The 56283-nt window shown below is 66.2% G+C and carries 57 protein-coding genes (2 of these 57 running past the window's edge); 29 read left to right on the top strand and 28 right to left on the bottom strand.

What is annotated here, in order from left to right; translation table 11 throughout:
• Positions 1-141: the beginning of an mRNA surveillance protein pelota gene (locus C475_RS11640; RefSeq protein ID WP_006884032.1), read on the bottom strand. Its footprint begins 936 nt before the window's first position; the window shows 141 of its 1077 coding nt (coding positions 1-141); the start codon lies at positions 139-141; the stop codon falls past the left edge of the window.
• A 136-nt stretch (positions 142-277) separates the two neighbouring features.
• On the opposite strand from C475_RS11640, the gene C475_RS11635 reads away from it, so the two are divergent.
• The gene (locus C475_RS11635) at positions 278-463 is read left to right on the top strand and encodes a hypothetical protein (RefSeq protein WP_006884031.1); all 186 of its coding nucleotides are present in this window, start codon (positions 278-280) and stop codon (positions 461-463) included.
• Positions 464-570: 107 nt separating this feature from the next.
• The gene (locus tag C475_RS11630) at positions 571-1464 is read left to right on the top strand and encodes a bifunctional 5,10-methylene-tetrahydrofolate dehydrogenase/5,10-methylene-tetrahydrofolate cyclohydrolase (protein WP_006884030.1); all 894 of its coding nucleotides are present in this window, start codon (positions 571-573) and stop codon (positions 1462-1464) included.
• A 3-nt stretch (positions 1465-1467) separates the two neighbouring features.
• Here the strand turns inward: C475_RS11630 and C475_RS11625 are convergent, their stop codons facing one another.
• Positions 1468-2187 (bottom strand): DUF7117 family protein, encoded by a 720-nt coding sequence (locus C475_RS11625; protein WP_006884029.1) that lies wholly within the window; start codon positions 2185-2187, stop codon positions 1468-1470.
• A gap of 387 nt (positions 2188-2574) precedes the next feature.
• Complete coding sequence (locus C475_RS11620; RefSeq protein ID WP_006884028.1) at positions 2575-2853, bottom strand: amphi-Trp domain-containing protein; 279 nt, start codon at positions 2851-2853, stop codon at positions 2575-2577.
• A 260-nt stretch (positions 2854-3113) separates the two neighbouring features.
• Here C475_RS11620 and C475_RS11615 point away from each other — a divergent pair, with 260 nt between their 5' ends.
• Positions 3114-3389, top strand: a complete 276-nt coding sequence (locus C475_RS11615; protein WP_006884027.1) for a PadR family transcriptional regulator — start codon at positions 3114-3116, stop codon at positions 3387-3389.
• 14 nt (positions 3390-3403) lie between these two features.
• Here the strand turns inward: C475_RS11615 and C475_RS11610 are convergent, their stop codons facing one another.
• Complete coding sequence (locus C475_RS11610) at positions 3404-4702, bottom strand: AI-2E family transporter (protein WP_082223302.1); 1299 nt, start codon at positions 4700-4702, stop codon at positions 3404-3406.
• Positions 4703-4807: 105 nt separating this feature from the next.
• On the opposite strand from C475_RS11610, the gene C475_RS11605 reads away from it, so the two are divergent.
• The 8 genes from C475_RS11605 to C475_RS11565 all read left to right on the top strand — a co-directional run bounded on the left by C475_RS11605 (position 4808) and on the right by C475_RS11565 (position 15051).
• Entirely contained in the window at positions 4808-6088 is a 1281-nt protein-coding gene (locus tag C475_RS11605) for an MgtC/SapB family protein (protein WP_006884025.1), read from the top strand.
• A 106-nt stretch (positions 6089-6194) separates the two neighbouring features.
• A complete protein-coding gene (locus C475_RS11600) occupies positions 6195-7532 on the top strand; it encodes a class-III pyridoxal-phosphate-dependent aminotransferase (RefSeq protein WP_006884024.1) in 1338 nt (445 codons plus the stop codon).
• Between the two features lie 78 nt (positions 7533-7610).
• Positions 7611-8390, top strand: coding sequence for a ZIP family metal transporter (locus C475_RS11595; RefSeq protein ID WP_006884023.1), 780 nt, complete (start codon positions 7611-7613; stop codon positions 8388-8390).
• Between the two features lie 449 nt (positions 8391-8839).
• Positions 8840-10168, top strand: a complete 1329-nt coding sequence (locus C475_RS22360) for a site-specific integrase (protein ID WP_082223301.1) — start codon at positions 8840-8842, stop codon at positions 10166-10168.
• Positions 10169-10282: 114 nt separating this feature from the next.
• Positions 10283-10888, top strand: a complete 606-nt coding sequence (locus tag C475_RS11585) for a site-specific integrase (protein ID WP_006884021.1) — start codon at positions 10283-10285, stop codon at positions 10886-10888.
• Between the two features lie 683 nt (positions 10889-11571).
• Entirely contained in the window at positions 11572-14388 is a 2817-nt protein-coding gene (locus tag C475_RS23870; RefSeq protein ID WP_161625192.1) for a hypothetical protein, read from the top strand.
• Positions 14379-14582 (top strand): hypothetical protein, encoded by a 204-nt coding sequence (locus C475_RS11570; protein ID WP_049930496.1) that lies wholly within the window; start codon positions 14379-14381, stop codon positions 14580-14582. The genes C475_RS23870 and C475_RS11570 overlap by 10 nt, the downstream gene beginning before the upstream one ends.
• A 229-nt stretch (positions 14583-14811) precedes the next feature.
• A complete protein-coding gene (locus C475_RS11565) occupies positions 14812-15051 on the top strand; it encodes a hypothetical protein (RefSeq protein ID WP_006884017.1) in 240 nt (79 codons plus the stop codon).
• A 562-nt stretch (positions 15052-15613) separates the two neighbouring features.
• Here the strand turns inward: C475_RS11565 and C475_RS11560 are convergent.
• The 6 genes from C475_RS11560 to C475_RS23115 all read right to left on the bottom strand — a co-directional run bounded on the left by C475_RS11560 (position 15614) and on the right by C475_RS23115 (position 19050).
• Positions 15614-16417, bottom strand: a complete 804-nt coding sequence (locus C475_RS11560) for a helix-turn-helix domain-containing protein (protein WP_006884016.1) — start codon at positions 16415-16417, stop codon at positions 15614-15616.
• Positions 16418-16419: 2 nt separating this feature from the next.
• Entirely contained in the window at positions 16420-17049 is a 630-nt protein-coding gene (locus tag C475_RS11555) for a hypothetical protein (RefSeq protein ID WP_006884015.1), read from the bottom strand.
• Positions 17050-17052: 3 nt separating this feature from the next.
• Positions 17053-17601: a hypothetical protein gene (locus C475_RS23125; RefSeq protein WP_006884014.1), complete on the bottom strand. Its 549-nt coding sequence runs from the start codon at positions 17599-17601 to the stop codon at positions 17053-17055.
• On the bottom strand, positions 17601-17900 hold the full coding sequence (locus C475_RS23120) for a hypothetical protein (protein ID WP_152436397.1): 300 nt from the start codon (positions 17898-17900) through the stop codon (positions 17601-17603). Before C475_RS23120 ends, C475_RS23125 begins: the two co-directional genes overlap by 1 nt.
• Before the next feature lie 195 nt (positions 17901-18095).
• Entirely contained in the window at positions 18096-18224 is a 129-nt protein-coding gene (locus C475_RS25145; RefSeq protein ID WP_268869912.1) for a hypothetical protein, read from the bottom strand.
• Between the two features lie 55 nt (positions 18225-18279).
• Positions 18280-19050: a hypothetical protein gene (locus C475_RS23115; protein ID WP_152436396.1), complete on the bottom strand. Its 771-nt coding sequence runs from the start codon at positions 19048-19050 to the stop codon at positions 18280-18282.
• A 641-nt stretch (positions 19051-19691) separates the two neighbouring features.
• Here C475_RS23115 and C475_RS23110 point away from each other — a divergent pair.
• On the top strand, positions 19692-19913 hold the full coding sequence (locus C475_RS23110; protein ID WP_152436395.1) for a hypothetical protein: 222 nt from the start codon (positions 19692-19694) through the stop codon (positions 19911-19913).
• A 434-nt stretch (positions 19914-20347) separates the two neighbouring features.
• Entirely contained in the window at positions 20348-23434 is a 3087-nt protein-coding gene (locus C475_RS11550; RefSeq protein ID WP_161625191.1) for a phage/plasmid primase, P4 family, read from the top strand.
• A 65-nt stretch (positions 23435-23499) separates the two neighbouring features.
• Here the strand turns inward: C475_RS11550 and C475_RS11545 are convergent, their stop codons facing one another.
• The 5 genes from C475_RS11545 to C475_RS11530 form a co-directional block, all read right to left on the bottom strand.
• Positions 23500-23682 carry a hypothetical protein gene (locus C475_RS11545; protein ID WP_006884012.1) on the bottom strand — a complete coding sequence of 61 codons (183 nt, stop codon included), beginning with the start codon at positions 23680-23682 and terminating at the stop codon, positions 23500-23502.
• Positions 23683-23684: 2 nt separating this feature from the next.
• Positions 23685-24161: a restriction endonuclease gene (locus C475_RS22355; protein WP_082223299.1), complete on the bottom strand. Its 477-nt coding sequence runs from the start codon at positions 24159-24161 to the stop codon at positions 23685-23687.
• A 329-nt stretch (positions 24162-24490) separates the two neighbouring features.
• A complete protein-coding gene (locus C475_RS11540; RefSeq protein WP_006884011.1) occupies positions 24491-24826 on the bottom strand; it encodes a hypothetical protein in 336 nt (111 codons plus the stop codon).
• Between the two features lie 84 nt (positions 24827-24910).
• Positions 24911-25189, bottom strand: a complete 279-nt coding sequence (locus C475_RS11535; RefSeq protein WP_006884010.1) for a HalOD1 output domain-containing protein — start codon at positions 25187-25189, stop codon at positions 24911-24913.
• 157 nt (positions 25190-25346) lie between these two features.
• Positions 25347-26099, bottom strand: coding sequence for a sugar phosphate isomerase/epimerase family protein (locus C475_RS11530; RefSeq protein ID WP_006884009.1), 753 nt, complete (start codon positions 26097-26099; stop codon positions 25347-25349).
• A gap of 159 nt (positions 26100-26258) precedes the next feature.
• On the opposite strand from C475_RS11530, the gene C475_RS11525 reads away from it, so the two are divergent.
• The gene (locus C475_RS11525; RefSeq protein WP_006884008.1) at positions 26259-27263 is read left to right on the top strand and encodes an NAD-dependent epimerase/dehydratase family protein; all 1005 of its coding nucleotides are present in this window, start codon (positions 26259-26261) and stop codon (positions 27261-27263) included.
• A 51-nt stretch (positions 27264-27314) separates the two neighbouring features.
• Here the strand turns inward: C475_RS11525 and C475_RS24375 are convergent, their stop codons facing one another.
• The 4 genes from C475_RS24375 to C475_RS11515 form a co-directional block, all read right to left on the bottom strand.
• On the bottom strand, positions 27315-27461 hold the full coding sequence (locus tag C475_RS24375) for a hypothetical protein (RefSeq protein WP_193366308.1): 147 nt from the start codon (positions 27459-27461) through the stop codon (positions 27315-27317).
• 5 nt (positions 27462-27466) lie between these two features.
• The gene (locus C475_RS24370; protein ID WP_152436393.1) at positions 27467-27652 is read right to left on the bottom strand and encodes a DUF7837 family putative zinc-binding protein; all 186 of its coding nucleotides are present in this window, start codon (positions 27650-27652) and stop codon (positions 27467-27469) included.
• 133 nt (positions 27653-27785) lie between these two features.
• Positions 27786-28256, bottom strand: a complete 471-nt coding sequence (locus tag C475_RS11520; RefSeq protein WP_006884005.1) for an FKBP-type peptidyl-prolyl cis-trans isomerase — start codon at positions 28254-28256, stop codon at positions 27786-27788.
• A gap of 71 nt (positions 28257-28327) precedes the next feature.
• A complete protein-coding gene (locus C475_RS11515) occupies positions 28328-29335 on the bottom strand; it encodes an aldo/keto reductase (protein ID WP_006884004.1) in 1008 nt (335 codons plus the stop codon).
• 158 nt (positions 29336-29493) lie between these two features.
• Here C475_RS11515 and C475_RS11510 point away from each other — a divergent pair, with 158 nt between their 5' ends.
• Positions 29494-30894 (top strand): DUF389 domain-containing protein, encoded by a 1401-nt coding sequence (locus tag C475_RS11510; protein ID WP_006884003.1) that lies wholly within the window; start codon positions 29494-29496, stop codon positions 30892-30894.
• A gap of 4 nt (positions 30895-30898) precedes the next feature.
• Here the strand turns inward: C475_RS11510 and C475_RS11505 are convergent, their stop codons facing one another.
• A complete protein-coding gene (locus C475_RS11505; RefSeq protein ID WP_006884002.1) occupies positions 30899-31519 on the bottom strand; it encodes a VOC family protein in 621 nt (206 codons plus the stop codon).
• Between the two features lie 101 nt (positions 31520-31620).
• On the opposite strand from C475_RS11505, the gene C475_RS11500 reads away from it, so the two are divergent.
• The 5 genes from C475_RS11500 to C475_RS11480 all read left to right on the top strand — a co-directional run bounded on the left by C475_RS11500 (position 31621) and on the right by C475_RS11480 (position 36237).
• The gene (locus tag C475_RS11500; protein WP_006884001.1) at positions 31621-32076 is read left to right on the top strand and encodes a hypothetical protein; all 456 of its coding nucleotides are present in this window, start codon (positions 31621-31623) and stop codon (positions 32074-32076) included.
• A gap of 111 nt (positions 32077-32187) precedes the next feature.
• The gene (locus tag C475_RS11495; protein WP_006884000.1) at positions 32188-33039 is read left to right on the top strand and encodes a hypothetical protein; all 852 of its coding nucleotides are present in this window, start codon (positions 32188-32190) and stop codon (positions 33037-33039) included.
• Positions 33040-33094: 55 nt separating this feature from the next.
• The gene (locus C475_RS11490) at positions 33095-33967 is read left to right on the top strand and encodes a phosphatase PAP2 family protein (protein WP_161625190.1); all 873 of its coding nucleotides are present in this window, start codon (positions 33095-33097) and stop codon (positions 33965-33967) included.
• A gap of 130 nt (positions 33968-34097) precedes the next feature.
• Positions 34098-34760: a phosphoesterase gene (locus C475_RS11485; RefSeq protein WP_235728452.1), complete on the top strand. Its 663-nt coding sequence runs from the start codon at positions 34098-34100 to the stop codon at positions 34758-34760.
• 145 nt (positions 34761-34905) lie between these two features.
• Positions 34906-36237, top strand: a complete 1332-nt coding sequence (locus C475_RS11480; RefSeq protein ID WP_006883997.1) for a sulfatase — start codon at positions 34906-34908, stop codon at positions 36235-36237.
• A gap of 158 nt (positions 36238-36395) precedes the next feature.
• Here C475_RS11480 and C475_RS11475 read toward each other — a convergent pair whose 3' ends face one another.
• From C475_RS11475 to leuS, 3 genes are all read right to left on the bottom strand, one after another.
• On the bottom strand, positions 36396-37436 hold the full coding sequence (locus C475_RS11475; RefSeq protein WP_006883996.1) for an NAD(P)/FAD-dependent oxidoreductase: 1041 nt from the start codon (positions 37434-37436) through the stop codon (positions 36396-36398).
• 554 nt (positions 37437-37990) lie between these two features.
• The gene (locus tag C475_RS11470) at positions 37991-39121 is read right to left on the bottom strand and encodes a CapA family protein (RefSeq protein ID WP_006883995.1); all 1131 of its coding nucleotides are present in this window, start codon (positions 39119-39121) and stop codon (positions 37991-37993) included.
• A 27-nt stretch (positions 39122-39148) separates the two neighbouring features.
• A complete protein-coding gene (leuS, locus tag C475_RS11465; protein WP_006883994.1) occupies positions 39149-41824 on the bottom strand; it encodes a leucine--tRNA ligase in 2676 nt (891 codons plus the stop codon).
• 160 nt (positions 41825-41984) lie between these two features.
• Between leuS and C475_RS11460 the strand changes: the two genes are divergently transcribed.
• Positions 41985-43205, top strand: coding sequence for an FAD-dependent oxidoreductase (locus tag C475_RS11460; RefSeq protein ID WP_006883993.1), 1221 nt, complete (start codon positions 41985-41987; stop codon positions 43203-43205).
• A gap of 93 nt (positions 43206-43298) precedes the next feature.
• Here C475_RS11460 and C475_RS11455 read toward each other — a convergent pair whose 3' ends face one another.
• On the bottom strand, positions 43299-43607 hold the full coding sequence (locus tag C475_RS11455) for a hypothetical protein (protein ID WP_152436392.1): 309 nt from the start codon (positions 43605-43607) through the stop codon (positions 43299-43301).
• Between the two features lie 252 nt (positions 43608-43859).
• Between C475_RS11455 and C475_RS11450 the strand changes: the two genes are divergently transcribed.
• From C475_RS11450 to C475_RS23865, 4 genes are all read left to right on the top strand, one after another.
• On the top strand, positions 43860-44906 hold the full coding sequence (locus C475_RS11450; protein ID WP_006883991.1) for a phytoene/squalene synthase family protein: 1047 nt from the start codon (positions 43860-43862) through the stop codon (positions 44904-44906).
• A 119-nt stretch (positions 44907-45025) separates the two neighbouring features.
• Positions 45026-46231 carry an NAD(P)/FAD-dependent oxidoreductase gene (locus C475_RS11445; protein ID WP_006883990.1) on the top strand — a complete coding sequence of 402 codons (1206 nt, stop codon included), beginning with the start codon at positions 45026-45028 and terminating at the stop codon, positions 46229-46231.
• A gap of 83 nt (positions 46232-46314) precedes the next feature.
• On the top strand, positions 46315-46605 hold the full coding sequence (gene eif1A / locus C475_RS11440) for a translation initiation factor eIF-1A (protein WP_006883989.1): 291 nt from the start codon (positions 46315-46317) through the stop codon (positions 46603-46605).
• Between the two features lie 337 nt (positions 46606-46942).
• Positions 46943-47248 (top strand): HalOD1 output domain-containing protein, encoded by a 306-nt coding sequence (locus tag C475_RS23865; RefSeq protein ID WP_006883988.1) that lies wholly within the window; start codon positions 46943-46945, stop codon positions 47246-47248.
• Between the two features lie 45 nt (positions 47249-47293).
• Here the strand turns inward: C475_RS23865 and C475_RS11430 are convergent, their stop codons facing one another.
• The 3 genes from C475_RS11430 to malQ all read right to left on the bottom strand — a co-directional run bounded on the left by C475_RS11430 (position 47294) and on the right by malQ (position 50452).
• Positions 47294-47992 carry an SDR family NAD(P)-dependent oxidoreductase gene (locus C475_RS11430; protein ID WP_006883987.1) on the bottom strand — a complete coding sequence of 233 codons (699 nt, stop codon included), beginning with the start codon at positions 47990-47992 and terminating at the stop codon, positions 47294-47296.
• A 72-nt stretch (positions 47993-48064) separates the two neighbouring features.
• Complete coding sequence (locus C475_RS11425) at positions 48065-48865, bottom strand: aldo/keto reductase (RefSeq protein WP_006883986.1); 801 nt, start codon at positions 48863-48865, stop codon at positions 48065-48067.
• 96 nt (positions 48866-48961) lie between these two features.
• The gene (malQ, locus tag C475_RS11420) at positions 48962-50452 is read right to left on the bottom strand and encodes a 4-alpha-glucanotransferase (RefSeq protein ID WP_006883985.1); all 1491 of its coding nucleotides are present in this window, start codon (positions 50450-50452) and stop codon (positions 48962-48964) included.
• Between the two features lie 183 nt (positions 50453-50635).
• On the opposite strand from malQ, the gene C475_RS25140 reads away from it, so the two are divergent.
• Both C475_RS25140 and C475_RS11415 read left to right on the top strand, forming a co-directional pair.
• Positions 50636-50758: a hypothetical protein gene (locus C475_RS25140; protein WP_268869911.1), complete on the top strand. Its 123-nt coding sequence runs from the start codon at positions 50636-50638 to the stop codon at positions 50756-50758.
• A gap of 105 nt (positions 50759-50863) precedes the next feature.
• Entirely contained in the window at positions 50864-51916 is a 1053-nt protein-coding gene (locus C475_RS11415) for a glycosyltransferase family 4 protein (RefSeq protein WP_049930490.1), read from the top strand.
• 30 nt (positions 51917-51946) lie between these two features.
• Here C475_RS11415 and C475_RS11410 read toward each other — a convergent pair whose 3' ends face one another.
• Complete coding sequence (locus C475_RS11410; protein ID WP_006883983.1) at positions 51947-52282, bottom strand: DUF7510 family protein; 336 nt, start codon at positions 52280-52282, stop codon at positions 51947-51949.
• Between the two features lie 593 nt (positions 52283-52875).
• On the opposite strand from C475_RS11410, the gene malA reads away from it, so the two are divergent.
• Positions 52876-54915: an alpha-amylase MalA gene (malA, locus tag C475_RS11405; protein ID WP_006883982.1), complete on the top strand. Its 2040-nt coding sequence runs from the start codon at positions 52876-52878 to the stop codon at positions 54913-54915.
• A 130-nt stretch (positions 54916-55045) separates the two neighbouring features.
• Positions 55046-56283, top strand: partial view of a glycoside hydrolase family 15 protein gene (locus C475_RS11400; protein ID WP_006883981.1) — the beginning only. 3295 nt of this gene lie beyond the right edge of the window; the window shows 1238 of its 4533 coding nt (coding positions 1-1238); its start codon is at positions 55046-55048; its stop codon lies off the right edge, out of view.

The raw sequence follows: 56283 nt of genomic DNA, 5'->3' as shown, positions 1-56283 counted from the left end.
GATGCGCCGCGTCGTGTCCCCGGAGACGAGATCGCCCGGCTCGACGATGTAGGTGAGGTGCCAGAGGTCGTCCAGGCTCTCGGGGACGAGGGTGACCCGCTCCCGACCCTCCGTCGTCGGGTGACGGTCGTTGACCTGCATACTCACATCTCTCCCTCCGGCGGCAAGTGTGCTGTTATTCCGCGGCGGCGCCTCACTCGGAGCGTCCGCGACGGCGACCCCGGCGCCGCGCCCGCCCGCTACGTTCTTTGCCGTGCGCGCTCAACTGTTGTTGACCGTGACAGAACCCCCTTCCCCGGCCGGCGGCGGCGCGTCGCTCGGTCCGAACGACCCCGTCGAGGAAGCCGAGGGCTACTCCCGGACGGTCTATCGGGAGTGTGACCTCTGCGAGTCGCTGACCGACCTCACCGAGTCCCACGGGCTGTTCGTCTGCGGGAGCTGCGAGGAGCGGCTCCTCCCCTGACCGGGCGGCAGCCCGCGAGCGGCGCTGCCCGCCACTGTGTCGACTGTGTCGACTGTCCCGGCCCTGTTTCCGGGACCTTCTTGCCGTCCCCGCTCGCCTCTCGAAGTATGACCGAGATCATCGACGGGAACGCGGTCGCCGAGGACGTGCGCGCCGACGTGAGCGACGCGGTCGACGACCTCGCCGACGAAGACGTGACACCCACGCTCGCGACGGTGTTGATGAGCGACGACCCCGCCAGCGAGACGTACGTCTCGATGAAACAGAACGACTGCGAGGAGGTCGGCATCGACACCGTCGACGTGGACATCGACTCCGACGCCGACGCCGCGGAGCTGTACGACACTATCGACGAGCTGAACGCCGACGACGACGTGAACGGCATCCTCGTGCAGATGCCCGTCCCCGACCACGTCGACGACCGACGCGTCCTCCGCAGTATCGACCCCGAGAAAGACGTCGACGGCCTCCACCCGGAGAACATCGGCCGGCTCGTCGCCGGCGACGCCCGCTACAAACCCTGCACGCCCCACGGCATCCAGCGCCTGCTCGCAGCGGCCGACGTGGAGACCGAGGGCAAGGAGGCCGTCGTCGTCGGCCGCTCGCGGCTGGTCGGCAAGCCGATGGCGAACCTCTTCATCCAGTACGGCGACGGCGGCAACGCGACGACGACCGTCTGTCACTCCCGCACCGAGGACCTGGCCGCGAAGACCCGTGAGGCCGACATCCTCGTCGCCGCCGCGGGCGTCCCCGAGATGATCGACGGTTCGATGATCGGCGAGGGCGCGGTCGTGATCGACGTGGGCATCAACCAGGTCGACGCCGACACCGAGAAGGGTTACGAGCTGGTCGGCGACGTGGACTTCGAGAGCGCCGAGGAGAAAGCGTCGGCCATCACGCCCGTCCCGGGCGGCGTCGGTCCGATGACCCGCGCGATGCTCCTGTACAACACCGTCAACGCCGCCGCGCTGCAGTCGGGCGTCGAATCGGCGCTGGACTGACAGTCAGAGGTCGATGTCGAACTCGTCCAGTCGGCGCTGGGCCTCGGCGAGGGCAGTCTCGTCGTCGTCGGCCAGCGCGCGGCCGACGGCGCGGACGACGTAGACGAGTTCGCCCGCGGTGCGGGGGGACACGTCGCCGTCGAGCGCCTCGATCCGCTTCTGGTGGTCCCGCAGCGTCGTCAGCAGCGACCGGACGGTCGCGTCGGGGTTGTCCTTGAGGTACCGTCGCAGATCCGAGCGGTAGGCGTCGACCGCGCGGGCGTAGGCGAGGCCGCGAACCGACCGCATCGACTCGGGCACCTCGTCGGCGGGCGGGCGCTCGCCCGCGTCGGCGCCGCGGAGCAGTTCGAGGAAGTAGTACTCCTCGTCGTCGGTGAGCCGCATCGCGCGGGCGACCTCTTCACCCGCCAACCGCAACTCGACGGCCGCGATGTAGGTGTCGTCGAGCGGGCGCAACTCGCCGCCGCTGACGAACCCGCACTGGCGAACGTACTCCCGGCAGCGCTCGGCGGCCGCCTCGGCCACGTCTGCGAGCGACTGGTCGTCGAGGAGGGCGCGGATCTCGGTCAGGTCCAGCCGGGCGTTGCCGGCGGTGTGCTCGGTGGGGTCGTCGAGCCCGACGCTCCGGATGCTCCCGCAGTCCGGGCAGACGACGCTCCCCGTCTCGTAGTACGACCAGCGAGTGCCACAGGCTCGGCACTCGCGCTCGCCGCGGATCTTCATGGTCGGTCTTGCGCCCGAACGCCTAAAGTCGACGCGGTCGAACCGACGATAGACACCCGTGAGCGCCACTCGCCGGCACCCCGGAACGTCACTCGACCGTCAGACGGCGAAAGGGCCCTAGGTCGGTACTTTTAAGTTGCTCCCGGCAAGAAATACAGATGACGCTTCGCTTGGAGGGCCGAAGCGTCAGCGGGGACCAATTCAGGGCGGCAAGCGTTCGCGTGGGCTTTTCGCCCACGCGGCGCTTTCCATTCCTTTCGTGACACCGACTCGCCAGCCCCGGCCGAGTCCGGTAGCTCGCAGTTACCGCCGCGGAGCGGCCGCTCCGTCGTCTCCGAGTCTCCAGCGGTTCGCGTCGTTCGAAAGCGCCCGTTCGGGCGGCCGCAGTTACTGAATAGACAGCGAGTCGCCGGACATCTCTGCGTCCTCGTCCCATTCGAGTTCCAGTTCCAGGCCGAGCTCGCCGACCCCGTCGGCCGGTCCCTCGCGCTCGACTTTCACCTCGAAGTCGACCTCGCGCGGCACGTCGACCGTGACGGAGTCGGCGCCCGTTTCGAGCGTCAGCGGCTCGCCGGTCTCCAGCCGGTCGGCGATAGTCCGGAGGTACGAGGCCACGTCCGTCCGGGTGAGTCGTCGCTCGTCTTCGAAGAGGACTGTTTCCACCATACACGTCCTACGCGCCCGGCGGAGATAAGTGTCTACCCGCGCCCGGCAACCGGGCCCGCCTCGACCGACGGCCGGGAGCGACGTCTCGACACCGATACCTGAAATCCATCGAATACGACGGTTACCCCGTTCACATCAGGACCATTATCAATCAGAGAGCGGGTAACGCCGAAGTAATCCGGACGTTCGAATATTCGAGCACGCTCATCAGTCGACATATTTATCAATATCCGACAGTAACTTACACACGGACATTACCGATGTACGACCTGACAGGATTCCAGCGTGACTTGCTGTACGTCATCGCGGGGAAGGACGAACCACACGGGCTCGCGATCAAGGAGGAACTCGAGGAGTACTACGAGAAGGAGATCCACCACGGCCGGCTGTATCCGAACCTGGACACGCTCGTCGACAAGGGGCTCGTCGAGAAGGGCCAGCGCGACCGCCGGACGAACTTCTACAGTCTCACCCGACGCGGCCGCCGCGAGATCGAGGCGCGCCGCGAGTGGGAAGAGCAGTACGTCGACCTTTAGTCGCCCGCGCCCGCTCAGCCGTCCGACGACCGGGACTGGTCGGACGTGTCGCCGCCCGCGCCGGAATCGGCGTGCCCGCCGCCCGCAACCGAGTCGCTCTCCGAACCGCTCGCGCTCGTTCGCTTCGCTTCCGACGACTCAGCCGCTGCACCGTCGCCCTGGATCGCGCCCGTCTCGGTCGCGTCGTCGTCGGCCGACGCCCCGGTCGGTGACCCGTCGTCGCCGCTCCCGCTGCTATCGCCGCCGTCCGCCGGTCGGTCCCGGCCGAGCAGCGCGGGGACGACGACCCGTCCGAAGTGCGTGAAGAAGACCAGGATCATCGGGCCGAGAAACAGGCCGTACCAGCCGAACAGCAGCGGACCGAGGATGTACGCGAACATGACGCTGCCCGTGTGGAGCGACCCGCCGGTGACGTACGGCCGGACGAGCAGGTCGGGGATGACGTCGACGATCAGGAACGAGACGACGACGAACGCCCCGACGAACACCCAGCCCGTCCCCTCGGAGAACGCCGTCGCGGCGAGGTAGACCGAGACGGGCACGTAGACGAGCTTCATCCCGACGACGGGGACGAGACTCGCGATCCCGGCCAGCAACCCCACCAGCGCCGCGTAGGGAACGGCGACTTCGGGCGGTGCGAAGATGTTGAGAACGCTGTAGGTGATCGCGCCGACGGTCGCCGTGACGACGGCGTTGAGGATGTTGCCGGCGAAGATCATCTCGAGGCTGTCGTCGACCTCGCGGGCGAACGTCTCGAAGACCGTCGGGCCGTCACCGTCGAACCCGGCCACCCACTCGGCGAGCCTGTGGTCGTCGCGCAGCAGGTAGAACGCGACCGCGAACATGACGAACAGGTGGAGCAAGCCGGTCCCCAGCAGCCCGAGATAGCTCGTCCCGCGCGACAGCGCCGAGCCGACCAGGTCCATCCCGCCGGCGCCCTCGAAGACGCCGCGCGGGTTCTCGACGGCCTGCGTGACGTTCACGTACGGGTCCGCGATGGCGATGTACTCGCCCAGATCCGTCGTGCCGGCGAACTCCTGGAGCTCCTGAACGCCAATGGCCGTGGCGTACAGCAGGAGCAACACCGCCGGCAGCGCGAGCGCGACCAGCGCCAGCGCGGCCGAGACGGTCGGCTGGCCGATCCGGTCGCGGATCTCCCCGTGGACCCGCCGGGTGGAGTAGTAGATGAACAGCGCGAACACGAAGGTGCCGACGAACGAGTAGAACACCCACAGCAGGGCGAGTCCGAGGACCGCCCCTACTGCGGCCCAGCCGATCCGTCCCCAGTTCGGGTTGAACTCGAACTCCACCATCGTTCGCGCCATGTAGCGGCGACGACATAAAACGGTCAGGTCGGTCACGGACCGGGCGGTGGTAACGGCCCGCTATTTATACGTGCGAACGGCATACGTCGGGCAGTGTTCGGAGTCGCGCAGTTCTCGTCGATTCCGCTGGACACGGAGGTCCTCCAGATCACCCTGGCGGGCGTACTCGGACTCTTCCTCGGGCTGGAGCGCGAGTGGTCACACAAGTCCGCCGGGGTTCGGACGTTCTCGCTCATCAGCATGCTCGGTGCCGCGTTCACCGTACTCGGCTCGACCCCGCTCGTGGTCGTCGGCGGCGTTCTGGTCATCGTCCAGGGGACGTTGCTGGCGGTCAGAGGCCTGCTGGCCGACGACGAGGACGAGGATCAGGGGCTGTCGCTGACAACCTCGATGTCGATGCTGGTCGCCTACGCCGTGGGGACGCTCGTCGCCTCCGCATACACCCTGGAGGCGGTGACGGTGACGGTCTTCTCGGCGCTGTTGCTCGTGCTCAAACGCGAGTTGCACAGTTTCGCCTGGGGGATGACCCGGACGGAACTCCGGTCGGCCGCGGAGTTCGCCATCCTCGCGTTCGTCGTCTACCCGCTGTTGCCCGCCAGGAGCTACGAACTCGGCGCCGGCGACCTGATGGTCGAAGTCGAACCCCGCGTCGTCTGGCTGATGGTCGTCACCGTCGCCGCCATCGGCATCGTCAACTACGCCATCGTCCAGACCTACGGCAGTCGCGGTATCGCCGTCACCGGCTTCTTCGGCGGGCTGGCGTCGTCGACGGCCGTCGTCGGCGCGATGCTCGACCACGTCGAACAGCGCCCGGCCGTCGGCTCCTACGCCGTCGCGGCCATCCTGCTGGCCGACGCGGCCATGGCCGCCCGCAACCTCGTCATCGCACTCGCTTTCACCTTCGAGACGGGGCTGTTGCTCGGCGCGGTCGTCCCGCTCGGGGCGGTGATACTCGGGAGCGTCGCCATCGCGGGCTACACCGCCGACTGGTCTGAGAACCTCGACATGGACCTGGAGAGTCCCTTCTCGCTGCGGAACGTCCTGAGCTTCGGCGGCCTGTTCCTGGTCGTCATCGTCGCCGGGGGGCTGGCCGCCGCCGAGTTCGGCCGGCTGGGCTTCTACGTGACCGCCGCGCTGACGGGGCTGGTCTCGTCCGCCGGCGCGACCACCTCCGCGGTGATCCTCTACCGCGGGGGCGGCCTCTCCGCTGAGGCCGCCGTCTTCGCCATCCTCCTGGCGACGGCCTCCAGCATCGTCGTCAAGGCGGGGCTCACCTTCGCCGGTCCCGACCGGGAGTTCGCCGTCAAGACCGCGACTGCCAGCACGGTCCTGCTGGTCGCCGCCGGCGCCGTCACCACCGCGGCGACGATGTGACCGCGCCCGCGGTACCGCTCCCGCGAGCCGACGGTCGACCGCCGACGGCGTCGGGCGACGAATGCCCGTCAGATCACTTAACTGCCGACTCTCCTTCACTGTCGACATGGACAGGGACACGGCGGAACCGGCAGTGTCGTCGATCCCCGGCGAGCGCGCCCGGGAGTGGGTCGAGTACCACCACGAGTCGGCCGCCCCGAGCACCTACGTCTACGACTTCGTCTGGGACTACACCGAACCCGCCGAGGGCCCCTTCTGCACTGACGTGGACGGCAACGTCCTCATGGACTTCACGAGCCACGTCGCCGCCTCGCCGCTCGGGTACAACAACCCGAAGCTGATGGACCGGATGGCGGAGTTCGACCTCGTCGACCCGATGAAGATCGCCGGCCAGGACTTCTACGCCGCCAGCGGCGAACTCGGCGACCACCCGTTCCCCACGCCCGCGGACCTGATGGACCGGCTGACCGACCGGAGCGACCACTACGGCATGGACACCGTCTTCCTCTCGAACTCCGGCGCCGAGGCCGTCGAGAACGCCATCAAGATCTCCTACGACCACACCGGCGCCGACTACGGGATCACCTTCCAGGGCGCCTTCCACGGCCGAACCCTCGGCGCGCTCTCGCTCAACCGCTCGAAGTCCGTCTACCGCCGGGAGTTCCCCGAGATATCCAAGGTCCACGACGTGCCCTTCTGCGACGACCGGACCTGCGACCCCGAGAGCTGTTCCTGCGGCTTCTTCACCGGCGAGGGGTCGCAACTCCGGAAACTGCTCGACCCCCAGCGCGGCGCCGTCCACCCCGACGACGTGGCCTATCTGATCGTGGAGCCGATCCAGGGGGAGGGGGGCTATCGCTTCCCGAGCGACGCGTTCGCCGAGGAGATCGCCGACATCTGCGAGGAACACGACCTGACGCTCGTCGCCGACGAGATCCAGTCCGGCGTGGGTCGTACCGGCGAGTTCTGGGCGTCGGACCACTACCCGTTCGACCCCGACGTGATCGCGAGCGCCAAGGGACTGCGCGTCGGCGCGACCATCTCCCGCGAGGAGGTGTTCCCCGAGCAGACCAGTCGGCTCTCCTCGACGTGGGGCGCCGGCGACATCGTCTCGGCGCTCCAGGGCGCGCTCACGCTCGACGTGATCGACGACTACGACCTGATGGACAACGCCGTCGTCCGCGGCCGGGGGTTCCTCGAAGCGATGCGCGACGCCGGCCCCGAGAGCGTCGTCGACGTTCGCGGCAAGGGGCTGATGCTCGCCGTCGAGTTCGATTCCAAGGAGCGTCGGGACGACGTGCAGGCCGCGGCGATGGGGCGCGGGCTGTTGACGCTCGCCTGCGGTCACAAGACGTTGCGGATCCTGCCGCCGCTGGACGTGACCGAGCGGGAGATCGCCCTCGGCGTCGATCTGCTGACCGACGCCATCGAGGACGCGGCCTGAGACCGCTCGATGCCGGAAGCCCGCGGTTACCCCGAGTAATCCGCCAATAGAAATCTGAAGACGGGCCGACGAACGACCGTGATATCCGTCGTCGCCCCGGTCGGTCGCGGCCTGGCGGCCGTTCCCGGTGGCACCGGGACCGCCTTGCAGTCGGGGACGAGCGGCCTGCTCGCGAACCCCTGGTTCTACGCCGGCTTCTCCGCGCTGGCGCTGCTCGTCGGGTCGGCCGTCGGCATCTGGATATCGCCGCCCCGTAACTGGCAGGCGACCCTCCTCGCTATCGGCGGCGGCTCGCTCGTCGTCTCGCTCGCGTTCGAGCTGTTCGAGCCCGCGTTTCGGAATATCGGCAGGTATCCCGCTTCGGGTTACTTTCTCGGCGGGATCGTCGTCTTCGGGACGCTCGACGTGGCCATCGACCGCTGGGCCGACGACGAGACCCAGGAGCGGGGCGTTGGCCTCTGGGCCAGCGTGACGACCGACGGCGTCCCCGAGAACGCTGCGATGGGCTCGCTGCTCGCCGGGAACGTCTCCGGCGCGCTCGCGCTGCTGTTCGGACTCGCCGTCACCAACGGTTCGCAGTCGATGATGTCCGGGACCAACATGGCTGAGAACCACGAGGAGTTGAAAGTGATGGCCGGGTGGGCGGTCACGGCCGTCGTCGTCAGCGGCGCAGTTATCGCCGGCTACCGCGTCCTCCCGCCGCTGCCCGACTACTGGATCGGGGCGATCCGGTCGTTCGCCGCCGGCGCCATCCTCGCCAGCCTCGCCGGCGAGATCTACCCCGACGCCTACGAGGAGGCCGGCCCGTCCATCACGCTCGCCACGTCCGTCGGGTTCCTCGTGACCTTCCTGCTGTGAGAGCGGCTCCGGACGGGACGGTGGCTCTCGCTCGACAGTCGCGAAATTTGTCTGCTAGTTGACTGAGGCACCGGAAGATCTTCACTCGCTACTGAGCGAGGCGGAAGAGTATGTTGTCGCGGACGACACATAGGTAGCTCTTCTGCATCGAGCATCCGGCGCCGGAGGCGCCGGTTCACGCGAGCTGCGGAGCCGCCCGCGGTTTTTCACCCCTGTTTTTGGACCGGGAGTCTCCTCGCGTGCCTTCGGCGCCCTGCGGGGGAACCCCCGGTCCAAAAAGATGGCTTAGAACTGATACCGCCGGTCGTCGGGGTCGCCGGTGCCGGTCTGAGGGAGGTCCGCGCCGCCGGTCATCTCCTCGAAGGTCATGCCCGAGAGGTACTCGTCGTTTAGTCCTACGGAGTTGGAGAATACTTACAACTAAGTGGGTGGCCCATATTGACAATCGCATGGGCATTCAGTCAGAGAACTTGAAGCGTGAATTGGAGAAGATAGAGGAAGATAAGTCGGATTTTGCCAATCCTGAGTGTTCTGAGGCTATCAAACACTTCACACAGGCATATTACGAGGAGAACGTTATGGCTTCCCCGCCGGACGGCGAGCAAACGATTGCGGCCAGCACCTTAGCAAACTATATTCAGAACTGCCGGCGGTTCGCCTACGATGTTGACTTGCTGGATACTTCGGAACTAAAACTGAAAGAACAAATCCAGCAGTTCAAGGACGGCGATCACCCGGATGTGAAGGATGGTGGGCTAACAAACGGCAGCGTGCGCCTCTATTCGATTGCTCTCCGCAAATTCTACAAACTCCATGATGTTGGGATAGATCCCGAAGAGATCCCGATACCGAAACAAGAAGATTCGCCAGTCGACCCCGACGATATGCTCACTCGGGAGCAGATCCAAGAACTACGGTCGGCTGCACGAAACAACCGCGACTTAGCACTGTTCGATTTTTTGCTCTATACCGGCCAGCGAGCCAGTGCGACCCGGACGCTCAAAGTCAAGCACCTGAAACTTGACGAGGGGCGGTTTACATTGAATGAAGAGGCAGAGGGATTGAAAGGCGCAAATGAAAACGGCAAATGGCGTGATTTGCTGTTATCTGAGGCTACAGTTCGCCAGTGGCTTCAAACCGGCCACCCGAACCCGGACGACCCAGAAGCCTACGTATTCTGTCCGTTGCCTCAATTCGCTAATGGTGGCCCATTCAGTGAGGATCGGAATCTGAGCGACAAAGAGGTAGCGCGGACGCAGATGGGTGAATCCAGTGTATACGAAACGCTCAAGCGAATCAAACGGCGGACAGATATAGACAGACCACTCAACCCCCACGCACTCCGGCACAATTTCGTTACGATAGCCCTTCGCCGTGGTATGCCAGAAAGTGCGATCAAACACCAGTTGGGCCACGCGCCGGATAGCAGAGTCATGGAATCGACGTATTCCCATTTGAAAGACAGTGACCATATCCGAGAAGCGCGGGAAGCCTTTGATCTGGAAACGGACGACCCGGACAGCGAGCTTACACCGGAAGTGTGCCCCCAGTGTGGGACTAATCCGCCGGAGAACGCCCGTCTCTGCCATATCTGCGGGTTGGAGTTTACGCCCGACGCGAAGGAACATTCTCAGGAAGCCGACGACAAGGTGAGAGAATCCTATCAGGACGTAGATCCCGAGAACATGGATACCGTCGACAAACTTCAACTGGTAGACGACATTCTAGATGATCCCGAGGTGAAGGACATGATGATTGACCGCAAAGAGGACGAATAGCCGTTTTCCGACTTGTGAATGAAATCGGAACCGAACCCCGTGGATAGGTGGCTATATCGTTCCTATCGCCCCTGGCGACCGGCGCTTATGTTCCGACTTGTTCTAACAACTATCATGCGCCTCGAAGGGACCGCGAAAGAAGGCACATACAAAGTGTGGTTGACAGACGACGAGTTAGAACAGCTCCGGCGCGCAGCGGCCAGCCACAGAGACGACCTAATCATCCAGTTGGGTGGCTATGTCGGCCTGCGGGCCTTCGAGATCCCCCAAATCAAGCCCAAGCACATCAAGCGGACAGCGGACGGCGAACACTACCACTTGCGGGTACCGGAAGGCAAGGATACCAAGAACGGGAATGGAGAACCACGGGACGCCTATCTTCCCACGGACGTTGAGCGGGACCTACACCGCTATCAGAACGCCGAGGACGTATCCCCCGACGACTCTTTCATCCAACTCACTCCGAGGGCCGTGCGGGGCGTTGTAGAGCGGACAGCGGCCCGTGCAGCGGACGAGTCGGACGACAGCGACTTTCACCATGTGAGTAGCCACGACCTGCGTAGGCGGTTCGCACAGCGGTTGCTAGTGGACGAGCGCATGAACCCGCGTGTGGTCATGGCTGTCGGTGGGTGGAGTAGTTTCCAAGCAATCGAACCGTACCTAAACGCACCGACGCCAGATGTTGTGAACAAAGCCTTTGAGGACGCTGGAATCTCGTAGCCTGAGAATCGGCCTGGCCGCCTCTTTATATCCTAGTTCGAGCCGTAGCGCCCGATATGAGCAACTTTGCCGAGGAGTTTCGGAAAGCGTTCCAGAACAACGACACCGCTGAAGCCCGCGAAGAAGCGATTGAAGAATCAACCGGCCAAGACGTAAGCGGGCCGTCCGATACCGACTCTAGCGGTTCTTCAGGCAGTAGTTCGAGCGATAGCACCGACACGCGTCGGGCCGACCAAGGCAGTGCTGGCGGTGGCTTTGCATCGAACCCGCTTGGTATTGGTGGGTCCGGCGGCAGTAGCTCAGACAGTGGTGACTCTGGTGGATCGTCTGATAGCGGGTCGAGTAACAACGTCCCCGACCGAGTGCAAGACCAATTAGACCGACGTGGGATCGGCCCGAACAATGGCGGTAGCGACTCTAGCGGGAATGGGTCTAGCGGTGGTGCTTCTGGTAGCAACACTAGCGGCGGGAGTGCGGGCGGTGGGTTCACGCCCGCGCCCGGCGTTGACCCGGTGAGTCCGCCGTCCGGCGGCAGTAGTTCAGGCGGTAGCAGCGATACGGGTACGTCCGAACCAGTCGGTTCGGGCGGCAGTGCGGGTGGTGGCTTCACACCAAGCCCGGACGTTGACCCACAGCCCCCCGACGATATGCCCGATCCTGTGCAGGACAGTCCGCCCGACGATATGCCGACGCCCGACGAGAGCCAAGAGCCGGTCGAGACGCCGCCCGCGGGCCAAGAGACTGGTTCGGCTGGCGGTGGGTTTACAGCGGAACCAGACGGCCCACAAGCAGCGCCTCAAGAGACGACAGAGGAAATGGCCGAACCACCGGAGGCACCTGAGGGTCCGGTCGACCCGATTCAGGAACGGAATGAAGCCATTATCCGGGAGTTGTCCGGCCAACGCACGGCCCAGCAGCAGGAAAAACAGCAGGCTAGGGCCGAAGCACGCCAAAGCCAAGAGTTTGCAGAGCGCGTTATCACGGACCTGTCCCAACAGCGGACGGCCATGCAGCGCGAAAAGATAGTCGCGCGGCAGGAAGCCCGAGAGAACTTCCGACAGAACACGCTTCCAGAGTACAACGAGCAAGTTATCGGCGCGCTCTCCGGCATTCGCACCGCCCAACAGCGTGAGAAAATGCAGGCCCGTGCGCCGGAGGATGTTGGGGTTGACGAGCTAGAAGTTGGCGAGTTGAACCAGCAGCAGAACAATCAGGGGTTCCTAGAGGGTGTTGGGAACACGCTCTTTGGACAGCAAGAGATTCAGACTTTCGGCCAAGAGACGGCGGCCAAACAGCCAGGATTCAGCGGCGAGGACATCGTAGAAGCGACGAAACCGGGCGGCGAGAATCAGATTGACTTTAACAAAGAGATCACCGACGACTTGACCCGTGGCGGGCTTCTCTCGGAACGACCCGGATCGTCCGAAGGACTACTGCCGGGACAAGTCGGGCCGGTCAACCTCTCGGAGCAGGGCTTTCGGTCGGCAGCGGGTGACGTTTCCGACTTTGCGGACACGTTCGATGAGAACGAACCTATCACTGTGGCCGGTTCCAAGATCCCCGAGAAGGCGCTACAGGGGTTCGCTTCGACCGGCCTTGAGGCCGTAGCGACGGGCGTTCAGTCGCCCGCACTCGCAGATACGGGGCTTGAACTACTCACGAACACGCCTGTTGAGGCAGTACAAGAGGGGCCGCTAGAGGTGGGCGAGGCGGTCGGGCGACTCGGCGTTATCACCGGCCAGGAAACGATCCGTAGCTTCCGAAGCGAACCTGTCGAGAGTACGGCGGGTGTGGCTGGCGCGGCAGCCATATCCGCTGGGACTGGCGCGGCAGCGGGGCGCTTCGGTCGGATCTTCCGGGATCGTATCCGTACCCTTGGCGGTGATAAGGTCCCACTTGATGAGCTGACCCAAGATGAAGTAGCGCGCTACTACGAAAGCGGCGGGACTGAAGGCCAACGGTTCCCCGGCGCGGAGAATCCCGACCTATACGAGTCTGACCCTGCCGAAGCCGTCCGCCAGCAGGCACAACAGCCCCAAGAGATTCAGGATCTCTTTGACGACGACGGAACCGTTCTCACCAAGACACTCGACGTTGAACCCGAAGGGCCGGGGCGTGGTCGGGGCGGTCAAGGCTTCCAGTCCGCACCCGGTGAGAGCCTCGAAGAGTTCGACTATGAGACGCCCGGTAGTTTCGTCGGCCCCGACGTTAGCCCGAATTTCCTTGGCGTTGAAGGCCGGAGTGCCGGATTCAGCCTTCGCCCCGGCCTGCCGGACTTTGGGAGCCAACCCACCGGCCTGTTCGTTCGCACGGACGTTGACAGCCCCGACGCGGACACGCTAGACGGATTTAACGAGGAAATGATCGACCGTGGCGGCGATACGACGGCCGTCACCAAGCCGTCCGGTGAGGTGGCCCCAGGCGAGATTGAAGCCGTGATTCCGCCCGGTGCTGAGTTCCGCGACGTTGGCGGCGGCCCGATCCGGAACGCGGCCCGCCGACTTGGGATCGGGTCGGACTTCTACACCGAGGTTGGCGGTAGACGTGTCCCGCTCCGTGGTGTCGTACCCGATACGCCCGACGCGCCAGACCAACCCACTCGGTTCGGGTTCGACAACCGCGGGCAGGCGGAAGTACCCGGCAGTGGCCCCGGTCCGGCGTTCACCGGGACGCTGGATGAATTGAGCGGAACGTATCGACCCGGTACGGATCGACCGTTCCCCTTCGTTCCGACGAGTCCGACCGGCGGGGCGACAGGGACCGACGACGTGACGAGTCCCACCGGCCGCACAGAGCCGACGAGTCCACCGACAAGCCCGACGAGTCCCTACGACGGCGGCGGACCGCTGAGTGTTCCCACAGGCCCGTCAGACGGCAGTGACAGCAGCGTGAGTGAGACGGAACCGACCAGTCCGGTCGGTGGGTCGGGCGGGACGCTTCCTGGCAGTGACGGCGGCAGTGGCACCGGCCCGACGAGTGGCGGGTCGGGTGGCCCGTCGACCGGGCCGAGTCCGATCCCGAGCGGTGGGTCTAGCGGGCCGTTTGGCGGCTCTGGCGGGAGTGTCACACCGAGCGACCCGTCCGACCCAACCCCACCGAGTGATCCGAGTGACCCAATTCCGCCGAGTGACCCCGGCCAGCCCACGCCGCCAAGCGACCCAGGGCCACCGTCCGATCCCGGAACGCCGCCCTACAGCCCCGGCACGCCACCATACTCACCAGGGACGCCGCCCGGTATCCCGAGCACGCCACCGGGCGGACCGTTCACGCCGCCGGACACGCCACCGAACACGCCGCGAGAGTTGCCCGAGCTTGACACCGACGACAAGGACGAAAAGAAGCGAGAGCGACGGCTTGCGGGGACTGAAGACCCGTTCTTTACGTCGTTCCGAAACCCACTCACGGGCGGTATCTTGGAAACGGATACGGGCGAGAGCGGCGGGTCGTCCATCCCTGGCCTTGATATGGACAGCGACGGCACGGGAGAACCATGGTTCTGAGGGTGCTCAAGGCCGGCGGGGCAACTGTCGCGGGTATAGTGCTGACTCTCGTAGCCGTTGTGGTCGTTGAAGTGGTTGATGTTTCACCGCTGCTGTTGCCGGATATGCTGGCGTTTGTGGTACTGTTCGCCGGACTACCAGCGTCTCTGTATGCGGGCGTCAAGATGTATCGAGAGACGGGTGAGCCTGCATGAAGCGCGCGCTACCCGTTTCTGGAAAGGTGGATAGGATCGAACGCTTGCACCGTGACCCACCGGCACAGTGGGACCGCACAGCTTGGGCAGTGGTCGAGGAGGACGGCGAGAAGATCATGAGAGAGCACGCTGTGATTGAGTGTCCGAACTGTTCCGAGCGCGCGTATTGGACAAAAGGATTCGTCGGGTGTAGCCACTGCGATACGAAACAGCCACTGCGAGGATAGCCATGACTCTGGATCTGCCCTACCACTTGGACCGCGAGTTAGTCGAACAGTACGCCAAAGAAAGTGATACCATGCTAGAGTTCACACGGACGGCGCGAATTTCGAGAGACGATGCCAAGCGGATACTGAAACACTACGACCTGAGCGACAAAGTGAAAACGGCAGGGGATACGTTGTTGGGAAGCCCGGAAAGAGCGGCCGCGGTGTCTGAGCAAATTGAGCAAGCCGCGGGCAACGAGTAGGCATATCTGCAAGGTGGTTTCTCGACTCTAACCCCCACGGTTCGACCGGGCAGAATGGCCTTCTAGCTACCCATCTGGTACCGTATCAGCCGAATTGTCCTAATCCGGGGACTGTCACGCATAGTCCGATAGAACAGTACGGGCGTGTGTTGGTCCCCCTGCAGCGGGTTAGTCGTCGGGCCACGAATCCGCGCCACAGTCGAGACATTCAAACCAGTTCATCCGCTGTGCGTTCCCACTGTAGCCGACCGCTTCATCACCGATATGCATCTGTACCATCTCCGATCCACACTCCGGGCACTGTGCCCACCCCGTTAGTTTGCAGTCGTATTTGTCGGCAGTCGGTGGCTTCTCAGACATACCTCGGACAATGCAGAGCGTGATTGTCAAAGTGCAGGGTTAGACTGTCCGAAGCATTGTCCGCACGTGGCAGGGTTGAACTGGGGAGGGGCCAGACTCTATGCGCGTATAGTATAACCGGGGTGCCTGCATTCATAGTATTCCGCGTAGTGCATCGTCGCCCCGCCCTCTTGCGATTTTTGGCGGGCAGGATAGACCGAGATTATGAATTGACGATTTTCGACACAGTGGTTTGGTCCAACCCGACAATATCAGCCGTCTGTGTCTGTGTCAATCCATTTTCCACCATCGCCCTGATGAGTTGGTTGCGCTTGCCCTTCTCCGCTTCTTTCTGTGCCTGTTCAACCATATCCTGTGCCTCGGAGCGTTTCACAAAGTCGTCGCCCTCTTCACCACGCAAGCGTGCCTCTTTCTTCTCCGTGAGGTGCTGATAGACACTGTGCAGATCCGACCCATTCGGGATCGGGTCCCACGTAAGCGTACCCATGTTGTGCGTCAGTTCGTGGCCCTGGTGTGGGTTCCAGTCCATGCGATAGACGTTCGCAAAGCCACGGCGTTCAACGAGCACCCACACGTCAACAAGCGTCTTTAGGTCCTGGTCAACGAGGTGGTCCGCTGGTGCGTTGAGCACAAGGTATTTCTCTTCGATCCGTCCGGTTGAAACCAACTCACGGATCGCACGGTTGACAGCAGACCCAGCCTTGTACTTGTCAATCCCCACCTCGGATTCGTCCAGCACGAGCGACGACCCGCGCGGCTCTTCGGTGTATGCCTGTATCAGTGGGTGGGGATTCAGAGCCACTTTCTCAGGCGTCACACCGTCGTCAGTGCGATCCATACCGTGGGCCAGCCGAAGGGCCTCCGTCGTCTTGCCCGTGCCTCTGTCGTTGCTGCTGTCGGTAATCAGGATCACAAGGTCCCGGTCCTGTTCGACTCGCTTCCGATACATCTCCGCCAGCGGGTGGTCAGACTCTCGGAAGAACCGCTTCGGTGCCTCAACAGACATGGCTATGTCACTCCGTGCGGGTCGCCAGTGCCAAGCGCCAGACCGACATTCGCCTCTTGGAGGAATTGATCGGCCTCACGAACCGCGTTCATCAAGGCCATTTTCGGCATATGCTCTTCGGCCGTGACCGTCTCTGTGTGTGGTCCCTGGCGCTTTGCCTGTAGCCCTTTGATTTGGTTAATTCGGACCTTCCACGACTGACTGTAGCCGTCGTTTTCTATGATTTCTTTCAGGCCGTGGATTGGTTCTTTCTCCGGAGAAATCGGGTCAGATAGGAGCTTAAAGCCACGTTCCGCGATTTCTTTGCCGCTCTCCGGCTCCGACTGTAGTTCCGGTGGCGGTGATAGCGTCACTTCTCCGAGTTTGGTATGCAGATATGCCTCTTCCGCGTTCGGTAGGTCGAAATCGCGTAGAAGCGGCTCAATGGACAAGAGATACACGCGGATCGATTCGTGCCACATCCGACAGGCATATTCTTGTTTCATTTCGCCGCGTGCCGCTGCTGAAAACACGCGCTCTTGAACCTGAATCACCTTCCTGCGGCTCTCAATAATATCCTGCTTTCGCTGGCGGTCAACATACCCTTCTTCGTCTTCTACCTCAATCTCTTGATCGGGATTGTCTATGCTCATGGTCTATCGAAGCCCCATTCGGCCGAGCAAGCCACTTGAACCACCATTTTCATCCTGCGATTCGTCCCGAACGACGGATTCACTGACGGAACGGGTCGATTCTTCAATGACTTTCGCATCTTCCGAGCGCGTTAGCGCCCGTTTCGCGTTATCTGTGAAGCTCTCTAGCGTTGCATCGTCTTCCGGGACAAGAGCCTCCTTGTGCTGAGATGCATCGTCATACACCCACGCTCTACGAGCGCCTGTGATACCGTAGGACGGTGGATACTGGGCCTCGTTGATGAGACGCAGGTACTCAAAGACCCATTCTTTGCTACGTACGTCTTCTTCGGACAGATTCGCGGTGCTCGCCAGTTGCGAGACGAGCTGTCCCATCACCGGATCTTCTTCGCCAATCGGAAGGTCGGAAATCTCGCTTAGTTGACTCAGAATCTCCGCCTTGTTCTGATCGTCACCGACGTTCCCGCCGAGATTCGACCCGTGCAGCTGGTACTCGCGGTTCTTTTTTCGCTCTTTGCGCGCCTCTTCCCGTTCGTCGTCTTTTCCGAACATCAGAATTTCACCTTCGGACCCTTCGGCCGCGGCACCTCAAGCACTTTCTCGCGCGATTCGCCCACAACCTCGCCAGGCACGAACGCAAGCCGTTCTCCCGTTCGGCCACTATCAGCAGCGGGCCAATCACCAGTTTCTGCGAATTTATCCAGCACCCATTCGCGAGTTGCCTCTGACTGGCCCCACGATTGCAGTTCGCCGGGGATCACGTCGCCTGCCTCCGCGCGCCCGCCGTCGCTTGTCGTGAAAGCCGCTTGGGTCCGGTAGCCGTCTCGGGTGCGATTGAGAAGATCAATCATCGTTCTCACCTCGCCAACGACCACAAGCGTCCCGTCCAATATATCCTTCAGCAAGCTCTCTGGCGACCTCGCGCCTCGACAAGTCTTCTACGTCAACCCCGAAAATCTGTGCTACTGCCTTCTCTGCCTCCTGCCACGCTTCTTTGTCCGGTTCCTTGCGGAGTTGGACATTCAGCAGCCCTGTCCGCTCTCTACTCATTGTTCCAGCCCCTTCCGAAGCAATGCGCGAATCGCCTGTGATTTATTTTCAAAACCTTGATTTTCACGGTATTCTTCAATCCCATCATTAAGCGGCGGTGGGACCATTGCTTCAATACGTTCCATATGCAAATACTGGGGCGATAATCCCAAAAAGCCACGAGGTGGGGTAAGATATTATTTACACAATCCCAAGAGATTTAGAAAGATCCCCTTTCAAAGCTTTCTCGTGAAGTTCCGTTACACTCCTGATTAATTCATCACCTTCCGTATGGCTAAGTCGACCAGTGTGATGTAGTGCTATAATTAGGGAAATCACGTCGTCAAAGGCCATTTCCGGCATTGATTCGATAAAACCCACAAAGTCAGAAAGTACAGTATTGTCCTGAAAATCGATCGATTCATGCTTACTAAGCAGTTCTTCATCCAACTGTTCTGCTGCAGCATCTAACATTATCGTAAATTCATCAAGATCATCTATAGATACCTTCACGTCTCCGTAAAAAAATTCGTCCCCATACATGGAGATATCTGTTTGAAGTGCGTACTTCAGTTCTTCTTCAACCATTGATATTGGCGGCTCTCGTGTGGCTTCCATTAACGATGTGAAGACAAATTGGAAGGCATCACGTACCCCGTTTAGCAAAAACGAGGGGGCTTGAAGTTCTTCGGCAGGTAGTTCCTGATAGTGATCTGCATGATTCTGCACATCTTGATGAGATTTAGAGACTTCTTCAAATATCTTCTCACGCTCAGAGCGGTCTAACCCCTCCAGAAGAAGAGTGAAATCCTTGATCCCCCTTTTTACACGCTGGCGAATCCGATATCTAAATTGGTATTCTTGATTTTCTGGGTCATTGTATTCCGACAAATCTAGTTCACCGCACAGGAACTTCCTATCCTTCTCGGTCAAAATTCCCCTTTCACCCTCTATTAGGTCCGGGTCTACCATCTTATGATGCTCTATAATGCCGGGAAGCATTAAATCCTTCGCCAGTCTCGCAACGAGTGAACGCGTGAATTAAGCCTGCGGTTAGAAGGTGAATGGAAGCTGCCCGGTGTGGGCCGGGCAAGGAATCAGTGTGCATCTGATTCTATGCCTGAAGGCCCAATAAACCCATTAGGTGGGTTATGAATGCTGGGCCGGCTTCGGCGCGTTCAATGGAGTGTCCAAGCTCATGTCCCGAACCGAAAGCCGGCCCGAAAACATCAACGAGCGGGCCAAAGGAAAGCGTACCGACTCAGGACTGAATCCCGGTAGTTTCGCCGCATATCTATCTGACGCGCCGAAATTTGCATCGTTTGAGTCTGTAGCTCAGGCCTGGTATGATGGAATTGATCCTGCTGATCTCCCAGACTATCTTGGAGGTGATGAGTGATGGCGGCCCGACGACGGCAGTTTGTTGACGACCGCGATCTGTCCGACGAGAACGAGCACCACCGTCAGAACACGCACGAGAGCGCCCAATTCTTGACGTGGTGCGCGAAGTTGGATCGGGATGTTTCCCCTTCGGACCTAGGAGAACTGTGGCAGGAATGGCGTGAACGCCAGGACCACGGTGAACAGGCGGAGCTTCGCCAGTGGGGTGAACGATGAGCCAGCAGGAGCAGCGGACAAACTGGCCTTGTCCACACTGCGATTCGAGCGATGTATTCCCTGTTGAAGGGACAGACGGACTCTATCGGTGCGACAAGTGCGGCGGACGGACTCACGACAAGATCGAAGAGAACCGCGAAGCCCTCGAAGACCTGGCAGAGTCAGATTTGCCGGTTGCCGACGTTGCAGAGACGTTGCTTGGCGGTGATTCGGCATGAGCGGTCCGCCAACAATCTCTGACCGCCAGCGTTGCGAACAGTGCGGACGTTCCCTGAGCAAGCGATCCGCCCGACTGAGTGACGCACGCGGTTGTGTGTTCTGCAGATCCGAGGGCGGTGATAACGATGAGTGATCATTTGTCTGTGCAGGGCTGTTCATGTCTGTTCAGGGTACGAGGTGAACGCCTTGAACACGCGAGAACGCCTGTGGTCCGTGAAATCAGGGAGTCTGGCCGGTGGATTGGTGGGTGTTCAGGGCGTTCGGGGGGGATTAGCTACTATCGTGCGTCGGGCGCATACACACACACGCGCAAATGCGCAGCGCACAATAACAGCGAATACACCCCGCACACCTTGAACACGGCCGTTCGCCCCACCCATCTATGCCACGAGACGGCTTCTCGCGCCTGTTCTGACCGTTCAGAGTGTGCAAGGTGCGGGATGAACACGACTGCACACGTGCAGAGGTGGTCGGCGTGATGCCCCACGGGATAGTCGGTGATCGGTTTGAAGAGTCGGGCCTAGCCAGCGCCCGGTTTGTGTCGGTCAAAGAGGGTCAGAAAATGTGTGTGGATCACGACACGCGATATGATGATCCCACCACAGCCCCAGGACAGAACTACGGGATCTACGCCGACGAAGACGACGCTCTCGTGGTGTTAGATGTTGATGACCACCAGAACCACTCTCTCGATAACCAAAGTAGGGTGGCGGTTGCTGCACTGAGCGGCTTGCCGAGGACTCTAGAGCTAAAAAGTCCACACGTAGATCCGGACGGTGCCGGTGGGCACAGGATCTATAAGTTGGATAGTAATGAGACGCCCGCAGAGTTGTTCAAAGAACGGTTAGGAGCATATAACCCCGTCCCATCGTGGGGTGAAGTGATTGCGAAGAACAAGTACGTGGTAGGTGCAGGAAGCCAGATTGACGATTGCGATAAGGACTGGCACGACTGTAGCGAAGAGGGGAAAGGACATTACGAAGTCAAACACGACCGCGAGATAGCAGCGGTGAGCGCCGAAGAGTTGGTTTCGGCGTTGGCAACGGACCCGGACTTGGAGGACACAGAGGCGGAAGACGGCGGGCGCGAAGACAGCGGATCGTCCGACCGAACGAACACCGATACAGACCAGTCTGGTAATCCCCCGACGGTTACTCGGGAGTATGACCGCGAAGAGATTGAAGAAATGTTGTCGCATTTGCCGGGCGACCAGCACTTTGACGACTGGACCCGGACCGGCTACGCCGTGTACGATTGGGACGACGGCGAGACAGGCAAAGAGGTGTTCGAGCAGTGGAGCCGCGATAACCGCAAATGGGTGGAAGAAGATAGCCAGTACCAGATAGATTATATCTGGGAGAACGGCGAGCAAGCAAGCGAAGACCCAGACGACAACTCAAATGCGAGTGTCGGTACGCTTGTCTATCTCGCCAAAGAAAACGGTTGGGAACCGTCATATCATTCGGCCCAAGGCCCACAGCGGCCGTCCCCCAATAACGCGGAGTTGGTTGCGTGGGACGATGTGGTTGAACACTACGAAAATCAAGGGAAACAAAGCGGCCGTCTGTGGGCCGCCGCCGCCCTTGAAGAACACACCTCGTGGATGTACGTAGTGGAATCTGAGACGTTGTGGGTCTACGATGAATCGAAGGGCTATTTCAATTCGTGGGGAGAAGAGGCGGTTGAGTCGTTGCTAGTGGCGAATATCGGAGTCCATTATAGCACCAAAGAAGTATCTGAGGTTGTCGCCCGTATCGAAGCCCGCAACCAAACCCGGCGAGAAGAGCTGAACGCCAAAAACAGAGATGGGCCGCTTGTCTGTGTCGGGGATGGTGTTGTGAATCTAGAAACGGGGGAGAAGTTGGAGCATAGCCCGGAGTATCAATTCACGCGGGGGATCCCACACGACTACGACCCCGAGGCGGTGCCTGAACGAATGGTCCGGTTCCTTCGGCAGGTCACGCAACGGGACGCTGATATGTGGACACTGCTTCAGCAGTTGGGACACGGCCTCATGCCCGGCCACCCGTTCAAGGCGTTCGTAGTCATGTACGGGCCGGGCGACAACGGCAAAAGCGTTATCGGACGTGTCTTCCGCCGGTTCGTTGGTGATGAAAACGCTGCAGCGGTTGAGCTAAAAGACTTCCGTGACGACGATTTCGCCACTGGCGACCTGCCGGGGAAGATGATAAACGTCGGTGACGACCTGAGCGGCAAGAAGATCCGAGACGTATCCATGCTCAAGCGGTTGACCGGCGGGGATACCCTACGGGCAAATGAGAAGCACAAAGCAACGTTCGACTTCCAGAACGAGGCGGCTATGTTCTTCTCTGGGAACGAACCGCCGACGTTCGAGGAGAAGACGCCCGCGTTGAAGGGCCGTCTGTATCCCATTGAAATGCCGGATCGGTTCACAGAAGAACCAGACGACGGAAACAGAGACGCCGACCCCAAACTTGCCGAAAAGATCGTAACCGACGATGAGGAGATGAGTGGGTTGCTCAATCTGGCAATTCAGGGTGCGCAGAGTCTCATAGAAAACGGTGGTGCGTTCAAGATGCCTGAGTCGCCGGATGAACGGATGGATATGTATGAGGCAGCAAGCGATCCCATCCGCCGGTTCGTGATGGACTACCTAGAAGAAGCGACTTCTACGGATAAGACTCTCAAAGACGACGTGTACGACGTGTACGCGGCCATGTGTCGGGAAGAGGATGAACGTGCGACAAGCCAAAATATATTCAAACAAGAAGTGAGCCAGCAAGCTGTTGTAGACGTTGAATCCGGCCGCACAAGGCAACTCACAGACGGCGATAACCTCGAAACCTGCTGGAAGTACGTGCAATTCAGTGACGACGCCCAGCAGTACATGAGCGAGCGTCTAACAACTCGCTACTTCCCTGAACAGACAGATGATACCGACACAAGCGATAGCGACGAGAGCGACGAGACTGTAGCCTACAACGCTACGCCACTCGCGGACGCTGCACAGTCGCTTACAGGCTACGTGTCGATCACGGCGGAAGTGGTGTCTGTCGAGACGCTTGGTGACGGCGAGAACGCGACGACCAAAGCGATCCTGAAAGATGGATCCGGCGCTATGGACTTGGTGACGTGGGACGATTCAGTAGCCGACCGCTTGAAAGAGGTAGAAGGCGAGACAGTGGCAATCGAGAATGTCGAAGTGGGTGAACATGACGGCACGCGCCAGCTACAACCCAAAGACGGACTCACCGAAATCCGTACGATCCAGCAGGGAGTTGGTCACACGGAAGGGCCGGGTCCCGACGACGAGAGCCAAGGTCAACTTACGGCTACGGCGGACGGTGGCGAAATAGAAGACGTGAAACACCAAATCCTCGAAGCCCTGCGAACGAAATTCGAGGGGCAGGCGGTTGGCGTGCCCCAGTTGGTGCCTGAGGCGGGTGCCGATCCCACCACTGTGAAAGACAGGCTGGAAACACTAGCCGAGAGCGGACGGGTCCGCGATACTGGCGACGGTTACACGCTAAACACGTAACCGCCACCCATCTGTCGGCATGGGATTTAAATTGACTATTCATGTCTACTCTAGCGGGATTCACCCTATACAACTGGGATCTGAATATTAAGCAATGTCTCAGCCATTTTCAGACCCACATAGACGATAAAGAGATAGATGAGTAACTGAATCAGCCTATCAAACAAGTCGTCTTCACCGCTATGGCTAGTGCTACTTCCATCACTGCCCTTCACGTCACCAAACCGGAGATCATCATCGTCCGACATACTCACCACTCCTCCGGTCTACCAGCAGCGTACCAGTTCAGTATCTCAGTCGCATTATAGCGGTGAACCAGTCGAACAAGATCCTCGCCGTTGATGCATTTCACGTCTAATCGGTCGGCTATCTCGCGTGCGTTTCGGCTAAACGTACTTGTGGTGACGATAGTAACACCCTCAACGTCTTCCCACTGCTGTCTGAGAGCCGCATACTCACGCACATTCGGCTCCGATATTTGGCTACTTTCTGGATCGTATCGCTTACACTGAACTGCTGTCTTCGGGCCACCGTTCGGCGGTTGTCCGATCACGTCGAGTCCCCGGTCAGGGCCGGAATCCATCACTTCTGTTGTCCACTCTTGCCGTTCTTGCCACACATCCGCAACGAAGTGCTCAAATTCGCGGGGCGTCAAATCAAGGAGCGTCTGCAGCTCCTTAGAAGACGCCAAATCCACCGTCATTGTCCCAGTTCGGTCGGTGTTCATTGAGGGTCTGGCGAACGTAGCTTTCCGAACAGTCGCATGAATCCGCGATCCCTTTCGGAGTGATGTCCGGGTTCCGTTCGTGGGTATCTATGATACACTGTTCAAGTTCGGTCAAGTCCGTTCCGAATGGGTCGAAACTCATGGTTCTCTTCGGCAGCGGGAGTATGCCTTATGCAACCGCAGGGTGTACTACTGCCTGCGGGGAGTGCCCAATCCCGCTTTTGCCGATAGATTGCTCACTGGTTGCCAGTCTATTGAAATTTACCTAGAGATTTTGATAACAGGACTGGAAATTAGGTTCCTATCGACAGTTGCATTGAAACAACTGGTTAGAATTGATACCGTCTATCGTCCGGATCGTCAGGGCCGACGCCACTACCAACCCCACCGTCGTTGTAAGTATCCATCGTCGCGCCCAAAAGATACTCGTCGTAAGTCACGTCGTACTCGCTGCGGAGGTGGAAGTCGAGATTGCCGGTCTCGACGGCGCTCTGGAACAGCATGTGGATCCCGCGGCGGACGAGTTCGTCGGGGTCGTCGGTGTCCAGTGCGGCGAGCAACATGGCGAGTTCGTTGCGCGTCTCGCGGTCGGTGTCGACCGAGAGGACCTCGTCGAGGTCGCTGTACTCGCCCTGCACGTCGTCCTGCAGATCGTCGAGGCTCATACCCGCCTCCAGGCGGGGCCGTCGCAAACACCTTACGTTCCGGGGACGGCCGGAGTCCGCCGCAGACGCCGAGAACGGGCGGGTTCAAGGGTAAACCTCGACGGTGTCGGGGCGGACGACGAACGTGTGGTCCCACAGGCCGACGGCGAGGGTGAACTCGCCGTCGGCGTCGCCGCGTCGGTGGTGCGAGAGGAGCGTGTCGAGGGCGTCGGCGTCGACCCGGTCGTGCAACTGCTCGACCTCGTCGAGATCGATGTGGGCGCGCCGGGCGGCCCTGAAGAGTCCGTCCGTCGCCTCCTCGTCGGCGTCGACGGCGATGCGTGCGATCGGCGGCTCGTCCGGGACCAGAGTCGATGGCGTCACGTCCCGGTCGGAGAGCGCCAGGCACCTAAACCGGAGTCGTCGCTAGCCCGAATTAACCCGGTTTAATTCGGTTCAGACCGCGAGGGAGGCGCGGGACCGCCGGGACAGAGGCAGGTGAAATGGGGCAGCGGGCGGGACCGTCGAAACGACGGGGGGCTCAGTCGTCGAGCGCGGCCTGGACGGTCTCGACGGCCTCCCGGAGGGCCTCGGTCGCGCGGTCCTGCGGGAGTTCGTACTCGATCACGAGCGGCGCGGTCAGGTCGGCGTGGTCGTCGAGCAGGCCGACGAACGAGGCCACGTCGAGCTGGCCCGCGCCGGGCACGTCCTCGATCTCGGCGTCGGAGGTGTCCTTGAGGTGGCAGCTGTTGATGCGGTCACCGAACTCCCGAACGACGTCTTCGGGACGCACGTCCTCGACGAGGAAGTGGCCAGTGTCGATACAGAGGCCCAGCCGGTCGTGGTCGTAGCGGTCGAGGACGCCGCGAACGTCGTCGATGGTCGAGAACACCCGCGAGAGGTCGTCGTGGTGGACCGACGAGTAGTTGTGGATGCCCACGTCGAGGTCGAACTCCTCGGCGAGGTCGATCAGTTCCTCGGTGATCGCGTCGGCGGCGGGCGGGTAGTTGACGGTGAGGTAGTCGGCCCCGAGGCGGTCGGCGAAGGCGGCGTGGTCGCGGGCCTCCTCGGGCGATTCGAGGTCGGCGACGCCGTAGCCACAGACCGAGACCTCAGCGGCGGCGACGGCGTCCAGTCCGGCCGCGACCGTCCCGTCGTCGTGGTCCGGGGCGAGGTGATGGCCCCACAGTTCGAGATGTGTCACGTCCGTCCCGTCGAGTTCCGAGAGCAGGTCTGCGAGCGAGAAGTCCCGGAACACGACGCTCTGGACGCCGATATCGTAGTCGCGAGGCATGGACCTCGAAAGGCGTGAGACCGCCAAAAGCGTTCCGCCGGGGGAAAGGCGGGCCGGGACCGGTGTGTCGAGCGACCGACGGTGGGCGCCGCTCGGTCCTGATCCGGTGCGGGCTTCCGCGAGGCGACGTTTTATCCGCGCAGTCGCCATGGGTGGCCCATGGACGTTCTCATCATCGGCGGCACCGGGCTGATAAGCACCGGTATCGCGCGCCAGGCGGTCGACGCCGGCCACGACGTGACCGCGTTCCACCGCGGCGAGACCGACGCCGACCTCCCCGACGCGGTCGCCCACGTTCACGGCGACCGCAACGACGACGAGCGACTGGCGGCAGTGGCCGCCGAGGTCGACCCCGAGGTCGTGATCGACATGGTGTGTTTCTCGCCCGAACAGGCCGAGAGCGCCGTCGAGGCCTTCGAGGGCGTCGAGCAGTTCGTCTTCTGCTCGACGGTCGACGTGTACCACCGGCCGCTGGCCGCCAACCCCGCGACCGAGGACGCGGCCCGCCACCCGCCGGTCAGCGACTACGGGGCCGACAAGGCCGAGTGCGAGGACATCCTCTTCGAGGCACACGGCGACGACTTCGAGACGACCGTGATCCGCCCGTGGAGCACCTACGGCGAGGGCGGGCCGGTCATCCACACGATGGGGTGGGGCACCTACTACCTCGACCGCGTCCGCCGCGGCGAGCCGATCATCGTCCACGGCGACGGCGCGACGCTGTGGGGCCCCTGTCACCGCGACGACGTGGCGGGCGCGTTCGTGAACGCGATCGGCAACGAGACCGCCTACGGCGAGGCGTATCACGTCACCAGCGAGGAGGTCATCTCCTGGAATCAGTACCACGAGTACGTCGCCGACGCGATGGACGCACCGGAGCCCGAGATGGTGTACATCCCCACCGACGAGCTCGTCGAGGCCGTCCCCGACCGCACCGACCCGCTGGTCGACCACTTCCAGTACTCGACCGTCTTCGACAACAGCAAAGCGAAACGGGACCTGGACTTCGAGTACACGATCACCTTCCGCGAGGGCGTCGAGCGGACTATCGACGACCTGGAGCGGCGCGACGCCATCGACGACGCCGACAGCGAGAACGACGACCAGATAATCGACGCGTGGCGCGACTCGACCCGGTCGTTCGTCGAAGCGTTCGACGGCTGAAAGGGGCGGTCGGCCGCTTTCGGGATGGCCGAGCTTCGGCCGGTCGAGACCTCAATCGATACTGTACCGGACGATGTCCTCGGATCCGCAGGTCCCGCAGACGGACGTGTCGGATTCGACGGACGTTCCACAGCGTCGACACTCGGCGACGACGGTCTCGGGCGTGGCGCGTGTGACGAGCGAGGCGAACAGACTCACGGTGATCACTCCGGGTGGACCGGGTTCTCGCAGTCGGGACACTCGGCGAAGAGCCTGGGCCAGTCGCCCTCGGACTCGTAGCGGATCAGCAGGTTCGCCGACGGGATCATCACGTCGCAGTTCGGACACGCGCCGAGCGGTCCCCCCCGCAGTCCCCGGTCGTCGGTCCCGACCATGTACCGGGTTACCACACCACCCTTTGTTGTTATGTTCCGTATAACGTCGATAATGCGGCGGTTTACGCCGACCGGCGGTCGCCCGAGCGTTCGAGTCCGGGTCGGTCGACGCGCCGCGAAGTAGCCGACGGTCCGCCGCGGACGGTCGTCACTCGACGGCGACGACTTCGACCTCGAACGTCAGCGCCTCACCCGCGAGTTCGTGATTGAAGTCGACGGTGACCGCCTCGTCGTCGGCGTCGACGACCTCGCCCGGGAGCCCCTCCTCGGTCTGAATCTCCAGGCCCTCCTCGATCTCGCGGCCGCCGAGCATCTCCGCGAACTCGTCGGTCTCGTACTCGACGACGCGGTCGTCGGTGCGCTCGCCGTAGGCCTGCTCGGGCTCGATCTCGACGGTGTCTTCCTCGCCGGTCTCCATGCCGACCAGGCCGTCTTCGAGCCCCTCGATGATGCGGCCCGAGCCGATCTCGACGGTGAGCGGCTGGTAGTCGCGGCCGGGCTGGTCCTCGGCGAGCCCTTCCTCTTCCGCGACGGACTCCAGCGACGTGTCGAAGACGCTGCCGTCGTCCAGTCGTCCTGTGTACTCGATGGTCACGGTGTCGCCTTCTGAGATAGCCATATCGTCCGAAACGGTGGCCGACGGATAAGCCTACGGTCTGGGGGCCGTTCCCCCGAGTCGCCCTCGGTCGCTCAGGCGTTCGTCTCGTACAGCTCCCCGTCGTCGTCGTAGCGGGCGTCGAAGATGCGGTCGAACTGTTCGTCGGAGATGGACACGTCGACCGCGCCCACGTTCTCGTCCAGCTGGTCGACGGTCCGAGCGCCGACGATGGGCACGCAGTCGAAGTCGGGCTGGTCCATCAGCCAGCGCAGGGCGACCTGCGCCGGCGAGGCGTCCACTTCGTCGGCCACCTCGCGCACCGCGTCGAGGACGTGCCAGCCGCGTTCGGAGACGTACCAGTCCTCGAACATCGGGTCCAGGTCGCCGCGGGTCCCCTCGTCGGCGTCCAGGTCGTAGGTGCCGTCGCCGACCCGCTCGTACTTGCCGGTGAGGAACCCGCCCGCCAGCGGCGAGTACGGGCAGACCGCGAGGTTCTGGTCGGCGCACACGTCCAGATACTCGGACACGTCCTCGTAGTAGGCGGGGTGAAAGAGCGGCTGGGTAACGGAAAAGGCCTCGTAGTTGTTCACGTCGGCTTTCCACAGGCCCTTCGTGAGCTTCCAGGCGTCACACGTCGAGATGCCGACGTAGTGGACCTTGCCTTCGCTCACAAGGTCGTCGACGGCCCGCAGGGTGTGCTCGATGGGCGTGTCGTCGTCGAAGCGGTGCAGATAGAGGATATCGAGGTAGTCGGTTCCCAGTCGGTCGAGCGAGCCCTCGACCTCGGCCTTGACGTTCTTCTTCGAGAGGTTCTCCTGAAATCTCGAGACTGTGGACCAGAAGCACTTCGAGGCGATCACGTAGTCCTCGCGGTCCTCGCCCTCCAGCCACTCGCCGATCCAGCGCTCGGAGTCGCCGCCGCCGTAGCCGTTGGCGGTGTCGATGAAGTTCCCGCCGCGTTCGGCGTAGGCGTCGAGCAGTTCGTGGGCGTCCTCGCGGTCGGTCTCGACGACGCCGTCGTGTTCCTTGCCGAAGCGCCACGTCCCGAGACAGAGAGGCGAGACCTGCAGTCCGGTCTCTCCGAGTCGTCTGTACTCCATACCGACCGATCGGGCGCCGCTCGCTTAGTGGTTGGTTTCGCGGAAGCCCGCCGAGCGGCGAGCGACGGGAGCGGAGCCGGTCCCGATAGCCCTAACCCACGAGAGGGACGCGCAGACGCCGGGTATGGGCTTTTCCGGCGTCCGATCCAACAGCAGTCATGCGGCTGCTTCAGTTGTCGGTGCCCGCCGAGCAGCGCGCGGCGATCCGGGAGGTCCTCGACGGGCACGACCTCGGCTACACCGTCGCCGAGGGCGACGGCGCGCGGGAGGGCCACGCGCTCGTGACCGTGGTCATCCCCGCCGACGCGGTCGAGCGCGTCCTGGACGACCTCGGCGAGGCCGGCTACGACCGGAGCACCTACACCGTCTCGACGGAGGCCGAGTTCGCGACCTTCGAGGGGATGGACGCGGTCCAGCGCCACTGGGCGGAGACGCCCAACCGGATCGCCCCGGAGACGCTGCGCTCGAAGGCCCGGGACATGCGCCCGAACACGCAGTCGTACGTCTGGCTGATGTTCCTCAGCACCGTCATCGCGACCGCAGGCCTGCTCATCGGGTCGCCCGCGGTCCTCGTCGGGTCGATGGTGCTCGCGCCGCTGGTGGCCCCGATGCTCGCGGCCAGTATCGGCGCGGTCCGCGACGACCGGAAGATGGTCGGCGACAGCCTTCGCCAGCAGGCCGTCGGGCTGGGCGTCGCCGTCCTCGGCGCGGTCGTCGCCAGCCTGCTCATCAAGAATCTGGAGATCGTCTCCGTCACGCTCGACGTTTCGACGGTCGACCTGTTTTCGGTCCGGCTGTCGCCGGGACTGCTCTCGGTGGTCGTCGGTCTGGCCGCCGGCGCCGCGGGCGCGTTCGGACTGACGACGAAGGGCAATGTGAGCATCGTCGGCGTGATGGTCGCGGCCGCGCTCGTCCCGACGGCCGCGGTCGTCGGCATCGGCGCGGCCTGGGGCGCCGCGAGCGTGGCCATCGGCGCGCTGTTCCTCCTCGGGCTGACCATCGTCGCCGTCAACGTCGGGGCGTACCTGATGCTCCGACACCTCGGGTATCGTCCCGAGGAGGTCGACGGAGGGCTCCTCGAACTCGAATCGCTCCGGGAGCAAGCCGCGTTCGCCGCGACCGCCATCGCCGTCCTGGCGGTCGCGAGCGTCGTCCTCGTCGGCTCGGCCCAGCACATCGGCTACGAGTACGGCGTCACGCAGGCGACCTCGGACGTGGTCACCGACGACCGGTACGGCCGGCTCTCGCTGCGCGGCGTCACCGTCCAGTACGCCGGGATGAGCCCCATCCACGAGCCGACCACGGTCTCCGTGGCGCTCACGCGGAGGACCGACGAGTCGTACCCGTCGCTCCCGAACGAGCTCGCGCGGGAGATAACGAACCGGACCGGCGAGAACGTGACCGTCCTCGTCAGCTACACCGACTACGAGGTGTCGAACGCGACCGGGGCGGCCCCGACCGACGGCGACTCGGAATCGGTCGTCGGTGGGTCCGACTCGGGTCTGTCTCCGATGGCCGAGCGCGCCACTCCGTCGAGGGGGGCCACGGCCGGGCGGTAATCGCCTACTCGACGCCGGCGCCGGTCGGCGCGTCCGGGAGTTCGACGGGGTCGCTGTCGATGCCGAGTTCCGCCAGCGCCTGCTCTAAGTGTTCGGCCTCGGCGTACTCGGCGCCATCGGCGACCCGGATCCGCTGGACGGTCGCGAGCACTTCGCCGCGGCGCTCGTCGGGGATGTCGTACTTGTCGGTCGCGAGTTCGATGGTGAGGCCGTTGTGGTCGCGGGTGTACAGCGAGTGGAAGATCCCGCGGTCGAACTCGTTGTAGCCGTGACCGAACTCCTCCAGCGCGTGCTTGATATCCGCGAAGCGCTCGGGGTCGATACTGAACGAGAGGTGGTGGACCGACCCGACCTGGTGGCGCAGCGGCGCGGCCGACGACTCGCGGTCGTCGGTCACGAAGAACGTGATGATGCGGCCGTCGCCGGTGTCGAAAAAGAGGTGCGTCGAGTTCGGGTCGTCGAGGTTGGGCTGGCGCAACACCAGGGGCATCCCCAGCAGGTCGCGGTAGAACTCGATCGTGTCGGCCTCGTTGCTACCGATGAGGGTGATGTGGTCGGTACCGGTCGTGTGGAACGGGCTCTCCGGCGGTTCGGCCGTGATCTCGGGACCGCTATCCTCTGACATACTCCGATCTAGGGGTCGGTCCCACAAATCCCCGTCGCACCCCGCGACCGATAGATTGATAGTCGATTACCGGTCCGGTACGACCACCGTACCCCGAGTAGATGACGCCTATCGAGATCGCCACCGCCGCCGTCGTACTCGCTCTCGCGGTCAGCGCGGGGCTCGTCGCCCACGAACTCGCTCACGCGGCCGTCCTGCGCGCCGCGGGCGTGGCATACCGCATCGACTGGTTCCCGGGCGAGGACACCGGGGTCCTCGGCGCGGGGCTGCGCGGGCGCTGGGCCGCGGTCAGGCCGCGCGCGACCGCGGAGACGCCCGCCTGGGTCCTGCGGTGTTCGGCGATGATGCCGCTGGCGCTCGCCGCGCCGTTCGCGCTCGTCGCCCTCGGTGTGGTCGCCGACCCGTTCGCGACCGACGGCGTCGTCCGTTTCGCCGCCGTCGGGTGGATGGCCTGCGCGCTACCGAGCCCGCAGGACTTCTCCGTGCTGTGGTACGCCGACGACGCCGTCGCGGCGGCGGCCGACGAGGGGCGGACCGACGAACCGACGGGCGCCTGATCGTCTGCGACCGGTAGGGCCTGAATACCGCACGCTTCCGTGTCGGCGCTGGGCGACCCTGCCGATAGGCGCCTGTTTCCTTTCACCGCGAGCGCCCTATCGGTGGGACCGATGCCCGACCCCGACAGAGACGCCGAAACCGAAGGCGCGACAGACCCGCGGTTCGACAACTGGCCCGTTCGGCGATACGACGCCACCGACGACCTGACGGTCGAGCGCGCGACGCCCGGGGACGAGTCGAGTCGGCAGATGGACGACGTCGAGTGGGTCGGCGGCACGCGCGCCGGGACCGGCGGGGCCGCCTACGTCTACGCGCCCGAGAGCGAGACCGTCCACGAGGGGCGGTACGAACCCGAGAACGGCCGGGTCGTCGTCGACGAGGGTCGCGCCGTCGACGAGGGGGAGACGCTGGGCGACCACCTCGTCGACATCGGCGAGGACCGCGACTGGGGCTGGCTCTCCTCGTTCGCTCGCGATCACATGGACACGCCCGACCACAGCCCCGACGACCCGACCGCCGAACACCTCCTGCCGCCCGGCTTCGACCACGAGGCCACGGAGTTCCAGCGGCGCAACCTCGTCGACGACGCCGACGAGGACGCCGCCTTCTTCGGCTCGCACACCTTCGCCGACGACACCGACCGGGTCCACGTGCTCGAACGCGAGTTCGCCGTGACGGCCGACGAAGCCAGCAACGGTGCCGACGTTCACGTCACGGAGCGCTACCTCGTCGCCGAGGAACCGCGCGAGGATGTCCGCGCCGGTGACGCCGACATCGTCGAGGAACGCGAGTACGACCTGACGCTCGACGTCGACCCCGACGAGCGCTGGATCGGCGACGCGGAGGGGCTCCTGACGGAGTGGCACCGCCGGCACCTCGCGCCGCCCGAACGCGAGGAACACCGCCGCGTCGAACACGGGGCGACCCCGCCTCACGACAGCGCCGACCGCCGCGGCGTCTGAGTTGCCGGCGATGGCCGGCCGCAGGTCCAAATACTCACGAGTTCGATCGGAAACAATGCCCGGTAGTGTCGCCTCGGGAAGGTTCGAGCAGATGACCGGTAGTGTCGCCTCCGGAAGGTTCGGGGAGACCGTCCGCGCGGCCGTGCCGTCGTGGCTCGTGCCGGTGTTCCGCGGGGTCACTCGACTGGGAAATCTCGGCGTCGTTCTCGTCGCGTTCGCCGTCGACTACTGGTTCGTCGACCGCGAGCGAGGCGCCCACGCTATCGGCGTCGTCGTCGCCGGGACGGCGCTCCTGGTCGCGCTCAAACACGCGTTCGCCGCGCCGCGGCCGCCAGCGTCGGTCGGCGTCGTTTCGGCCGGTGGCCACGGGTTCCCGAGCGGCCACGCGATGGGCGCGGCGATCGCGTACGGCGCCCTCGCCGTCGACCTCGACGTGGGTTCCCCCCGCGCCCGCTACGCCGCGGCGGCCGTCGTCGTCTCCCTGATCGCGCTCTCGCGGGTCGTCCTCGGCGTCCACTTCGTCCGCGACGTGCTCGCGGGGATCGCCTTCGGCCTCGCCTTCCTCGCCGTCGCGTTCGGACTCACCGGCCGCGACCCCGGACTCGCCTTCACGCTCGCGGTCGCCACGGGACTCCTCGCCGTCGGGGTCAGCGGGGCCGGCTACGACGCCGTTGCTCTCCTCGGACTGGCGGTCGGAGCGACCGCCGCCTGGGAGATCGGCGGTAGCGGGACGGCCCGCGAGCGGGCCCCGACACGGCCAGCGGTCGTCGCCGGCCTCCTCTCGCCCCTCGCCGGTGCGGGCGCCCTCGCCCTCGCCGCCGACTCCCGGTCAGCGGCCGTCTTCGCGTTCGCCGTCGCGGTCGGCGCAGGACTGGTCGCTCCGCCCGCCCTCCTCGACGGTCCCGGCGACGCGACTGCCACCGCCTGAGGCGACGGCCGCGACTACCGCGAGCGCTCTGGCCGTCCGAGCGCTCCAAGTCTCCGACCCACCGGTCGCTCCGACCCTCCGAGCGTCCGATCACTCCCTCCGTGGCGAATGCCGGCCGGCCGACTATCCGGTGGGACGGCCTATCCCGCCCGTCATGTCGGTGCTGGAGCGAGCGATAGGACTGTACGGCTACGTCTTCCACCCGATCACCGTCCTCGGCGTCGGGAGCCTGCTGTTGATCCACCGGGAGTGGCGCGACGAGGGCGCCGACCGGGCCGCGCTCGGTCGCCGCGTCGGTGCCTTCCTCGGCGCCGGCGCTCTCGCGCTCGTCCCGACCGCGGCCTTCTTCGTCCTGTTCCGCGGCGGGCTCGCGCGGGCCGTCGGCGGGAGCAGCTGGCGCCTCGACGAGGTGGTCGCCACCGGCGTGCTGATCGCCGCCGGCGTCACCTGGTTCGTCTGGCGCCGCTACGAGTGGGGCCCGGTCGTCCCCGGCGCGATGGTGACGTTCGCGACTGTCACGGTCCCCTACGCCCTCCTCGCGCCCGTCTGGGATATCTCCGGGCACGTCATCTACGCGCTGGCACCGACGCTGTATCTCGCGCTGGTCGACCGCCGGTACGCGCCCCTGCTCGTCGTCCCGGTCCTGATGGTTCCGACGCGCGTCTGGGTGGAGGCCCACACGTGGGCGCAGTCGGTCGCCGGGTTCGCCGTCGCCGCCGCGATCACGATCGGCCTCTACCGCGTCCGGACGCGGTCGAGCGACCGCCAGGCCACCGGGTCGACCGCGTCCTGACCTGGCGAGCGTACCGAACCGTCGCTCCCCACCGCTCCGGACTCCTCCATTTCCCCACGTCCCCCTCCGGACCGCTGGCGTGACACCCCAAGCCAAACAGTCAAAAAATTGTTACTTAGAAGTGTGCGCGGGCCGCAGGCGTTCCATGGCGACCGACCGATCGGAGCCGGCGAACGTGTTACTGGTCGTGCTCGACTCCGTGCGGGCACAGAACTGCTCGGTGCTGGGGGCGCGGAAGTCGACGACACCGAACCTCGAACTGCTGGCGCGCGAGTCGACGCTGTACGCACAGGCGCGGGCGCCGTCGAACTGGAGCCTGCCGAGTCACGTCAGCCTCTTCACTGGGCTCGAAACGCACGAACACGGCGTCACGATCGACCGCAAGCTCGCGCCGGGCAATACGGTCTTCGAGACACTCGCCGAGGGCGGTCACGACACGGGCCTGTTCACCGAGAACGGCTTCGTCGCCAGCCACGAGGTGGGGCTGAAAGACGCCTTCGAGACGGTGGAGACGGTCCCCGATAGCCACGGCGACCGCTACGACACCGCCGAGTTGAACCCCGGACCCGACGGCTACTACTACGCCGACCGCTTCCTGTCGTGGAGCGCCGACCGCGACGGCCCGTGGGCGGCGTGTCTGAACCTGATGGACGCCCACAGACCCTTCGAGCCCCGCGCCGCCCACGACGAGTGGGGCGACGACGCCGCCCGCGAACTCCAGGCGGAACTGCCCACCCGCTGGGAGTGGACGTTCCACTCCGACGAGCGACCGCTCTGGCAACTGCGCGCCCTCGAAGCGCTGTACGACGGGGGCGTCCGACAAGCCGACGCGATCCTCGGCCGCGTGGTCTCGACGCTCCGCGAGCGGGGGGCGCTGGAGGACACCCTGCTCGTCGTCTGCGGCGACCACGGCGACGGCTTCGGCGAGCGCGGCGTCCTCGACGGGGAGCCGCCGGCCGTCTCCCACATCGTCCCGATGCACGAGTCGCTGTTACACGTCCCCCTGCTCGTCCGCCGCCCCGGGCAACGCGAGGCGCGGACCGTCCGCGACCCCGCGGCGCTGACGCCGTTCCACGACGTCGCGCTGGCCGCCGGCGCGGGCGAACCGGTGTCGGCCGGCGCCTTCGCCCGCGAACGCGTCGTCAGCACGAAACAGCCCGTCACCGGCGACCTCCGCGAGCGCTACGAGGGCAACTGCGACTCGGTCGAACCCTACGTCGCCCCGTCGCGGGCCGTCTACCGCGCCGACCCGTCGGTCGACCGCGCGGTCCGCAAGACGTACTACTGGGGCGACGCCGCCGCGGAACTCGCCGTCCACGGCCCCGGACAGCTCCATCGCGTCGGCGCCGCAACCAGCGAGTCCGTCGACGACGCCGTCCTGACGCGCGACGTGTCCGTCGACCTGCCCCGCGAGGCCAGCGACCGCGGGCTCGATCCGGACAAGAAGGGCCAGCTGGCCGCCCTGGGCTACTACTGATCGGGGCGCCGTCGGTTGGTCGACGGCCCTCCGCGCTCCGCCCACCGAGCCTCGCGCTCCGCCTACCGAGCCTCGCGCTCCGCCTACCGAGCCTCGCGCTCCGCCCACCGAACCCCGCACTCTGCCGGCGTTCACTCCGTCCGCGACGCCAGTGCCAGCTACTCCAGCGCGTAGGCGACCCGCTCGCTGGTGTCCAGCCCGTTCCGGAGCGCGGCGTGCAGCCGCGCTTCGCCGGCCACCCAGTCGCCGAGCGGGTAGAGATCCGCGTCCGCAACGCCGTCGACCGCACCCCGCCGAACGCCCTCGTCGGGGAGCGCGTAGCGCCACCCCTGATGATCCGTCCACTCTGGGTCGGCCAGCCGTTCGTCGCCCAGCACGTCCGCGCTCAGATCTGCCAGTTCGGCCACGTTCTCCGCGGGGTCGTCGTCGTAGCGCTCGACCGACCACTCGGGGTTGGCCTGGACCACCAGCACCGACTCCCCGTCCGGGACGTGGCCCGCCTTGCACTCCTCGCGGGCGATCCAGCCGATCTGGTGGTCCCGGTCGGGGTTCACCAGCGCGTAGTACGGCCGGTCGAGTTCGAACTCGTAGCCCAGCACCGCCGTCCAGATCGTGCGATAGGGGACCGCCTCGGCCGCTTCGGCCAGATCCCGCCGGGCCTCGCTCTCCCACTCGGCGTCGCGCAGCAACTCCGCGCTCTGGGGCGCCGGCGGGTTCAGGAGCAGCGCGTCGAACGGTCCCCACTCCCCGCCGTCGGTATCGACGACGCGCCACTGGTCGCCGTCGCGGACGAGCGTCTCGGCTCTGGTCGAGTTCTCCACGGTCGCCCCCGTTTCGCCGAGCAGCCGTTTCGCGATCTGTGTCAGCCCCGCGCGGTAGGACCACTTGTGGTCGTCCGCGTCGCGCCCCTCCGAGACCGACCCCTCGGCGTCGAAGGTGTAGATCGGCTCGCTCGCGTCGACCAACCCCTCCGAATCGAGCGTCTCGGTCAGAAGCTCGACGACGCGGTCGTCGTCGCTCTTGACGTAGTTGGCGCCGTAGTCGTAGGTCACGTCGCCCCGGCGGCGCGTCGCCGCCCGCCCGCAGACGCCCCGGGATTTCTCCAGCACCGTCACTTCCGCCGACGGGACCGCCCCGTCGAGCACGTACGTCGCGGCCGCGGCCGCCGCGCCCGCGCCGACGACTCCTATCCGTGTCATGGTGGTCGTTCGGGCTCCTCTGACTAAACGAGTGGTATCTCCGATCGGTCGTGAGTTCGTGTTCTGGGAACTGCTGGCCGGTAGTCGTCGCGGCTGCTTTCGGCAGCAGACGATGAAAGCCCTCGACCCGCTCGCTAGCAGTTCCAGCGACCACACCGGACAGCGAGCGCTGAAAGCCCTCGACCCGCTCGCTAGCAGTTCCAGCGACCACACCGGACAGCGAGCGCTGAAAGCCCTCGACCCGCTCGCGGTCGCTGAGCGACATACCCTCGTTCCCCTCGGTCACTCGGGTAGAGGTCGCTCAGGCGACTGAACTGCACGCGAGCGGGTCTCGCCCTTTCAGTCCGCCAGGACACACCGCGACCGTCCCCACAGCACCGCAGACGGCCACACACCTCCCCAGCCGATTGCGATGCTCGCAGGCTGCGCTTCTCATCCCTCGCACGGTGCTGTCGCGTCTGGCGAGAGCGAAGCTCTCGCTGACCCTCGCTCGCTTCGCTCACGAGGAAGACGAGACTCGCGACAGCGCACGCCACCGCACACCGCCCGATGACTCACTCGTCTACGAGCGGAACCGACAGCCCTCGGCCCTCGCGCTCGACGTTCGTGCCGAAGTCGGCCGAGAGCGAGGCCATTCGCTCGCGGACCCAGGCGGCCACCTCACCCGTCGCCGGTTCGACCCGCTCGTCGGATATCTCCACCGGCGCGACGTGCAGGCGGTCGAGCCGACCGCCCTCGACGACGAGTTCGACGCGGACGCTCCGGTCGTTGTGCAGCCCCTCTTTGACGATGTAGTCGTCCACGTAGTCGCCCAGGTCGTACAGGATGGGGCGGCCGCGGTACACCTCGATCCCCTGAACGACGTGGGCGCTGTGGCCGTGGACCACGTCGACGCCCCGTTCGACCAGCCACCGCGCGAACCGTCGCTGGGTCGCCGACGGCCGGACCTCCCAGTTGGGGCCCCAGTGTAGCGACGCGACGACGAGGTCCGGATCACGGCGGTAGACGGCCTCGAGGGCCGTCTCGACCCGCTCCCGTGTCTCCGGGCGCTCGGGGTCCAGCGGGAGCCACGCCGTCCCGGCGCTGTCGGGGCCGGCGCGGTACGAGCGCGACTGGTCGGTCAGCGCGATCACGCCCACGTCGAGGTCGTCGGCGGTGGCGACGGTCGGCTCGAACGCCGCCGCTCGGTCGCGGCCGGCACCCGCCGTCGCGATCCCCGCGCCGTCGAGGTGGTCGACGGTATCGGCGAGCGCCGTCGGCCCGAAGTCGAGCAGGTGGTTGTTCGCCAGCGACGCGAACGAGGTCCCGGCCGCCGAGAGCGCCGGGAGCGCCCAGCCGGGGTCGGCCCGGAAGTAGTACCCCCGGTCCGGCGTCCGCTCGCCGCGCGTCGACACGCTGCACTCCAGGTTGAGAAACAGCCCGTCGAGCCGTCGAAGCGCGGGGAGCGTCGACCCCCAGACGCCGGCGGGCTCGCGGGCCGAACCGTCCGACTCGCTGCCGGCCCAGCGCTCGTCGACGCTCCGGCCGAGCATCGCGTCGCCGCCGAACCCGATCCGGGCGTCGGCCTCCCCGTGGACCCTCGCCGGCACCGGCCGGCGCGCCACTCGACTGGTCGCCCCGCCCAGTCCCGCCAGCGCCGCGACCGACGCGGCGGACCCGGCGAGGACGGCCCGGCGGGACGGCACGGTCAGCCACCCTCCGCCGACAGCATCTCAGTCGATGTGGATCGCCGGTTTGGCCGGCTCGGCCTTCCCGGCGAGGTCGTCGTCGGCGTCGGCGCGGCGGACCTCGATCGCGGCACCGAACTCGTCGGCGAACAGCCAGCCGGCCGCCTCCAGCACGGCCAGCTCCCGCTCGGCGTCGAGGACAGGTTCGAGCGCGCCGGCCTGCCCGGCCAGCTCCCCGAGGTACTCGGCGGCGCGGTCGCCGTCCTCGCCGATAGCGTCGTCGTCCAGCGCCGAGCCGACGACCGCGTCGCCGGGGTCGGCTCCCCGGACGTGCTCGTAGGCGCGGTACTTCCAGTCCTCGGCGACCACGATCTCGATGGTCCCGGGGTCGTCGATGTCGACGACTTCGGTGATGTCGCGCACGTCGTCGAGCGTCCGGTCGACCAGCCGCCGCTCCAGCTCGTAGTCGTCGATCGCCTCCGCGACGGCCGGCCACTCGGCCTCGACGACCATCCCGTCGGTGTCCAGCAGGTTCCACATCTCCTCGCCGAGATACGGCGCCATCGGCGCGACGAACCGCGTCAGCGCGCGCAGCCCCCGTTCGTAGGTCGCCTCGTCGACGGGCCCGTACTCGGCGTACCGGCGGAGCAGGCGCGCGAATCGCTGAGTCTCGCTGACGACGCGGTGGAAACGGAAGCGCTCGTACTCCTCGGCGACGGCCGTGATCGTCCGGTCGATCTCACGCCCGAGGTAGGCGTCCTGGGGCGCCGACTCCTCGCGGGTCGCCACGTCGTCGCGGTCTGCGACCATCGCGTAGAGGCGCTGCTGGAAGTCGTACACGTCCCCGACCGATTTCACGGTCCACTCGAAGTCCTGTGCGGGGTGGGCGGCCGACAGCAGGAACAGGCGGGTCGTCTCCGCGCCGTACTCGTGGGGCGCGATGGCGTTGCCCTTCGAGGAGGACATCTTCTCGCCGTCGTACAGCACCGTGCCCTGGTTGATCAGCCGCTCGACCGGTTCGCGCGTGTCGAGCAGGCCCAGATCCGCGAGCGCCCGGGTGAAGAATCGAATATAGAGGAGGTGCAGGATGGCGTGTTCCTCGCCGCCGACGTACACGTCGACGGGCAGCCAGTCGTTCGCACGCTCGCTTTCGAACGGCGCCGAATCGAGGTCGGGCGAGCAGAACCGGAGGAAGTACCACGAGGAGTCGACGAAGGTGTCCATCGTGTCCGTCTCGCGCTCGGCCGGGCCGCCACACTCGGGACACTCGACCGACTTCCACTCCTCGCTCTCTTCGAGGGGGTTGCCCGCGGTGCGGACGTACGGCGGCAGTTCGACGGGCAGGTCCTCGTCGGGGACGGGGACGCGGCCGCAGTCCTCGCAGTGGATCATCGGGATCGGCGTGCCCCAGTAGCGCTGGCGGGAGATGAGCCAGTCGCGCAGGCGGTACTCGGTAGCGGATTCGACGCCGTCGGCGCCCAGCAGGCGCTCGCGGGCGGCCGAACTGGCGAGCCCGTCGTATTCGCCGCTGTCGGTCAGCATGCCGTCGTCGGTGTAGGGCGCGCCGGGCAGGTCCGTCCCGCTGCCGTCGACCGGTTCGACGACCTGTTCGACGGGGAGGTCCTGCGCATCGGCGAAGGCGTGGTCGCGTTCGTTGTGCGCTGGCACGCCCATCACGGCGCCCGTCCCAACGTCGTCGAGGACGTACGCCGCGACGTAGACGGGCAACTCCTCGCCCGTGATCGGATGCGTGGCCGTGAGGTCCGTCTCGACGCCGGAGGTCCCGCCCGCGTCGGCGCCCGCGCTGGTCATGTCGTCGACGTATTCGGCCACGTCGTCGTCCGTCTCGGTGACCGCCCGCGCGAGGTCGTGGCCGGGCGAGAGCGCGACGAAGGTGGCGCCGTGGACCGTGTCGAGGCGGGTAGTGAACACGTCCACCTCGGTGTCCGTGTCACCGTCCGGGTCGGTCACGTCGAAGGAGACGTGGGCGCCCTCCTGGCGACCGATCCAGTTGCGCTGGATGTCGCGGACGCTGTCGGGCCACTCCGCCAGGTCGTCGAGGCCGGCGTCGAGTTCCTCGGCGTAGTCGGTGATCGTGAAGAACCACTGGTCGAGTTCCCGGCGCTCGACCGGCGTCTCGCAGCGCCAGCAGACGCCGGCAGCGTGGGCGTGGTCGACCGCACTGTTCTCGGCCTCGGCGCCGTCCGGACGCTCGACCTGCGCGTCGGCCAGCACCGTCTCGCAGTCCGGACACCAGTTGACGCGGGCGCCGGTGTACTCGACGAGGTCCTCCTCGTAGAACTGCTTGAAGAGGTACTGGTTCCAGCGGTAGTACTCGGGGTCGCAGGTGGTGACCTCCCGCGACCAGTCGTAGCCAAAGCCCATCGTCTCCAGCTCCTCGCGCATCTGGTCGATACACGAGCGGGTCCACGATTCGGGGTCCGTGTCGCGCTCGTAGGCGGCGTTCTCGGCCGGGAGGCCGAAGGCGTCCCACCCCATCGGCTGGAGCACCTCGTCGCCACGCAGCGAGCGATAGCGGGCGTAGGCGTCGGTGATGGCGTAGTTGCGGACGTGACCCATGTGGAGCGTGCCGGAGGTGTAGGGGAACATCCCCAGGACGTACGTCGGGTCGGCGGCGTCGTCGGGCACCTCGTAGACGCCCTCGGCGTCCCAGACGTACTGCCAATACTCCTGCACCCTGGCGTGGTTGTACCGAGTCATCGACTGTTGGCGAACCTCCGTCCGCCGCCGTAATCACTGTTCCCCCACGCGACCGGGTCTCGCGGGTCGCGAGGCCGTCGCGGGACCGTCCCGGAGCCGGTCGATGACCGAGCGTCCCCCTCGTCGGCACCCACATCAGTCTCCGACCCCAGGGTACGGTATGGCGATCGATACCACGGTCCTCGTGATCGGCGGTGGGGCGACCGGCGCCGGCGTCGCGCGCGACCTCGCGCTCCGCGGGTGCGACGTGACGCTCGTCGACCGCGGCGGCCTCCAAGAGGGGACGACCGCTCGCTCGCACGGGCTGCTCCACAGCGGCGCGCGCTACGCCGAGGCCGACGAGGCCGGCGCCGAGGAGTGTATCGCCGAGAACCGGACGCTTCGGAACATCGCTGGCGCGGCTATCGCGGACACCGGTGGCCTGTTCGTCCAGCTGGCCGAGGACGACCCCGACTACTTCGACGCCAAGCGCGACGCCTGCGAGCGGATCGGGATCCCAGTCGAGGTGCTCGACGGCGACGAGGCGCGGGCCGCCGTCCCGGACCTCGCCGCGGGCGTCGAGCGGGCGATGCACGTCCCGGACGCGGTCGTCTCGCCCTCGCGGCTCGTGGCCGCGAACGCCCGGGACGCGGCCGACCACGGTGCCGCCGTCCACTACGACTCCCCCGTCGAAGGGATCCGGGTCGCCGACGGCGAGGTGGCCGGCGTCGCGGTCGGCGGTGCGCTCGACGAGACGATCAGTCCGGAGGTGGTCGTCAACGCGACCGGTGCGTGGGCCGGCGACCTCGCGGCGATGGCCGGCGTATCCGTCGAGATGCGGCCGACCCGCGGGCTGATGGTGTCGGTCGAACACGCGAGGCTCGGGACGGTCCTCAACCGGTGTCGCGAGCCGGGCGACGGCGACATCGTCGTGCCCCACGAGCGCGAGGCGGTGCTCGGAACCACGAGCGTCGCCGTCGAGGACCCGGACAAATACGAGCGCGCTGACTGGGAGCGCGAGCGGGTCCGCGAGGAGTGCGCGGCGATGTGCCCGCCGCTTGCCGACGCCGCCCGCGTCCGGGAGTGGTGGGGCGTACGCCCGCTGTACGAGCCCGACGAGGCCGATCGTGGCGGTCGCGGCATCTCGCGTGGCTTCTTCTTGCTCGACCACGCCGACGAGGGTGTCGGGAACTTCCTGTCGGTCGTCGGCGGGAAGCTAACGACCTACCGGCTGATGGCCGAGGCGACAGCCGATGCCGTCTGCGAGCGCCTCGGCGTCGACGAACCCTGCAGCACCGCGGCGGAGCCGCTACCGGGTGCCGACGACCCCGATACGCTCGACGGGTTCGTCGCCGACATCGGCGGCCCGGGGCCCTCCGACAGCGACACCGCCGGTCGGTGACCCATCGACCGCTGACAGACCGTCGGTCGCCGGTGATACCGGTCGGAGACCCGCCGCTGGCCGGCGGTCGTATCGGTCGCGACCGCCGGCGACTCAGTCCTCGTCGTCGAACCAGCGCGCGGTCGAGGCGAGGTACTCGTCGCGGGGGCGACCGGGCTCGAAGTTCGGTCGGAAGTACTCCCGGAAGCGTTCGGCGCCGAACGCCGCGAGCCCGCCGACCGAGGCCAGGAAGAGCCAGCCGCCGACCGAGCCCGTGACCACCGCGACCAGGTCCGCGTCGTAGTACGCGGCCATCGCGGCCAGCCCGGCGCCGAACAGCACCGCGTAGAACACCGCGGCCATGACGAGCCACGGCGTACTCGCTCGCAACCGCCGCCGAAATCGTGTCCCCGCACGGCCCATATCCGCACCTTGAAGCACGCCGGAAAAAGCCTTTCTCTCCCGTGGTTCGCGCTCCCAGGGCTCGGGATATCGACCGGTCACTGACTCGCCACGGGGAGCGCCGATCCACGGTGGCAACGTTGTGACATTTCGACCGCGTCGAGGGGCGCGACCGGGAGCGTTCGACGGGTCGCGCGAGGCGGTGAAGCCGGCTCCGGGGCGGGGACTAGGCGAGCTTTTTACTTGTGGAATGTTTAGGGGGGTGTATCGGGAATGTCACGGAACCAGACCGAGCAGATGTTTCAGGACGACCTCGACTACTGTTACGACGCCGTCCAGGACGTATCGCGCACGTTCGCGCTGACGGTCGCGGAGCTCGACGAGCCGATGTCGCGCGACATCTGTGTCGGCTATCTCCTCTGTCGGATCGCGGACACCGTCGAGGACGCCGGGCACATCCCGCCGGCCGAGCAGCGGACCCTGCTGGACCTGTACAACCGGGTCCTCGACCCCGAGGACGACGCGACGGTCGCGGAGTTCAGAGCCGCCGTCGACGAGTGGATCCCCGAAAGCCCCAACGACGACTGGGAGGTCGTCGCCCAGTCGCCGCGCGTGTTCCGCGCGTTCGACGGCCTCGACGACGACTCCCAGGCCGCGATCCGACCGCCGGTCCGGGAACTCGTCAGCGGCATGGCCATGTTCGTCGAGCGGTACGCCGAACAGGGCGGGCTCCGGCTCCAGACCTTCGGCGAACTCGAGGAGTACTGCTGGTACGCCGCCGGCACCGTCGGGACGCTCGTGACCGGCCTGCTCTCGCGCAACGTCGACGACTCCGTCAGCGAGACGCTCCAGAACAACGCCCGGTCGTTCGCAATGTTGCTCCAGCTGGTCAACGTCTCGAAGGACGTGGCCACCGACTTCGAGGAGGAGAATAACGTCTACATCCCCCAGGAGCTGCTCAACGACCAGCAGCTCGACACCGAGGACATCCGCGACGGCGACAACGGCGAGGAGTTCGTCCCCGTCATCCGCCGGGTCGTCGACCGCGCCGAGGGCTACCTCGACGGCGCCCAGACATGGCTCGAAGCCATGCCGGAGATCCGCGGCAACACCCTTTCGGCGTGGGCGATCCCGTTCCTACTGGCCGTCGGCACCCTGCGTGAACTCGAAGAGCGCCCCGAAGACGTCATCGAGGAGGGCGACGTGAAGGTCTCGCGCTCGGAGGTGACGGCGCTGTTCACGATGTTCTCCGGCGAGGACGACCCCTCCGTCGCCGAACTCCGGTCGAAGATGCGCCAGCAGCCGCTCGACGAGTACTGAGCGGTGGTTCGGGGCCGGTACGGCGCCCGGTCTGGTTCTCGCGGGTGGAACGCCGCCACGAACGGCCGCCCTCGAGCGATATCGGAACGGATTAGTCGCGCTGACCGATAGCTCGGACCATGTCGGCAGACGCTGACGTGGTGGTCGCCGGAGGTGGACCGGCCGGCCTCCAGTTCGCCCGCGAGATCGGCGCCCGCTCGGAGTACGATGTCACCGTCCTGGAAGCCAACGACGCGCTCTCGGACAACGACAAGTCCACCGGCGGCACCTTCGAACAGGTGATCGACCGCTACGGGATTCCCGACGACGTGGTGATGGCCGAAAACGAGGATGTCGTCTTCGAGGCGCCCGGCGCGAGTTCGACGCTCGACATCCACGGGTACGTCCTCGACTTCCCCGCCTTCCTAGAGTTCCTCGGCGAGGACGCCGAGGCCCGCGGCGCCGAGGTCCGGACCGGCGCCCGCGTCCAGGCGCCGATCCGCGAGGGCGGCCGCGTCGTCGGCGTCGAGTACACGACGGGCGGCGAGCGCCGCGAACTCCGCGCCGATCTGGTCGTCGACGCGACCGGCCCGCGGGCGGTGCTCGCGAAGCAACTCGGGATGTTCGACCCCGCGTCCGCCCAGCACGGCGTCGGCAAGGAGTACGAGGTCGAGGGCCGGTACGACCTCGATTCGATGCTGTTCCGCTTCGACCACGACGCGGCGCCGGGCGGGTACGCCTGGACGTTCCCCGCCGGCGAGAACTCCTTCAAGGCCGGTATCTGCTCGATCGACGACTTCTACGAGGCACACGCTCCGGCCGACGACGGCACCATCGACGACTACGTCGAGGACTGGCTCGCCGCCGACCCGCGCTGGGAGGTCGAGTCGATTCGAACTGCCCACGCCGGCGACGCCGTCTCGAACAACTCCATCAACCAGCGCGCGACCGACGGCCTGGTCGCCGTCGGCGACGCGGTGTCGAGCATCAATCCGCTGTTCGGCGAGGGGATCCGCCCCGGCATGGAGTCGGCGGAGATGGCCGCGACCGTCGCGCTCGCCGCGCTCGACCGCGGCGACACCTCCCGCGAGCGACTCGCGGTCTACGAGGACCGCTGGAACAGCGAGAAGGGGGTCGACTGGCGGCTCCAGCGGATCGTCTGCGAGTTGCTCTACGACTTCACCTCCGACCAGCAGCGGCGGTTCGTCACCAGCGCCGGCCGCCTGTCTGACACGCAGGTCGACCGGCTCCAGCGCTACGAGCTGACCCTCCGGGACTACCTCGAACTGTACCCGTTCGACCCGAGCGACCTCTCGAAGGCCCGCGCGCTCGTCCGGCACGTCTGATCCGACGCCGTCGGGCGGCCCCGCGTGAGTCGTGGTACCGCGAGACTCAGGTGATTTAAACGTGTCGGGCTCGTATCTATCCTGTGAGCGAGAGCGACAACAGCGGGCGTCGGAACCTCCGAATGCCCTCGAACGACGAACTGTTCGCGGTGGTAACACAGCACAACGGCGGGAACCACGTCCGCGTCCAGTGCGAGGACGGCGTCGACCGCATGGGTCGGATCCCCGGCCGCATGAAGTACCGGACCTGGATCAGCGAGGGCGACGTCGTCCTCGTCGAGCCGTGGGACTGGCAGGACGAAAAGGCCAACATCGAGTGGCGCTACTCCGAGCAGGACGCCGAGCAGCTCCGCGACGAAGGCCACATCGACTGATTCTCTTCGAGTGCGACCGCGCCGTAGCGGCGACCCCGTGTCCCGCCGTCGGCAGCCCTAGCCACGCCGCTGATCCGGTCACGTCTGAAATCACCACAGCGACCGGTAGTAGCGGCCCTACATCGACGATCGACGGGTTGCGGTCCTACACTGACGATCGGCCGGTAGCGGTCCTACACTGACGATCGATCGGTAGCGGCGGCCCCACACCGGCGAGCGACCGTACCCAGTTCGGAACCGGTCGATACGGAGCGCGCACGCGTCCGGACGCTATCCGTTCGGGCGCCGCAGTGACCTCGCAAGCAGCGTTATCACGTCGGATCGGAATCACCCGTCTATGGAAGCCGATCGCAGTACGGCCGTACTTTCGGTCCTCGAGACAGTCGCCGCCGCAGAACGAATCGACCCGATCGACCTGCCGCCGCTGTCCGACGCCGTCGATCCGGAGGCGCTGAACGATCTGTTTCGGCCGCCGACGGGCGATCGAGCGGTCGTGACGGTCGGCTTCGAGTACTGCGGGTACGAGATCACGGTCGACGGGCCGGACGCCGTGACCGCCGAACCGGTCGCGTCCGCGGCGACCGCAGTCGGGACCGCCACGTCGGGCCGTACGGACGCGAGCGACGGGTCGTTCGCCGACTGAACGCCGCCCCACCGATCGAGCGCGCCGGTAGTGGCGGGCCCCGGATCAGTACTCGATGACCTCGCGGTCCTTCCAGAACAGTCCGGACGGGGACCCCGGAGCGAACCGGGCGAGCCAGACGGGCGTCTCGGCGCCTGTCGCCGGGTCGCGGGGCGCCTCGGGACCGCCCAGCTCCGTCGCGACCCACCCGGGGTCGGCGGAGTTGGCGATCAACCCCTCGGAGCCGTAGGTTCGGTCCAGCGAGACGGTCAGGGCGTTGAGACCCGCTTTCGAGATCCGGTAGGCCGGCATCTCGTCTTCGATGGGGTCGGAGAGTACACCGACGCCCGAGGAGAGGTTGACGACGCGGCCGCCACCGGCGTCGAGCAGGTGGGGGACCGCCGCCCGCGCCAGCAGCGTCGCGCCGCGGAGGTTCACGTCGAGCACCTCGTCGAACGCCTCGGTGTCGAGGTCGGTTACGCCCGATCCGGTCCCGCCCACGCCGGCGTTGTTGACCAGCACGTCGAGGCCGCCGGCCGTCGCGGTGACCTCGTCGACGGCGGCGGTCAACGTCGCCTCCTCGGTCAGGTCCAGTTCGACCGGCGTGGCGCCCTCGGGCACGTCGGCGTCGGGGTCGCGGACGCCTGCGAACACGGTCGCGCCGTGGTCGAGCAGTCCGCGGACGGTCTCGCGACCGATACCGCGGTTGCCGCCGGTGACGAGCGCGACCTGTCCGTCCAGCGAGTCGTGAAGCGTCGGGTCCATGTCCGGGCGTTCGCCGCGGCGACCGTATAGCTTCGCTCCGCGGTGGGTCTCTCCCCGTTCCGACCGGACGCTCTAGGCGGGGCCGTCGTTCCAGACGGCGTAGTCGGGGTCGACGGTCCGGTAGCGCTCGTCGACGGCGTCGATGCGGTCGACGGCCGAGGCGGGCAGGTCCAGTTCGAGCGCGTCGCGATTCGCGGCGATGTGGGTCCGCGACGTGCTCTTTGGGATCGGAACGACGCCTTTCTCGCGCAGCCAGGCGATCACGACCGCCGGGACGGTCGCGTTCACGTCGTCGGCGATCGGTTCGAGCGCCGGGTGGCCGACGAGCGCGCCCCGCCCGAGCGGCGAGTAGGCGACGACGGTGTGGTCGTGTCTGGCGGCGTCGGCGCGCAGCTCGACCTGCGGGCACAGCGGGTGGCACTCGATCTGGTGGGCCGCGAGCGGCGCGTCGAGGACCGACCGCGCCTCGTCGAGCAGTTCGGCGGAGAAGTTCGAGACGCCGAGTTCGTCGACCAGCCCCGCGTCTCGCAGCCGCTCCATCGCCGGCAGCGTGCGCTCGGGGTCGTACTCCCCGCGCGGCCAGTGGACGTACAGCAGGTCCAGCCGGTCGAGTCCCAGCCGATCGAGGCTCTCTTCGGTAGCGGCCCGGACGGCGTCGGGCGCGAGGTTCTCCGGGGCGAGCTTGCTCGCGACGACGACCGACTCGCGGGCCACATCGCTCTCGCGGAGCCCGCGGCCGACTGCGCGTTCGTTGCCGTACATCTGTGCGGTGTCGACGAACCGGTACCCGGCGTCCAGCGCCGCGGCGACCGACCGCCGGCACTGGTCGTCGTCGGTGGGCGTCCCGAGCCCAATCGGCGCCAGCGTGTTCATGCGCTACCCGAGGAGTGGGTCGATATAAGCCTACGGGAGCGGTGCGGTGGCGGTTCGCCCCCAGAGGATAGTCGTATCATCTCATTTACCACAGAGTCACCGTAGCGTCGCCGCGGTGACGCCCGCGAGTTCGTCGGCCACCGCGGGGTCGAGCCGGTCGGCGGTGACCCGCCAGCGCCAGTTGCCCTCGGCGGTGCCGGGGACGTTGAACCGCGCCTCGCTCCCGAGTTCGAGCAGGTCGGGAACCGTCGTCAGCGCCAGCGCCGCCTCGGAGTCCCAGACGGCCTCGATCAGGTCCCAGGCGATCCGCTCGCCGTCGGTCGCCAGCGCGTAGTGCAGACAGTCCCGTTGCTCGTCGGACAGCGACTCGTACCAGCCGACGGCGGTGTCGGTGTCGTGGGTCGAGGTGTAGCCGACGGCCTGGCGGGGGTAGGTCGCCGGCTTGTACCGGTCGGTCTCGGCGCACCAGTCGGCGTAGTGGGGCACCCGCATCCCCGGGAACTCGAAGCGGTCCCGCAGGGCGACCATGCTCTCGTCGAGAAAGCCCAGGTCCTCGACGACGAACGGCAACCCGCCCAGGTGCTCGCGCACCGCCTCGAAGAAGTCGTCGGCCGGGCCGGGTCGCCACTCGCCGGCGGCGGGGTCGTCGGCCTCGGCGGGGATCGCCCAGTACTCGTCGAACGCTTTGAAGTGGTCGATGCGGGCCACGTCGACGAGGTCGAGCAGCCGGGAGAGGCGGGCCCGCCACCACTCGTAGTCGGTCTCGCGCAGGCGGTCCCAGTCGTAGACGGGGTTGCCCCAGCGCTGGCCGTCGTCGCCCGGGTTCGGCGGGACGCCGGCGACGGCCGTCGGGCGGCCGTCCTCGTCCAATTCGAAGGCGTCCTGGGTGGCCCACACGTCCGCCGAATCGAGCGCGACGTAGATGGGGAGGTCGCCGACGAGTTCGATCCCCCGCTCGGCGGCCGCGGCGCGCAGCTCGCGCCACTGGGCGTCGAAGACCCACTGGACGAACGCGTGGTACTCGACGGCCTCGGCGTGAGTCTCTCGCGCGGCCGAAAGCGCGTCGGCGTCGCGCCGAACCAGGTCCGCGGGCCAGTCGGTCCACGCCGCGTCGCCGTGGGCGTCCTTCAGCGCCGCGTACAGCGCGTAGTCGTCCAGCCACGCCGACTCGCGCTCGCGGAACGCCGCGAACTCCGCCCGCTCGCTCTCCGAGGCCTCCGCGGCGAACGTCTCGTAGGCCGCTCGCAATCGGTCGCGCTTGTACGGCGCGACGACCTCGTAGTTGACGCTCGCGGCGTCGGTGTCCTCGGGGCCGTCGAGGTCGGACGCGTCGAGATACCCCCGGTCTGCGAGGGCGGTCAGGTCGACCAGGAGCGGGTTGCCGGCGAACGCCGACGAGGAGCCGTAGGGGGAGTGACCGTAGGCGGCCGAGGTCGGCCCGACCGGACAGAACTGCCACAGCGACTGGTCGGCCCGGTCGAGGAAGTCGAGGAACGCCCGCGCCCCCGCGCCGAGGTCGCCCACCCCGTGGGGACCCGGCAGCGAGGTGAGGTGCAGGAACACGCCGCTCCGGCGTTGCTGTTGCATGGCCTCGCCTTGACCCCGGGACGATTTCAAACTCTGGGTCCCCGCCTGCGCCTCGGTCTCCCTATCGATACGGAGGCATACGTTCCCAACATATGGGTAGATATTTTCCCATATTTACCAATAGATAGGCAATTTTGGAGATCAGAGTGAAGTTTTATTAGATTGCTACCCATATTGCTGAACATGAGTCGATACCCCCGACAGGCTCGGAACGAGCGACTGAACTGCACGTCCTGTGATTCCCCGGTCGTGAAGTCGAACAGCGCGTACGTCTGTGTCGGTTGCGGCGCCTCCCCCGACGAGTGACCGGCTTCGCGGTCGGAACAACGAGTCGATAGACCAACGTGTCGGCGCGAGTGGCGTCGTCTCGGCCGAATCGGTAAAGTGGGGGTAACGCGAATTGACTGGCAGATGGTACCACGCGTTCTCATGCTCGGGTGGGGGTTCCCGCCGAACGTCAGCGGCGGCCTCGACACCGCGGTCGGCGAACTCGTCGACAGATTCGACACACGTGACGATATCGCGGTCGAACTCGTTCTCCCGGCGGAGTACGCGCCCGAGGATCGCGAGAACATCCACGGCGTCCCGACCGGCGACGGCGACGTGAGCACGCGGATCAATCGGCTCGCCGGCGCGTTCGTCGAACACGCGGCCGACGCCGACATCGTCCACACCCACGACTGGTTCGGGTACGGCCCCGGCTCGCGCGCCCAGGCCACTCACGACGCCGAGTGGGTGACGACGTTCCACTCGCTGACGACCGATCGGAACCGCCAGCCGCCGGACCGCGAGGTCGAGACCGAACAGCGGATCGTCGACCGCGCCGACGAGCTTATCGCCGTCAGTGACCTGGTTCGCCGGAACATCCTCCACGAGTACGGCGGCGACGCCCGCGTCATCCACAACGGCTTCTCGTCAGTCGAGCCCACCGGCCGCGACCTGAAGGCGGAACTCGATATCGACGGCCCCATGCTCTTTTTCGTCGGCCGCCACACCGACCAGAAGGGCATCTCCCACCTCGTCTACGCGCTCTCGAAACTCCGTCGCCCGGACGCGACGCTCGTCCTCGGCGGCACTGGTCACCTCACCGGCGAGCTGAAGGAGTTCGTCGACCTGCTCGACCTGAACGATCAGGTGGAGTTCGTCGGCTACGTCCCCGAGTCAGAGCTGGGCGACTACTACGCGTCGGCGGATCTGTTCGTCTCGCCGTCGCTGGCCGAGCCGTTCGGGATCACCATCGTCGAGGCGCTGTCGGTCGGCACCCGCGTCGTCGCCAGCGAGTCCGGGGCGGCGGAGGTCCTGCCCGACGACTGCGTCGTCGAAGTCGAGACCGACTCCGACTCCATCGCCGACGGCATCGACGAGGCGCTGGCCGCCGACACGCCGCTGGAGTACGAGGAACGCACCTGGGAGACGGTCGCCGACGAACACGTCGCCTTCTACGAGGAGATTCTGGGAGAGTGAGGTCGGTCCGCGGTCGAACGCCCGCGTCGCTCAGCGCAACAGCCGCACGTCCGTCACCGGCTCCGGGTGGACGATGCGGAACCCGTCCGCGGTCGGTGACCGCCCCAGCGTCGCCGGCGTGCGTCGGCTCGACCCGTACGGGCTGTCGTCGGCGATACCCTCGTAGGGGTTGTCCCCACCGGTCGGGCGGTACGGCGTCGCCTCGCCGTCGTCCTCGGCAGGTTCGGGCGGGAGGTAGATCCGCTCGCCCGATTCCGAGCGGACGACGGTCGCCACCCGGCGCTGGCCCGTCACCTCGATAGTCGTCCGCCCGTCCTCGATATCGACATCGACCGCGACCGGCCCGTCCGCGTTCGTCCCGCTCATGTCTCGACCGCCGGCCGAGAGCGACTTAACTGTTCGCGTCAGTGCGGAACTCGGCGCTCGGTACGGTGGCGATAGTTGCGTGGACGGGTACGGTCGGCGGTACCGGTGCGAACTGTGGTAGCGGTGCGGTGGGCGTGCGCTGTCGAGCGTGCCCGCCTCCTGGCGGGCCGCTCGAAACAGTCGCGCGAGGGATGAGTCATCGCAGGCCGCAGGCCGAGAAGCGCAATCGGCTGGGGAGGTTCGTGGGCGTCTGCGGTTGCCGTGCGGGGCGGCTGCTGTCGCGGTGCCGTTCCTGGTGGACTGAACGGGCGAGGCGCGCTCGCGCCGGTAGTCGGCTGAGCGACCCCTATCCGAAGCGGCTGGAGGCCGCGAGGATATGTCGCTCACCGACCGCGAGCGCGGCGAGGGCGTTCAACACCTGTTGTCTCCGTGGAAAGCGGTCGATACTCCAGCTAGCGAGCGGGCCGAGGGCGTTCGACACCTGCTGTTTCGCACAGTAGTCCTGTTCACTGTCGGCTCGGCACAGACGCGACGGACGCGACAGAATCGCGCACACCGCAAACCCGAAGGCACAGAGGCGTGCAGATAGGGGCATGCACCACCCGGGACCGCCGCGGTTCGTGGCCGTCGGCGACGAGGTCGAACTCGCGCCGCGCGATCCGGATCCGACGGCGACCTACGCCTGGACGGTCGCGGCCGCGCCCGCCGGCTCGGCGGCGGCGCTGGGCGACGACCCGGTCGAGTACTTCCACCCTGACGAGCCGGGTCGCTACGTCGTCGCGCTCGACGCGCCCGACGGCCGTCACGAACTGACCGTCCGCGCGTTCCCCGGCGGGCTCGCGCCCACGTCGGAGGCGCCCTCCTATCCCCAGTCGGGCACGACGGAGACGACCGCCGACGAGGCCGCCGCCGGCACGAGCGGCGACGCCGGCGACGGCTCCGGACGGACGGACGAGCCCGACGAGGCGGCCGCCGACCCCGACGGGGGCGGCCGACCGCGGCTCACCCTCTCGGCGACGGTCACGGACGACGCCGTCGTCGTCGAGGCCGACCCGCAACCTCACCCCGAGGGCGTCGAGACGGCCGCCGATCTGGAGGTGGCGTTCCTGCTCGACGACCGCGACGACATCGACCGCGAGGACGTGCGGATCGCGGGCGGGGAGCTGACCGTCCCGCTCGACGCTCTGTCCGACCGCGCGAGGGTTCACGCCGTCGCCGTCGGCCGCCACGGCTACAGCGTCCCGGACGCGGTCGATATCGGGTGCGAGCGAGGAGACGCGACCGACAGCGGCCGCGACGGCGGGACGGTCACCGTCCACCGCCCCTACGACCCGCCGGCGTGGGCCGAGGATTCGGTCATCTACGAGGTCTACGTGCGGACGTTCCCCGGGCAGGGCAGCGACGCCGCGGCGGAGGGCGAGGTCTTCGACGCGATCCGCGAGCGGTTGGAGTACATCGAGGGCCTGGGCGTCGACACGCTGTGGCTGACGCCGGTGTTGGCGAACGACGACGCCCCCCACGGCTACAACGTCACGGACTTCCTCTCGCTGGCGGCGGACCTGGGGACCCGCGAGGACTACGAGCGGCTGATCGACGCCGCTCACGACCGTGGCATGCGCGTGCTGTTCGACCTGGTCTGTAACCACTCGGCGCGGGCCCACCCCTACTATCAGGCGGCGGTCTCGGATCCGGACAGCGAGTACCGCGAGTGGTACGAGTGGCGCGGCCCGGGCGAGCCGGAGACGTACTTCGACTGGGAGCTGATCGCCAACTTCGACTTCTCGCATCTCCCGGTGCGCCGGCACCTCCTCGACGCGGTCGACGAGTGGGCGCCGCTGGTCGACGGCTTCCGCTGCGACATGGCGTGGGCGGTCCCCAACGCCTTCTGGCGGGAGGTCCACGACCGGCTGAAGGCCCGCGACGCCGACTTTCTCCTACTCGACGAGACCATCCCCTACATCCCCGACTTCCAGGCGGGCCTGTTCGACGTCCACTTCGACTCGACCACCTACGCCGCGCTCCGGCGGGTGGGCAACGGCGAGCCCGCCGAGGCCGTCCTGGACGCCGTCGAGGACCGCGCCCGCTCGGGCTTTCCCGACCACGCCGGGTTCATGCTCTACGCCGAGAACCACGACGAGACGCGCTACGTCGTCGAGTGCGGACGCCCCGCGGCGGAGGCGGCGCTGGGCGCGCTCTGTACGCTCCCCGGCGCGCCGATGGTCTACGCAGGCCAGGAGTTCGGCCAGCGCGGCAAGCGCGACGACCTCGCCTGGGGCCACGCCGACGAGTCGCTGCGCGAGCACGTCCGTCGGCTGACCGCGCTTCGGGGCGAGCAACCCGCGCTGGCGACCGCGGCGGCGCTCGAACGGGTCGACTACGACCTCCGCGAGGGGTGGGACGACCGCGTGGTCGCGTTTCGGCGCGCGGTCGAAGCCCCGATGGAGACCGCCGAAGAGGAGCGCTCCGCCGTCGTGGTCGTCCTGAACTTCGGCGCCGACCCGGCGACGGTGGCGGTCGACGCCGCGGCGGGGGAGACGGACCTGCTGACCGGCGAGTCGGTCGGGGAGGACGACGGGCTCCGGGTCGACAGCGTCGCCGTCCTGCCGGCGGGGCCGTCGGGGCAACGGCGCTGACGGACGGGCCTGTGGCGCGCAGTCGATCGGGGCCGCGACGTTGCAGTCGGTCGATCCCTGTCCGATGTGAACGCGCGGCAACGCCTGCGTGCGAGCCGGGATTTATATACGGAACGAGCGTGGTGACGGTATGCGGCTGACGACGGCGCTCGACGAGTACAAGCGTGCTCGCGGCGAGCGCTTCCCGGAAGAGACGAGGACGGTCGCCGGCGCCTTCTCTGGCCACGGAGACCGGCTGGTTCACGTGGACCCGAGCGGGTCGCTGCGCGACCACTCCGCGCCGCTCTCGGGGTTACACGGGATCGACCGCTCGAAGCTGGGGATTCGGACCCAGCGGGGGACCCACTGGTTCGCCGACCTGGAGACCATCCGACAGCACTACTATCGCGATACACGGCTGGTCGAGACCGAGTACGACGCCGGCTCGTTCACCGTCCACCAGTACGACCTGACGCTCGGACGGGCCCACGTCACGCACGTCGAGCTACGGGGGGCCGTCCCGCAGAACGCACAGCTCGTCGCTTTCCTCACGATGGCGCCCGAGGGCGAGGAGGCCGGCGTCGGCGCGCTGGTCCACGAGGACAGCGGCCCCGCGGGCGCGAGCGTGCTGGAGGTCTTCCACCGGACGGAACACGACTACCTGACTGCCTCGACGGGTATCGGCGGAGTACACGGCCAGCGGCCCGAGCGCTTCGCGGAGATCGTCGACGACCACCCGGTCGACTTCCCCCGAGGGGAGGGCGAACGCGCCCGCGACCAGACGCGGATGACCGGCGACTTCGTCGTGACCGCCCCGCTCGAACGGCAGGGGCGGAGCAATCGGACGACGCTCGTCACGCAGCTCTCGGACCACCGCGAGATAGACAGGGGCGGGGCGCTGGCGGACCTGCGCGCCTGCGCGGAGGGTCACGCGAGCGCCGACGAACTCCGTGCGGCGGCCCGCGACCGGACGACCGTCGACGTGCCCGAGTCGACGCCGCGGTCGGACCTGGTGCGGTCGGACCTGCGAGTCGCGGACCTGCTCGAGGGGCCGACGGGCGCGCGGATCGCGGCCCCGGAGTTCGACCCGTTCCACACCAACTCGGGCGGCTACGGCTACGTCTGGTTCCGCGACGACGCCGAGATCGCCCGTCACGTCCTCGCCGCGGGCGACCACCTCGACCTCCCGATCGGGGGGCTCGTCGAGCGGGCCGCCGGCTTCCACTGCGACGCCCAGCTGCCCGACGGCACCTGGCCCCACCGCGTCTGGGCGGTCGACGGCTCGCTCGCGCCCGGGTGGGCCAACGGGAACGTCGAGCGCGACGGCGACGCCGTCGAGTACCAGGCCGACCAGACCGCTTCCGCCACGGCCTTCCTCGCGACGGTGCT

This window comes from Halosimplex carlsbadense 2-9-1 (assembly GCF_000337455.1).
Taxonomy (GTDB): Archaea; Halobacteriota; Halobacteria; order Halobacteriales; family Haloarculaceae; genus Halosimplex; species Halosimplex carlsbadense.
Note: the sequence above shows the minus strand (reverse complement) of the source record. Positions and strands in the feature narration are given on the sequence as shown.

Excerpts from the sequence above, each read along its gene's own strand:
- C475_RS11630 (WP_006884030.1), top strand. The coding sequence starts at position 571 with ATGACCGAGATCATCGACGGGAACGCGGTCGCCGAGGACGTGCGCGCC.
- C475_RS11625 (WP_006884029.1), bottom strand. The coding sequence starts at position 2,187 with ATGAAGATCCGCGGCGAGCGCGAGTGCCGAGCCTGTGGCACTCGCTGG.
- C475_RS11620 (WP_006884028.1), bottom strand. The coding sequence starts at position 2,853 with ATGGTGGAAACAGTCCTCTTCGAAGACGAGCGACGACTCACCCGGACG.
- C475_RS11615 (WP_006884027.1), top strand. The coding sequence starts at position 3,114 with ATGTACGACCTGACAGGATTCCAGCGTGACTTGCTGTACGTCATCGCG.
- C475_RS11610 (WP_082223302.1), bottom strand. The coding sequence starts at position 4,702 with ATGGTGGAGTTCGAGTTCAACCCGAACTGGGGACGGATCGGCTGGGCC.
- C475_RS11600 (WP_006884024.1), top strand. The coding sequence starts at position 6,195 with ATGGACAGGGACACGGCGGAACCGGCAGTGTCGTCGATCCCCGGCGAG.
- C475_RS22360 (WP_082223301.1), top strand. The coding sequence starts at position 8,840 with ATGGGCATTCAGTCAGAGAACTTGAAGCGTGAATTGGAGAAGATAGAG.
- C475_RS11585 (WP_006884021.1), top strand. The coding sequence starts at position 10,283 with ATGCGCCTCGAAGGGACCGCGAAAGAAGGCACATACAAAGTGTGGTTG.
- C475_RS23870 (WP_161625192.1), top strand. The coding sequence starts at position 11,572 with ATGCCGACGCCCGACGAGAGCCAAGAGCCGGTCGAGACGCCGCCCGCG.
- C475_RS11570 (WP_049930496.1), top strand. The coding sequence starts at position 14,379 with ATGGTTCTGAGGGTGCTCAAGGCCGGCGGGGCAACTGTCGCGGGTATA.
- C475_RS11565 (WP_006884017.1), top strand. The coding sequence starts at position 14,812 with ATGACTCTGGATCTGCCCTACCACTTGGACCGCGAGTTAGTCGAACAG.
- C475_RS11560 (WP_006884016.1), bottom strand. The coding sequence starts at position 16,417 with ATGTCTGTTGAGGCACCGAAGCGGTTCTTCCGAGAGTCTGACCACCCG.
- C475_RS11555 (WP_006884015.1), bottom strand. The coding sequence starts at position 17,049 with ATGAGCATAGACAATCCCGATCAAGAGATTGAGGTAGAAGACGAAGAA.
- C475_RS23125 (WP_006884014.1), bottom strand. The coding sequence starts at position 17,601 with ATGTTCGGAAAAGACGACGAACGGGAAGAGGCGCGCAAAGAGCGAAAA.
- C475_RS23120 (WP_152436397.1), bottom strand. The coding sequence starts at position 17,900 with ATGATTGATCTTCTCAATCGCACCCGAGACGGCTACCGGACCCAAGCG.
- C475_RS25145 (WP_268869912.1), bottom strand. The coding sequence starts at position 18,224 with ATGGAACGTATTGAAGCAATGGTCCCACCGCCGCTTAATGATGGGATT.
- C475_RS23115 (WP_152436396.1), bottom strand. The coding sequence starts at position 19,050 with ATGGTAGACCCGGACCTAATAGAGGGTGAAAGGGGAATTTTGACCGAG.
- C475_RS23110 (WP_152436395.1), top strand. The coding sequence starts at position 19,692 with ATGAGCCAGCAGGAGCAGCGGACAAACTGGCCTTGTCCACACTGCGAT.
- C475_RS11545 (WP_006884012.1), bottom strand. The coding sequence starts at position 23,682 with ATGTCGGACGATGATGATCTCCGGTTTGGTGACGTGAAGGGCAGTGAT.
- C475_RS22355 (WP_082223299.1), bottom strand. The coding sequence starts at position 24,161 with ATGAACACCGACCGAACTGGGACAATGACGGTGGATTTGGCGTCTTCT.
- C475_RS11540 (WP_006884011.1), bottom strand. The coding sequence starts at position 24,826 with ATGAGCCTCGACGATCTGCAGGACGACGTGCAGGGCGAGTACAGCGAC.
- C475_RS11530 (WP_006884009.1), bottom strand. The coding sequence starts at position 26,099 with ATGCCTCGCGACTACGATATCGGCGTCCAGAGCGTCGTGTTCCGGGAC.
- C475_RS11525 (WP_006884008.1), top strand. The coding sequence starts at position 26,259 with ATGGACGTTCTCATCATCGGCGGCACCGGGCTGATAAGCACCGGTATC.
- C475_RS11520 (WP_006884005.1), bottom strand. The coding sequence starts at position 28,256 with ATGGCTATCTCAGAAGGCGACACCGTGACCATCGAGTACACAGGACGA.
- C475_RS11515 (WP_006884004.1), bottom strand. The coding sequence starts at position 29,335 with ATGGAGTACAGACGACTCGGAGAGACCGGACTGCAGGTCTCGCCTCTC.
- C475_RS11510 (WP_006884003.1), top strand. The coding sequence starts at position 29,494 with ATGCGGCTGCTTCAGTTGTCGGTGCCCGCCGAGCAGCGCGCGGCGATC.
- C475_RS11505 (WP_006884002.1), bottom strand. The coding sequence starts at position 31,519 with ATGTCAGAGGATAGCGGTCCCGAGATCACGGCCGAACCGCCGGAGAGC.
- C475_RS11500 (WP_006884001.1), top strand. The coding sequence starts at position 31,621 with ATGACGCCTATCGAGATCGCCACCGCCGCCGTCGTACTCGCTCTCGCG.
- C475_RS11495 (WP_006884000.1), top strand. The coding sequence starts at position 32,188 with ATGCCCGACCCCGACAGAGACGCCGAAACCGAAGGCGCGACAGACCCG.
- C475_RS11490 (WP_161625190.1), top strand. The coding sequence starts at position 33,095 with ATGCCCGGTAGTGTCGCCTCGGGAAGGTTCGAGCAGATGACCGGTAGT.
- C475_RS11480 (WP_006883997.1), top strand. The coding sequence starts at position 34,906 with ATGGCGACCGACCGATCGGAGCCGGCGAACGTGTTACTGGTCGTGCTC.
- C475_RS11475 (WP_006883996.1), bottom strand. The coding sequence starts at position 37,436 with ATGACACGGATAGGAGTCGTCGGCGCGGGCGCGGCGGCCGCGGCCGCG.
- leuS (WP_006883994.1), bottom strand. The coding sequence starts at position 41,824 with ATGACTCGGTACAACCACGCCAGGGTGCAGGAGTATTGGCAGTACGTC.
- C475_RS11460 (WP_006883993.1), top strand. The coding sequence starts at position 41,985 with ATGGCGATCGATACCACGGTCCTCGTGATCGGCGGTGGGGCGACCGGC.
- C475_RS11455 (WP_152436392.1), bottom strand. The coding sequence starts at position 43,607 with ATGGGCCGTGCGGGGACACGATTTCGGCGGCGGTTGCGAGCGAGTACG.
- C475_RS11450 (WP_006883991.1), top strand. The coding sequence starts at position 43,860 with ATGTCACGGAACCAGACCGAGCAGATGTTTCAGGACGACCTCGACTAC.
- C475_RS11445 (WP_006883990.1), top strand. The coding sequence starts at position 45,026 with ATGTCGGCAGACGCTGACGTGGTGGTCGCCGGAGGTGGACCGGCCGGC.
- C475_RS23865 (WP_006883988.1), top strand. The coding sequence starts at position 46,943 with ATGGAAGCCGATCGCAGTACGGCCGTACTTTCGGTCCTCGAGACAGTC.
- C475_RS11430 (WP_006883987.1), bottom strand. The coding sequence starts at position 47,992 with ATGGACCCGACGCTTCACGACTCGCTGGACGGACAGGTCGCGCTCGTC.
- C475_RS11425 (WP_006883986.1), bottom strand. The coding sequence starts at position 48,865 with ATGAACACGCTGGCGCCGATTGGGCTCGGGACGCCCACCGACGACGAC.
- malQ (WP_006883985.1), bottom strand. The coding sequence starts at position 50,452 with ATGCAACAGCAACGCCGGAGCGGCGTGTTCCTGCACCTCACCTCGCTG.
- C475_RS25140 (WP_268869911.1), top strand. The coding sequence starts at position 50,636 with ATGAGTCGATACCCCCGACAGGCTCGGAACGAGCGACTGAACTGCACG.
- C475_RS11415 (WP_049930490.1), top strand. The coding sequence starts at position 50,864 with ATGGTACCACGCGTTCTCATGCTCGGGTGGGGGTTCCCGCCGAACGTC.
- C475_RS11410 (WP_006883983.1), bottom strand. The coding sequence starts at position 52,282 with ATGAGCGGGACGAACGCGGACGGGCCGGTCGCGGTCGATGTCGATATC.
- malA (WP_006883982.1), top strand. The coding sequence starts at position 52,876 with ATGCACCACCCGGGACCGCCGCGGTTCGTGGCCGTCGGCGACGAGGTC.